This is a genomic window from Sinorhizobium sp. KGO-5, from assembly GCF_036245905.1.
GTDB classification, from domain to species: Bacteria; Pseudomonadota; Alphaproteobacteria; order Rhizobiales; family Rhizobiaceae; genus Sinorhizobium; species Sinorhizobium meliloti_A.
The window spans coordinates 172,760-228,060 of the sequence record NZ_BDIZ01000004.1; the positions used below are offsets into that span (position 1 = coordinate 172,760).

Genomic DNA, 55,301 nt, shown 5'->3' on the forward strand with positions numbered 1-55,301 from the left:
CCTGACGCCGAACTACACGACGCCTTACATCGCCACCTTTATCGACTTGAAGGAAACTGGTCCTTTCGTCGTCGAAGTGCCTCCGGGGTTGATCGCGGGCATGATCCTCGACCCGTGGCAGCGGGTGCTTGCCGATCTCGGCGTCGTCGGCCCCGACATGGGCAAGGGTGGAAAATACCTGATCATGCCGCCCGGATACGGACCGGTGGAGGCACCCGGCTATTTCGTGGTGCAGGCCACGAGCCGCGACGTCTTCGCCGGCTTCCGGCTGCTCGATGCCGACAAGGAAAAGGCGATCGCCGAGATGATCCCGCAGATCAAGACCTACTCCTGGACTGTCGAAGGCACTGGCGAGCCGATGCCGGCACGCGCCGCCGGTGACAAGAAGTGGAGCCAGATGCCACCACGCGGCATGACCTACTGGGACAGTCTGAACGAAGTCATCCAGCGCAACCCCATCGACGAACGCGACCGGCTGATCCTGGCTCAATTGAAATTCCTCGGCCTCGAGAGAGGGCGGCCATTCAAGCCCGACGAAAGACAGAGCAAACTGCTCCAGGACGGGGTTCTGGTCGGCGAGGCGATGGCGAAGGCGAACACCACCGACAAAAGGGTGGAGCCTCCTTTCTGGGAGGGGACCAATTGGAAGCATGCTTTGGTCGTGGCGACCGATCAGAAGGCGAACACCTATGATCAGCTCGACGAGCGCGCCGCGTGGTTCTACGAGGCCGTCGTGATTTCGAAGGCGATGCTGACCCAGACTGTGGGCGTCGGACAGCGCTACATCGCGTCCTACAAGGACGCGGACGGGGCATGGCTCTCGGGCGAGAACACCTACAAACTTCATGTCCCGGCCAATCCGCCGGCAAAGAATTTCTGGTCCGTCACCGCCTATGACGAGGCGACGCGGCAGATGCCGGTCACCGAGCAGGGACGGCCGGACATCTCATCGCGCAAGGAAGACATCGTCGCGAACGAGGACGGATCGGTCGACGTCTATTTCGGCCCGAAAGCCCCCGATGGCAAGGAGGCGAACTGGGTGCAGACCAACCCCGACAAGGGATGGTTCGCCTACTTCCGCTTCTATGGCCCGACAGAGGCGTTCTTCGACAAGTCCTGGGCGCTGCCCGACATTGAGAAGGTCAACCCGTAAGTCGTGAACTGTCGCCCTTCCTGTTTGACGACCACCATCCAGGAAGGGCGCACGCGGTTGCAGCGCAACGAATTCTTTCGATACTGGAGAGACCAAGCGATCGGTTTGCAAAACCGTCCATAAGTGGTCGAACCCTTGTTTGCATTGGACCAACGGCCGTGCTCAGCCCCGAGCCTAATCCAGCTGCTCGTGGTTGGTGGCGACTTCCTGCGCCTTCTGATAGCTCTCGATCAGCAACGCGTAGGGCGGAAAGATTTTCGTGTAGATTCGCCCACTGCTGGGTATTACCGCGATGCCATGCGCGCTGTTCGCCACGTCCCGGACCTGCAGGACTTCGGGTCCTCCCGGCTCGTACATAACCAATGCCCTCATCGTCTCAGACATCGCGCGCCACTCCTCCGCTGTGCTCAACCGCATGGATAAGGCGGTGCAACTTGACGGCATCCCCGAATGTCGGGCTCTGGCGCGTGCCTGAGGTAATGTCGGACGCGAAGAGTTCGTAGAGTTTCTTGACGTTCCCCGTGAGCACGTTTTCGTCGGCACCGAAGTCGTCCGGTACGGAGAGCGAATGCAAGGTCTCGCCGTCCTGAGCGCCCATGAGTCTGAATCCACCCAGGCCCACGTAGCCCACGGGGCTTGTCAGCAACAGGTCGCCCTTGCTTCCGTTGATCTCCAGGTGAAAATTGGTCGCACGCGACAGCCCGCCGCGGAAGTGACTGGTGATCAGCGCGCCATTGGCGAGCTTGCCGGTGAAGGCGATCTGATCGGCGACCTCGAACGGGACGACCTCCTGGCTCTCGGTCATCCTGATCGTCGGGCGGCGGCTGACGAGGGTGCCGGAGACGGTCTGGAAATCCTCGTCCAGAGCGAAAGTCAGAGCGTCGATCGTATGTGCGAACGGCACGTGCAGCATGCTCGCGCCCTGGGAAGGGTCGAGCGTGTAGCGGAACGCTTCCTCGATCTCTTCGCCCCACGTGATCCCCGAACCGATGACCGTCGCGGAGAGAACCTCGCCGACATAGCCTTGGGAAACGAGCCTCCGCATATGCCGGATGGTCGGGTTTGCCCGGGTCTGGAGCCCGATCATCGCCGAGACGCCTTTCTCCAAGGCGAGCGCGTTCATGGTTTCCGCATCGCGCAGGTTCATACCGAGGGGCCACTCCGAGAACACGGATTTCCCGGCTTCCAGGGCCGCCGTCACCAGCCCAAGATGTTCCGGCACCCTGACCGTGACCACGACTAGGTCGACCTCAGGATGATTGACGAGTTCCTCCGTCGACGAAACGGCATGGTCGAAACCGAACTTCTCGGCCGATGCCTTTGCGATCTCCATGCGGGTGTGGCTCACTGCGGAAAGTCGAAACTGCTCGAGGTCACGCAACGCGGGCACATGGGCGGTCGATGCCCAACCGCGGTCCGGATGGACGCCGATGATGCCCACTCCGATGGGGCCCTGGGTCATTGCAAACGCTCCTTGGGCGAGATTTCCAGAATGGTTCGGCGAAGCTCCAGCTTGGCTATACGCCAGTGTCCGTCCAGAAACTCCCAGGTTTCGTAATAGTGGCCGTAGCCGTGCATGCTGGCGGGGCGTTCATCGTTCGCGGGCGGGAAGACCAAGTAGTCCTCCATCGACCAGATTGCGTCGACCAGACCTTCCGCGACGCGCTCCATCTCTGCGTTGTGGACGTGATGAATCGTGCGCGCGCCTTCAAGGTAGCTGGCACTTGTCGTGACGAATTCGTCGACCGACGTGAAGGCATGGATCGTATGCCCTTCGGGATCAACGAAACGGATGGTCGGCGCGTCGGCGAAAAGCTCCCGGAATTTCTCCCAGTGCTTGGTGTCGACATATCGGCAATAGCGGGCTTTCCTCATTGCGATCTCATCGAATGCCTGTGAATTATCCTGCATTTGCATTCTCCGTTCGGAGGCCTACATAAGGCGCTCGCTCTGGACGTTTGAGGTGGATTAGTCCTGAACTGTTGTCTGATCGTCCAAAATTCACGGGTCACACTCCGGCCATGTTCAAGAAGGCGAGCTCTGTCGCGCATCGGGGGAAGCCGCACCCGAGGTGATTTTCGTACATGGAATCCACGTGTTGGAGCGTGTTCATCGGCACTCTTCCAGGAATTTCAGCGCCATATGCCAAAGTCTCTCCGCATTGGAGGGGTCGAGCGCGTAGCCGGGAACGCCCTCCAACTTCAGCTGAGGACGGCTCGGGACGATCGGTGCCTCAGCGCAGTTCTCGAAGTAGCGCCCGTTGGTGCCCTCGACCAATGGGGAGGCAGCGACGAAGACTGACGTCGCTGCCCCCTCCTCGGGTGTCTTGCGCAGGTGCTCTGGGGTGCGGAGCCCTCCGGTGTGGCGCTGAAGGTTTGTGGCGATCGCGCCGGGGTTGAGGGCGTTCGAGACGATCCCGTCGTCCTTCCAGTGCTGTTTGATCCCGACGGACAGCAGCGTGCACGCGGTCTTCGACTGGGCATAAGCCAGCAGCGGATCATAGGGAATAAAGCGAAAGTGGGGATCGTCCCAGAATACGGGTCCGAAGAGGCTGCCGCTCGAACTCACGGACACGACACGCGCGCCCTGGGCGTTGGCAAGGTGCCGGCGGAGGCCGAGGGTCAAGGCGAAGTGACCCAGGTAATTGGTCGCGAACTGCATCTCCCAGCCTTGAGGAGAGCGCCGAAGGTCCGGCAAAGCCATGATTCCCGCGTTGTTGATCAGCGCGTGGATCGGGCCCTCCCAGTCTTCGATGAAGCGGCCGACAGAGCGGAGATCGGCAAGGTCGAGCGACCGGACCGAAATGTCGGGATTGGCCGTCCTGATCCTGAGGTCTTGCGCGACGTCCTCGGCGGCCTCCGGGCGACGGACGGCGATGACGACGGACGCGCCGGCAGCGGCGAGCGCAGCCGTCGTCTCGATCCCGATACCGCTAGCGCCTCCCGTGACGATCATGGTCTTCCCATGGAGGTCGACGTCGCTCAAGACTTCCGACGCCGTCGAATGGAATCCGAATTGCGGGACTTGAAGCATGTGAGCCTCCTGCAGATCGAGCCGTCACCCGGACGGAGCGCGTGAAGTCACTCGGTGATTTTGACGAAACCCTGCTGCACGAGCTGGATCGTGCGCGCCATCGCGTCGAGGTTGATCTTGATGTGGGGAAGGAGGTCGGCGTTGCCCCATCCGTTGACCTTGGCGGTCGCCCCGCAGAGCTCGACCTTCACGCCGACATCTATGAGATCGGAGACGAGCTTCTTGTACGGGTTGCCCGTGGCGATGTTGCGGGAGGCGTTGTAGGCGGCATCGTCGAGGGTGACATGGCCGGCGTTGGTGTGGAAGACCACGATGATGTCGGATGCCGCCTTCCAGTTCGCGATGTCCGTTGTGATCAGTTGGAGATGGAACAGCGCCGCGGGAAGATCGCCTTCGAACTCGAGGCCTCCGATGCTATGGACGGATTTCACTTCCTTGAGCTCGACCGGAATGTCGATGAAGAGCGCGCTTTTCGCTTCGGACATGGCTGTCTCCTGAGGGTTCAGACTGCTGCGACGGTTTGATGCCGGGACGCCCCCGATGGGGGCGTCCCGTTGGCGCGCGGGAGGATGGGGAGGGACGCGCCAGGAAACGGTTATTGCGGGTCAGGCGTTACACGCCCTCGTAGACCAGCTTGGTGAAGAACGCCGGGTCGATTACGAATTTGCCCCACTTAGCGTCGAAAGCTGCAGTGGGCTTGGCGGCTACGGTCTCGTCTTTTGAACGCCCCTCGCGCTTGAGCGCCGCGACGTTTTCCCGGATGGCGACGAGCATGTCGCGGAAGGCCTGGAGCTCCGCCCGGTTACTCACGGGGTTTCCGTGGCCGGGAATGATGATGGTCTTATCGGTCGAGGCGGCCAGATTGGCGTCGGACGCGGCGATCATCCCGTCGATGCTGCCGCCCGTCGAGTGGTCGATAAAGGGGTAGATGCCGTTCCAGTAGGTGTCGCCAACATGGAGGACATCCGCTTCGCCGAACATCACGGAGATGTCGCCGTCCGTATGCGCCGGGCCGTAATACTTCATGTCCAGCGACTGGCCGTTCAGCTTGAGCGAATGCTCCTTCGCGAAGACATGCTTGGGCACGCCGATGGGCTCCAGGGCCAGGAAATTGTAGTCCCAGTCCTCGACCCTGTGCACCTGCGAGAGATATTTGCGGGTGTTCTCGTGGGCGATGATCTTGGCTCCACCCGCGCCAAGCCACGGGTTTCCGTCCGCGTGGTCGAAGTGCCAGTGGGTGTTGATGAGGTGGGTGACGGGCTCGGCGGAGATCGCCGCGAGCGTCTTCGTCATCTGCGTCTTGGAGACGCTGATGCCTGCGTCTACCATGACGAGGCCGTCTTTGCCGTCCAGGACCGCTATGTTGCCGCCGGAGCCTTCGAGGACGGTGACGTTTCCTCTCAGTTTGTGGGTGGCGATCTTGGCACTGGCGGCGCTATCCTTGATGAGGCTCACCAAGCCGCGCGCTTCGGCGTAGGCGGCGCGGGGACTCATCCAGCCACTGGTAGCCGCGAAGCCCGCCGCCCCGATGCAGCAAAGGCAAAATCCACGACGGGAGAGCATGTGTTCGGATTTCATGGCATACCTTTCCGCAGCCGGTCGCAGGCGAGCCGACGGCTATCCAGCTGAATTTATGGGAGGTAGGGCAGACCTCGCGGCCTGCCCGGGGCGTCACGCTTTGATAAAGGCCAGCAGGTCGGCGTTAATCACGTCGGCATGCGTCGTGAACATTCCATGCGGATAGCCGTCGTAGACCTTGAGCTTGCCGTCCTTGAGCAGCTTCACGGACAACTCCGCGGAGTCCGCGATCGGAACGACCTGGTCGTCACTGCCGTGCATGACCAGAACGGGCACGTCGATGATCTGGAGGTCCTCCGTGAAGTCGGTCTCGGAAAAGACCTTGATGCATTCGTAGCGGGCGTTCGCTCCGCCCATCATCCCCTGTCGCCACCAGTTGCGAATGGTGCCTTCCGATATGGCTGCGCCGGGGCGGTTGAAGCCGTAGAACGGGCCGCTGGCGATATCGAGATAGAGCTGCGCGCGGTTCGCCGCCAAAGCAGCACGGTAACCGTCGAAGACCTCGATCGGAAGTCCGCCGGGGTTCTTAGCAGACTTGACCATAACGGGAGGAATGGCGGAAATCAGGACGGCCTTGGCGACCCGGCCCTTGCCGTGCCGGGCGACATACCTTGTGACTTCGCCGCCGCCCGTCGAGTGGCCGATGTGGATCGCGTCCCGGAGGTCGAGCGCTTCGGCAAGCGCCGCGACATCGGCGGCGTAGGTGTCCATATCGTTGCCGCCGGACGTCTGGCTGGAGCGTCCGTGCCCTCGCCGATCGTGGGCGATGACGCGGTAACCCTTACCCAGGAAGAAGAGCATCTGGTTGTCCCAGTCGTCGGCGGAAAGCGGCCAGCCGTGATGGAAAACGACGGGCTGCGCGTCCTTGGGACCCCAGTCCTTGTAGAAAATGTGCGTGCCGTCTTTGGTCGTGATGCTGTTCATGGTCTCGCTCCCTTCAAGGATTGGGATGGTTGGATTCGATGAGGCCGTGGCGGCCAGTACTTCCAAAGGAAGCGTCGCTGCAAGTGCGACGACGGCGGTTCCTGTCAGGACTTCACGTCTGGTCGCCGTGAGCATCGGAAACGCTTCTCTGGTAATCATATCTCTTCCCTCAGTGGCGTGAACACGGCTCCGCTATCGGCCGGATTACGCCCGGCCGCTCTATTGTGGTCGCCGTTAGTGAATGGGATCAGCCCAGGACAGGTGCCGCCGCGGCCCATTCCTTTCGGGTCGTCGGCGTGCCGTCGATCATCTCAACCACCTCTTTGGACTTCGAAAGTGTCGTCATCAGCGATTTGGGCCCCTCGAACGGGCGGCCGCCAATGTGCCAACCGTCGGTGTGGAGCTCCTCGATCAGGACCCACACGACCTCGCGGAAGGCTTCCGAGCCTTCGAACTTGACCATGACGTCGGTCAGGGCCTTAGCCATGGCGTGCTTCTCTTCCGGCGTGAAGACGCCGTCAACCAGTTTCACATTGACAAATGGCATGACGTAATTCCTCCAAGCGTTTGGATGAGTTGGCGGTGGGTTCCGGCTACTCGGCGACGTCGACGACGATCTTCCCCCTGGCAGTCCGGTTCTCGATTTCGGCATATGCTTCGGCGACGGTTTCGAAGTTGAAGCGGCGCGCGTCGAGGAGAGGTGTGACCTTTCCGGCTTCGACGAGGCGCTTGGCCTCGCGCAGGATCGCTCCATGATGGGCGCGTCCTTCTCCGGTCAGGATCGGCAGCAGCGTGAAGACGCCTGAGTAGCTCGCAGCCCGGAAGGAGAGCGGAGCTAGTGAGTGGGTGCCCCACCCGAGGCAACTCACGACGTGTCCGAAGCGGCTCACCGCATTGAAAGCGGCGTCGATCCCGGACCCGCCCACGGTGTCGTAGACGACGTCGAAGCCGCGTCCGCCTGTATGGTCCTTCACATACTCCTCGGCGGTCTGATCGCGGTCGATTGCTGTAGCGCAGAGCTCCTCGATTTGGCTGTGCTTGGACGACTTGTCGACCGCGAAGACCTCGGCTCCCAAAGCGCGCGCGATCTGGATGGCGACATGGCCGACACCGCCGGCACCGATCACGAGCACCTTCTGCCGCGCCTTTACGTCCGCGCGATCCACGAGACCTTCCCACGCGGTTATGAAGACAAGCGGCAGCGCCGCCGCTTCGCGCATGGTCAGGTTGTCGGGCTTGGGTGCAAGCAGGTCGGCGTCGACGGTGACGAAGGTGGCCAGCGAACCCTGGAGACCACCGACACCGCCCGTCATTCCGAAAACCTCGTCGCCGGGCTTGAACGCGGCGACGCCGGGTCCTACGGCCTCGACGACGCCGGAGACGTCCATGCCGAGAATGGCCGGCAAGGGATGCCGCGCATGGGGAGCCTGGCCGCTCTTGATCTTGAGATCAAGCGGGTTGACGCTACTCGCCTTGACCCTCACCAGCACCTCGCCTGTCACCGGCGCTCGGCAGGCCATCCTGGTGCGAACGAAATGCGAGTTGTGTTCATTCAGGACGAGGGCGTCCATGGTGGTTGCGGTGGTCTTCATCTGCTTGCCTTTCATGCGGTCGGCGACTATGCGACCAGCAGAAGATGCAGACCGATACGTTGTTGGGCCAGTGAATCATGGTGAATTCTTGTGACAGCGCCCGCACAGCCCCACCTGAGGGGTCAGGCCATCCGCGAGAGCAACTCCCTGACGGAGGCTAGGTCGGCCGTTTCAAACCCCTCGGTGAAACGCGCGTAGACGCAGGCTAAGGTGGCACGCGCGTCGGCGGGGTATCCGTGGTCGCCCGCCAGCTTGGCCAGGCTCGTTGCCGCCCGAAGCTCCCAGGAGATCGCGTCCTGCCGCCGCGCCACTTCAAGAGCGCGCAGATAGCAACGCTGGACGGCTTCGATATCGCCACCGCCGCGGAGCATCACATCGCCCTTCAAACGGTGGAGTTCGGAGACGCACCAGAGTTCCTCCCTCTCTTCGCTGGCGTTTATCGCCGCCTCGACTACCGTGCGGGCTTCGGCATGCTGTCCGAGCAAAGAGAGACCGTCGGCCAAAAAGCCTAGAAATCTCACATTGTAGAGATTGAAGAGTTTGACACGCGACAGTTCGGTCAGTCCGTTCCGCAACAGGGGAACGCCTCTGTCTGGGAGGCCCCGCTGTATCAACAACGTCGCCTTCCAGCACCGCCCAAACACTTCCCATGGACCGAGCGCGTTCGTCTTTGCAAGATCGATGAGTTCAATGACGGCCGTATCCGCTGCCGCAAAGTCACCCACATGGACCAGGATAGGACAGGACCAGCGCGCCAGGGCCTCACACAGCGAGATCGCATGGCCGGAGGCGCGGGCGGCTTCGACGGCGATATCTACTGCCGCGATCGCCTGGATTGGAAGCCCTTGTACCCAAAGCAGCTGAGCGGGCTGGATTTTCGCGGCGACCGACTGACCGAACCTGAAGCGAACCGACCCTGCGGAGGCGGTCTCGGCCGAAGTGTCGTGTGTCATCATCAGGTCTGCGTGACGGCGGGAACCGGGGAAGTCGCCGACACAAAACAGTGTCATGGAGAGCATTCGATCGCCGATGAAACGGTCAAGGCCGCTGCCGCCGAGCGCGACGAAACGTTCCGCGGTTCCCAGCGATTCTCTGTATTCGCCCATGCCCACCTGGGCCATCCACAGGCCCCAGAGGGCTTCGGCTTGGGCGTCGAGATCGCCGAACTCTTTCGATATATCGAAAGCCTTCGCGAAGGCGGCGAGAGCTTGCGGGGCGAAACCGATTTTAAACGCCTGCGACAACCCCAACGCTCTGTAGAGCTGCGTGATTTGTCGGGCTTGGTCGTCTCTTCGCTCTCCGGGCGCGATCCCAAGTAACGCGCGCTGAACGCTCGTCATGCATTCGTCGACGAGAGAAAGCTGGTACCAAATGGGAATTGCGGCCACTGTGATCGCAAGGCCGATCTCGACGTCGCCGCCCTCTGCGTAGGCCCAATCAAGAACGAAGCGAACGTTGTTGATATTGGACGCGTATTTCAGCATCCATTCTTCGTTCGGAAGGGTCTCGACCTCGTCCTGCGAGTGACTAAGGATTGTGCACAGATATTGCGCCAGATGGCGGACGAGGGCATCGGTCTCTCCTTCTTGCCGAAGTTTGTCCAAAGCGAACGCTCGTGTCGTGTCGAGAAGGCGGTACCTGACGCCTTTCCCTTGTTTGTCGACCGATACGAGGGACTTGGCGACGAGGTCCGCCAGGCGTGCCGGCACATCGGGCTGCGGGTTGTTTTGATCGGTGGCGACCGCCACGGCAGCTTCCCGTCCGAACTCTCCTCCTAATATCGCTAGGCGACGCAGGACCGTCTGCTCTCGAGCCGAAAGTGCTCCGTAGCTCCACTCGATCATAGCCGCCAAGGTTTGGTGACGGGGAAGAGCCGTGCGCCGCCCACCTGTCAGCAGTAGCAGGCGATCGTTCAGAAGTTCGGCAATGCCGCGCGTGCCGAATGCCTCGACCCGTGCCGCGGCGAGTTCGATTGCCAGAGCGATCCCGTCAAGCTGCCGACATATGTGCGCCACGACCGGAGCTTCGTCGTCATCGAAGGAATACCCGCTTCCGGAAGAGGCAGCCCGCTCCACGAACAGACGGATGGCTGGGTATTTCAATGCGTCGTCGGCGGTCAGGACGACTGCCGATGGCGGCATGTCGAGAGGTGGGAGCCTGTAAACACTTTCGCCCTCCACACGCAACGCTTCGCGACTGGTTGCCAGAATCGCGACTTCCGGTGCTTCACGGAGCAATGTTTCCGCCAGTCGTGCGGCGTCCTCGAGGATGTGTTCGCAGCTGTCGAAAACGATCAGCATTCTCTTTCCGCGGAGAAAGCCGATCAGGCTCCTCGTCGGATCGTCCGATGTCTCTGTCAGCCGGAGTGCCGAGGCCAAGATAGACGGGAGCAGCTGCGGATTCGTTATCGGAGCCAGGTCAAGGAAACAAATGCCGTCTTTGTGCGATGACAGGAGCTGGGCTGCCACGCGAATGCCGACCGTCGTCTTGCCCATGCCGCCAGGCCCGACGATAGTGACAATCCGGAACCGTTGGAACCGCCCTTCCACGATCTTGATCGCTTTCTTCGCGCCCGATCACCTGCGTAAGTTGCTTCGGAAGGTTGTTGTCGACTAATTCCCCCGCGGCAGGTTCGAGTGGCATTCGGGTGACCGGAGCAACGAACCGATAGCCTCTCGAGGGAACGGAGACGACGTAGCGGGGAGTTGCCTGGTCGTCGCCGAGCACCTTTCGGAGCAATGCGATCTGCGCCCTTAGGTTGGACTCCTCCACGGCCGCATTTGGCCAGGCCCTTGCGGTCAAATCGTCTTTGCTTACAAGCTCGCCCGCCTGCTCCACCAACGCGATCAGTATCTCGAGCGCGCGCGAGCCGATCGACAAGGGTTCGCCTTCCTTCAGCAGAACATGTCTGCCAGGATAAAGGGAGAATGGCCCGAAGGTGACCGCGACGTCAGCTATAGCAGTTCCGGCTGGGAGTGCCTGCCCTTCCATTGCATCATCCTGAATGACCGTTGAAAATTTGATACGGACTGAGCGCTACGTCAGTCCAAAATTGGTGATTCTGAAATAAAGACGTCCCCGGCGCACATTTATGCTTCCGAAGAGGGACGTCGTCCATCGATTTTCATCGAGTCTGTCAAGATTACGTGGCTTTGGTCATGAGACCATCGGGAACGGGCCGTTTTTGTCAAGCTCTCGTAGGTTCTAAACCTGTCAGACCGACAGTCTCGCGCCAAAGCCTTTCGGCCCTTTCTGGATCGACGGCATATGGGCGTACTCCATCGGGTCCATCGGGACTGATTGCCGCTATGTCGCAGTTCTCGCAATAGACACCGCCTATCGCTTCAAGTTCCGGCGCGGTGGCGCACCAAACCGCAGTGAAGCGCCTTGTTCCACCGTCTTCATATCCCTGTCCGGATCGATTATCGGTGAGCCGTCAGGCGCAAGGGCTCCTGACGGCGCTCCGAAGAAGCGATACCGCTCGGGTCTAACTGGGTCTTCAGCCTTGCATCGACGAGACTGCGCAGGTCTGGGTCACGAGCGCGAACCCTCGGGCCATCCCGCGGCGGTCTTTTTTTGCCCGAAGAGTTCAGCCGTCGATGGCGGTGAGTTCAGACGTTCGTGCGGGGCTATAAGAAAAATGGTGGGCCCGGAGGGCCTGCCGAATTCCAAGAAAATCAGCTGCTTAGCCCCGTGTGGGACGAAAACACCGCTTCATAAAAATCAATGGTTTAACAAAGCCGCCGTCCCACTTTTTCCGGCCGTTTTCGGCCCTTCCTTTCCGCTCGCATTGCGCCCAGGGAGGCGCGCATGAGCGGGGCACGACCATTTCGGGACGTGAAGCTGCAATGGCTTCAGCAGTTGAGTTGCGACAAGGATTTGAGCGACAACGCGCGATCCGTGGCGCTCTATATCGTCACCACGCATTTGAACGGCCACACCGAAAAGGCGTGGCCGTCCTATCAAACGATTGCCGACGCGACCGGCAAGAGCGTCAAGACCATTCAGCGCGCCGTCCGTGAGCTCGAGGCCAAAGGATGGTTCGAGGTCGAGCGCGGAAATGGCGTCGGGCACAACACGGTATATCGTCCCTCAGCGGCGTCGATTTTACGCGCATCGGATGCCCGCGAAAAGACGGACAACGTTGTCACCCTTTACCCCGACGAAGGCGGTCAAAATCGTCCGGCAAGGCGGTCAGATGTGTCCGGCGAAGGGGGACAAATATGTCCACCAAACCCAGAGAAAGAAAAAATAAAAAAACCTAACCCGCGCGAGGACGCCCCGCCGCGCGTCGAGACGCGGCGAGCCGTCCCGCTCGTTTTCGTCGCCGAGACCAAGGCGGATCAGGTCGAGCAATGGCGCACCTGGTTGCGCCGTCACGGGCTACCATCGATCGACGCCTTGGGCCTTCGAACGGTGAAAACTAGGAGACCGGGTTATGCCTTGCCGGGCTATTGGCCACCGGACGAGACGAGCCCGAGCGCGCTCGATTGGATCGCTTTCTTCAGCCGCCGCCGTGACCACATTGCCGATGAAACCGCCCGGCAGACGACAGTCCGGAGGGCGTCATGACGGCTGGCGATTTGAAGGGAGCAAGGCGACCCCTGTCATACGGCGAGCCGTCCGACAGGGAGCCTTGTGAGGGGAGGCAAGCCTCCCCTTCAAACCCCACCAAGAGCACGCGGCGACCGCCAAAGGGCGAACTCAACGCCGTTGTGGTTTTCCGCTGCACGGCATCGGAAAAGCAGGCGCTGACCGCACGCGCGGCGCGGGCCGGCCTGCCCTTCGCCACGCTGATGCGGGAAGCGCTTGGCCTCACCGAGGCACGCCGCCGCCGTCCGGTTCCCAAGGTGGACCCGGAGCTGGTGCGCGCCGTCGCGCGGATCGGCGGTAACCTCAACCAGATCGCCCGATGGCTGAACACGACCCAGGCTCAGGGCCAGTTGTCCGCCATCGACGCAATCACGGTTGCCGCGCGCCTGGTCGCCATCGAGCGGGCGCTATCGGAAACCCTTGAGCAGTTCACGGCCAAGGATGGCGCGCCGTGCTGATCAAGTTCTTCCGCAACGGCCAGGGCGGCGGATCGGGACCGGTTGACTATCTGGTTGAGCGCGACGTCGTCGCTTACGACCAGAACCGCAACGCGATCCGCGACAAGCGCGGCGAGATCATGCTGTTTGCCCGCGAGCCCCTGCCGGAAGTGCTGCGCGGCGATGCAGACCGCATGCGCGCGCTGATCGACGCCTGCCCCCACCAGTGGACCTATCGCGCCGGCGTCATCGCCTTCACGGCGAAAGACGCGCCGAACCCTGCCCAGCAAAGGCAGGTGATGGACGCCTTCGAGAACCTTGCCTTCGCCGGCATGGAAGCCGACCAGCGCGAAATGCTTTGGGTGCGACACACGCACGAGGGCCGCGTCGAGTTGCATTTCGTGACGCCGCGCATGGAGCTTGTGAGCGGGCGCAGCCTCAACATCGCGCCGCCCGGCTACCAGAAGCACTACGACGCTTTGCGGGATGTGCTGAACAAGGAACACGGCTGGGACGATCCGATGGCCCCGGAGCGCTCACGCGAAACCGTCAGCCTTATCGAAAGCGTCAGGCGCGGCGATGCCCGCGAGATGATCCATGACTGGATCGTCCAGCGCATCGAGACCGGCGAAATCCATGACCGCCCAAGCATGACTGAGGCTTTGACGGCGGCAGGTTTCGATCTGCCGCGCGCCGGCAAAAACTACATCACCGCGCGCGATCCGGAGACGGACGAGCGCTGGCGTCTGAAAGGAGACCTGTTCCGTGAAGACTGGACCCGAGAGAATACCCTTGAGCGAGCGCTTGAAAGAGCGGCTGGCGAGCCCACCCGCTCCGGAAGCCGGCTCGGTGCCATCGCCCTCGACGAGCTTCGAAACCGATTGGAGCGAAGCCTTGAAGCGCGCGCAAGCTACAATCGAGACCGATATCCGCAGCTTCACAGACGCGAACCGCCAGCACTTGAACGCGGCGCTGGCGAAGACCGAGGCGGACGTGAACCGGCTCCGGTCGATGGTGCAACCATACTTCCTGACCATGGGCGCGATGGCGTTGCTGATCGTCCTTTTGAGCTTCACCGCGAGTTGGTTTTGGGCGGGGCTGATGATCGACCGCGCCCAGAGCGCCAGCCTCTGGCAAATGGGCTTGCAGATCAACCAGACCAGCAACGGCAAAGTCCTGACCTGGGACGTCAACCGCCTTCAGCTGATCACCTGTCAGGCCGAGACCGCCAAAACGCCATGCCTGAAGATCTTCCAGGGAGATTGACCGATGAGCGAAACCACCAGACCACCGATGCCCGAGACCCTGTCGCCGCTGGAGCGCGAATTGCTGGGTTACGTCGAGACGTTGATGAACACCTTGCAGAGCGGAACCGCGCAGTTCGAGGCGCTGGAGAAACGCTCGACCGACATGATCGAAAACCGGCAAGCGGCTTTGGAAGGATCGCTGAAATCGCTCATCGCGTCACAGGCTACGTTCATGAACGCCTGGCTCGCCTCCGGCAATCATTCCAGCGGCACGGCCTCGACCGAGCTGACGGAAGCGTTCGCCCTGTTGGAGCAAGCCGAAGCGATGCTGGAGGCGGTCGCGCCGCCGACGTGACAGTTCGATCACCCGCGCCCGGTCGCGGCCGCAACTGATTTTCATTTGCGTCTGGAGTTTCGATCCATGAATTTCATCATTCAGCCCTATCGCTATGCCCTTTCCATTGCCGTGGTTGCGGCAGGTTTCTTGCTGATGGAAACCGCACCCTTGTTCTGGCCACCCATTTATCAGAACGCGCGCGCCGCCATCCTGGTTATGTTTCTCGGGTTTGCGCTGCTGACCTTGGTGGGAGACACCCAGGGCCGCATCCGCAGCGCGTCGGGCTTAGCTGTGGGGGCTGCCCTCCTTGCCGCGTCTGCTCTCGCCCTTACCGACCCCACTATTGCGGCAGGCGTCCTGCTCGACAGCTTCAAGGCCTGGCGCAACGCCGGCTATTCCGGAATCGAGAGCATCCGGGGCACGCTATCGACATGGGATCGCTTCACAGAGGCGCAAAAGCTTGGTGTGCAAACCAGCCTTGCCATCGGCCTGCCTGTGCCCTTGTTCTTCATCTTGCGCGCGATCTCGATTGTCGCCCCAGCTTCGTCAAACCGCATTTCAAAACAAGGCCCATGGCGCGCCCGATGGATGAACCGGAGTGAGCTGCGCCAACTCCGGCACAACGATACCGGCTTGCCGCTCGGTCTCTCCGGCGGCGCGATGCTGCGCTACCGCCCCAACCCGAAGACCGGATGGCGCGCCGGTCACCATGTCGCCATCGCCGGCACCCGCGCCGGGAAAGGGGTGTCCGTTGTCATTCCCGCCATAATCGACCATGACGGGCCGGTCGCGGTCCTGGACATCAAGGGCGAGAACTTCGCCGTGACGCGCCGCTATCGGCAGTCGCTCGGCCGTCAAGTCGTGGTTCTCAACCCCTTCGGTGTCATCGAGCCGTCGAAGGATCGTTTCAACCCGCTCGACTATATCAGGCAAGCGCACCTTGTCCGTGATATCGAGGTCATTGCCGAGGGGCTTGTTCGACCGGAAGGCGGAAACGGTACACACTTCGCTGAAATGGCGAAATCCATGATTGCCGCCGTGATCGAGGTCGTCATGACCAGGCGCGCAGAAGCTGATCGCAATCTGATCACCATCATGGACCTGTTGTTTTCCGCCAACTTTGAAAAGACGCTGACGGAATGGGCTGGGGCGCCGGAGACATTCGGCACCCGCCCGGCCGCCGCCGCTGCCACCTTCCTTGCAGCCGGCGAGAACGAGCGCGGCGCAATCAAGACGACCATCAAGAAGGCATTCGATTGGGCTCGTTCGGATGAATTGCGCACCTTTCTCGGCACCTCCACATGCTCATTCGAAAACCTGTTCGAGGGCCGCGCCGACCTCTTCATGGTCGTGCCGCTCGACCAGGTTGACGCCCAGGCCGTCTTTCTCCGGTTGCTGACGAACATCATTCTCGGCATGGCTGTCCGCCTTGAAGGTGCTCGAAAGCCGAAAAAGAACGTGCTTCTTGTGCTTGACGAGTTTGTCCGTCTCGGGCGCATGGAAAAGCTGATCAACATCGCCAACGTCGCCGCCGGCTGCGGCATCGAGGCGCTGTTCATCACCCAGGACAAGGGCCAGATCGAAAGCGTCTATGGCAAGGGCGACGCCGCCAGCATTCTCGGCTCCTGCGTCACCAGCCGCATTTTCGGTCTCGGCCGCGCCGAATTCGAAACCGCCAATTGGGCCGCAAATGCGCTTGGCGATCAGACGGTGCTCACCCGCACGAAACAATCGTCCGCGAAATTCGGCGAGAGCCGCAAGACCTCCATTGCCGAGCAGCGCCAGAAGCTCATGACCGCCGATCAGATTTTGGAGATGAAGGCGGGGAAGATGCTGTTGCTGACGGGCTCGAAGCCGCCGGCCCTTGTAGATGCAATCGTCTCTCATCGGCATCCGGCATATCGGGGGAAGCTGGATAGAAATCCTATGGTGTAGTTGTTATGTGAGAGGTTCTCGAACGACTACAAGACGCATTCACTTCAATCAGCGGAGACTTCATTACCAATCTGCCGTAGTCCATGCCGTCGCTCTTTATGGCTAATATTTCCCGATCGGGAAATTTCTCTCCGCAAACGTCGTCTGAGGTCACCGGATTTCCCGACCGGGAAATTTTCCTCGACAATATGGATGATATACTGCTACTTTCCCGATCGGGAAATTGAAGATGGCAAAAGAAGTCAGAAGCCCAGCCGATATCGGCGCTCTAGTTCGGAGTGCACGCAAGGAGCAAAACTTGCGGCAGGATGAGCTTGCCGGAGTTGCTGGCGTTGGCCTGCGGTTCATTGTCGATCTCGAAGCAGGCAAGCCCACGGCTCAGATTGGAAAAGTGCTCCAGGTTCTCCAAACGCTCGGTTGCTCTGTGGATATTTTAGCCCCTGGCGAGCGTAGACGATGACGAAGGTTCTTAACGTCTGGTGGGACGGTCGCATTGTCGGACAGTTCACGCAAGACAGACACGGCGACATAGGATTCGCCTATGCTCAGGCTTGGCTTAATGACGAAACCGCTCTTCCGCTTTCGGCTTCTCTTCCTAAGCGACTGGAGCGTTTCTCCCGCCGAGAATGTAGGCCGTTTTTTGGTGGCCTACTGCCCGAGGAAAGCCAACGCCTGGTTGCCGCGCAGGCGTTGGGCGTTTCACCCGCCAACGACTTCGCCCTTCTCGATCGCTTGGGCGGCGATGTCGCCGGCGCTCTTCAGTTGCTTCCGGAAGACCAAGAGCCCGTGGAGGCGGGACCGATTGCAGACCAGCAGCCGACGCCTTTGGATGACGTAGGAATCGTTCGCGTGCTGGACGCACTTCCGATGCGGCCGCTACTGGCTGGCGAGGAAGGCTTGAGATTATCGCTGGCCGGCGCGCAATCCAAAGTGCCGGTTGTTCTGATTGATGGCCAGATCGCGCTTCCGCTTCCCGGCCAGGCGACAACGCACATTCTGAAACCTCCCATCGCGCGCTTCAAGGGGACAACCGAAAACGAAGCCTTTGTAATGAAGCTGGCTGCCGCAATCGGCCTCGACGTTGCGCCCGTAGAGCCGAGATCAGCGGAGGGGCGCTCGTTCCTTCTGGTGGAAAGATATGACCGTGCCCGCGATGACAGCGGCGTCGTGCGCCGCATTCACCAGGAAGACTTTTGCCAAGCGCTCGGCGTGCCGCCGGAAACGAAGTATGCCAGCGAGGGTGGTCCCACCTTCAGAGAGTGTTTCGAGCTATTGCGGCGGGTATCAGCACGCCCGGCTACGGATGTGCTGAAGCTGCTGGACGCCGCTATTTTCAATCTGATTGTCGGAAATGCCGACGCTCATGGCAAGAATTTCTCGATCCTCTATGACCACCAGGGCCCGAGGATGGCTCCGCTTTATGACCTGCTTTCTACGGTTGCCTACCCAGACCTTTCGCCGAAAATGGCCATGAGGATCGGAAAGCGCGCCACTCTCGCCGAGATGGACACCGATGGGTGGCAGGCTTTCGCAAAGGAAGCAGGAATTGGCTTCCCACTGCTTCGTCGTCGGATCTCCGAGCTTTGCGATAACACGACGGAATTGGCTAAAACCGTTTCGCATGAGCTTGCTCACTCATCTACCAATCCGACTGCAATCTCCGAAATCGCCGAACTCGTGAACGGCCGAGCAAAACTCGTTGGCCTGACATAGAGCAGCAGAAGTGATCGCAGAACCGCATTGACTGTCATGTCCCATTTTGCTACATCATTTGATGACGAAATATGGGACATAGATATGGAACCGGCAATCGTAGCAGATCAGCAGGATGTGGATAATCACCTTGCACAAATGGGGCTGACTCGCGACGATCTTATCCGAGCCGTTCGATACGCTGAGAGCGAACGAGCGCTTTGCACAGATAATGACCCCGTTGGATTCGCAAATATGACGGTCTACGCTCGCGCGGGACGCAAACTTCGCGAAACCCTGTTGCCACGGGGCTGGGAAAAGGACGACACCAATAACCAGTGTGCCGTGAAGAACCCGAAGACAAAGGTTAGAATTGTGCCCTGCAACTTCGATGATGGGGCAGGGAATCGGTTGCAAACGCCGGCCAACAAGTCTCCCAAAGGCGAGGTCAGCAGGCGTAAGTCTCTATGCAATCGCACCGCTTGGCTTCCCGGCCTTGTGCCGATCGAGGCACCAGTCGATTCAGACGGTTACGAAACATGGCTGCTGGGAATGCGCATCGACGACAATTTGCCGACTGGTGCTGAATTGTCTCTTCCCGTTGACTTCGACGGTAGCTATTTCACCCAGTTTGGAAAACGCATCATCCTCCTCGACGGCTCGGAAGAGAAAATTACTGAGCTTTCAGATGACGAGGCATTCGAGATCATCGACATTACCGTAAAACGAAAATAGCCATGCCTAATCCAGAGAGAATTGATTTGGTCAGACTGAGGCTCGGTCTGACCAAAATGGCGTTTGCCGAGCGTTTGGGCGTCGATCGCAAAACGGTACAGAGGATGGAGCAAGGTGGTGAAATTAGCGAGCAGCTAATGGAACGCCTTTGCGCCATCTCCGGGTACAGCCGCTCTTTCTTCGAGAAATCCGCAATCGACTATCCGTCCCCTGACGGCGTCAGCTTTCGCTCACTTCGTTCGTTGACAGCAGGCCCTCGAGACGCGGCACTCGCGGCGGGAGCACTTGCCTTTGAGATCGATGATTGGATCCGACAACGCTTCGAACTTCCAGAACACTCCATTCCCCAACTAAATAATCGAACGCCGGTGGCGGCAGCTGCCGCCGTGCGGGCGGCATGGGGAATTGGTGAGAAGCCAATTGCTAACATGGTGAACTTGCTAGAAGCGCACGGTGTAAGAGTATTTTCTCTTGTCGAGGAAACGCGCCACCTGGACGCTTATTCGTTTTGGAGAAATGAAAAGCCATACGTGTTTCTGAATACGCTTAAAACGGCGGAACACAGCAGGTTCGACGCAGCTCATGAGCTTGGCCATCTGGTCATGCATCGACATTCAGGATCAAACCACAAAACTGCTGAAGATGAAGCAAACGCATTCGCATCAGCCTTTTTGATCCCGCCGAATGACCTTGTAGCCAAGCTCCCAAGGGCGCAGTCCTTGCGACAGATTATCCAGTGGAAAAAGCGATGGGGTGTTTCTGCGGCGGCGTTGAATTATGCGCTTCGCAAGAACGACTTAATTTCCGAGTGGCACTATCGCGGAAATTATATTCAGCTCAACAAGCTTGGAAAAGAAAACGAACCTGATGCTATGGAGCGTGAAACATCTCAAATCTGGAAGAAGATACTTTCAGCTCTCTGGTCTGAAGGGATCGCTATTTCGCACATTGCAAAAGAATTGGCTATTCCGGAAGCCGAAATATCCAATCTTCTATTTAGAATAACGGCCCATCCAAAGCGACCCAGCGACGTTCAGAAAAATAAACTGAAGCTGGTGGAGTAGGGTAAAAGCTATTTCTGCCCAGGATTTCTTTCCGATATTAAGCTCTTCAATGCCAAGACTTCTTTCGCCAACGCTTCATTCTCGGCTTTCAGTTCAGTGAATGTCCGCTTCAATTCTCTTATCTCGTCGAACTGCGATGGGATGACTTTCGCCCTTTCGCTATTCTCGTTCAGCCTTTGATCAACAGAATCGGACAGTCTTCGGATCTCCTCGTTAATATTTCCAACTGAGTTATTTATGTAATTTTGATAAAGACCGGTCTGCGACGTGTAAAAAGAAAAATGATTCACCTCGAGGGTGTAAATTCCAATGGCAACTCCAATGATGGATATTCCAGAAACAATAACCCCCCAAAAAGCAATTCTGTTTACTTTCGTCTCTGCGCCTTCAGAAATCCTTTTAGCTTCTCGCGATTCATTTCGCACGTTGTCGACGGCTATCCCGATAGAACTCTGTATCGGGACCAGTTTCCCGTTTCCATTTTCATTTGAAGCCTTCAATATGAACTTCTGAATATCCCAGGTATTTGTTGTGCTAGGATCCTTTCCTTTCGATTTTATATGATCCGACGGAAGTGTTGTTTTAGTGAAGTCAACCCATATTATCCCTTCATTTTCACAGAGAAAATAATCTTCATTTGTGAGATTATGAAGAGGAATACACAGTTTTCCCCAGTAACCTGGGTCAACAATAGGACCTGTGCCTAGAAGCAGTCCGCGATGGACGTGTTTAATCTGAAGATTGAACCGAAGAGCGATGTAAGGAGGCAGCCGAAACTCTAAATCACAATCCACGAATACAATAGAATTCGCTGCGATTTTAAGAATACCATCTTTAAATTCCACGGGCTCCAGTGTGGAATCTTTAAATGTGAATGCTTTAGCCCCAATTCGGCCTTCATATGAAGCCTTTTTCAGTCGCCCCCCTGCTTCACTTGCATCAAAAGGGCTAACTAGACCGGTCTTTTCGACGTAGGCAATGATATGCTCAGCAGCCAATAGCGACGGTGGTATGCTACCCAGCGGATCTGGTTCATTCCTCGCGGATTTCGCAACACTCGCCGCTTGTTCAGTTGACATAGTGTATGCGTTAGTCTTTGCATCCTCCTCAGTCATCGGTCCTGTTGCTCCGCCGTTTCCGCAACGCCGAGTGGAGAAAAACCAAGCCAATCAATTTTGCAGCGGATGGCAGTACTCACCTTGTCGATGAACTGGCGTAATTCGCTTTTCGCATCATACAAATCTGCGTGATCACCAACGTAATCCAGGTGATTCAAAACTATTCGTGTAGGTGAATTGGCAAGGATAGCCCGATGTACTATTTCTGCATCAAACATTCCTACCCGTCTTAATTTATTTGTGACAGTTGTATATTCATGGATGTCGGATCTTCCCGTTCTGTTCGCGATGTCCTCCCAACTGGTTTCATTCAACAACGGACCAGATTCTCCGGCGACTCTAATCGGATAGGAGCGAATAACCAGCGTAACATCATCAACATCGATAGGACTCAATCCAGCCTCAGAAAGAGCGCCGGCAGCTGTAGTACAGCGAGACGTTGCCTTCGGCCAGTAGCCACCCTCAAGCAACGATAATCCGAAACCCTGGGTACCCTCGATCACAACACGAAAGCCTTTGTCCAGACGTTGGCGCAGCAAGACTGATACATCGGTCACAAACTCTTGAAGCGGAGCAAAGTGTGCGGCATCGGGAGAAGTGAGCGGAAAATTGGACGCTTCGCGCGCCACCGAGGCCATTACTGCGCCGCCGACGCCAGAACCTGTGGAACCGATAGCACCTGTGAGGCCGGCTTCTCTTTCCCAGTTTTTATGTTCTGGCAAAATAATCCGCGCGTACGGACTAATAAACACACGTTCTTTAGGATACCGAAGGGCTTCGATCTCAGACAGCAGCAGATCAACGTCGATATACGATCCTGCCGGAAATACGACATCGACATTCTTATCGATGCACGAGGCAGGCATCTGTCGAAGAGCCCACTTCCTACCACTCCGATCGTAACCGGTGTGACCGGAGTTTGGTCCCCCGACACGAATTACGGTCACCGGCCCCCTTGCTCTGCGAGCAATTTCCAGAGCAACCTTGCCTTTTCCTTCGGAGCCGAATTGGCCCCCTACTACGATTGAGACAGGCATGATTTCCCCTTAGTCAATTTGCGTGCAAGCTCAGCAGCACGAATTTTGAGAGTTAATTTATCTGAGTCGTTGACGAAAATCTCGTGAGCCAGCGAGCGGAGCTCTCCTACACGACCCTCGACCTCTGACTTTGCCGCCTGCTCAAAATTGCCGTCAAGCATTCGCTCGTGATAACGGGTCTTTCTTAAGTCCTCAGCAGCCTCGATGTAGATGTGGTGAAAATTGGCTCCAAACCGTTCTACGAGATATGCGTGATCCTCAGGAAAGCGCAGACCATCGACGACGATTGCAGCTCCATCGAAAACCCGCTGTATGGTTTTTTCCGCCAGCCATCGTTGGCGACCTGTCGCATTGATTTCTTGTCCAAGTTTCTGACGATTATAGCGCGTCAACTCGAGGCCACTTTCCCGCAGCATATCGTCGATAACTAGACTGAACCGCGTGTATGAAAAGCCGAGCGCCTGAAGTTCTTCGGCAAACGTCGTTTTTCCGGCAGCGATTGGGCCGCTCACTCCAACGACCAATGGCAGCGCAATTGCATCGGTCTTTGGAATAATCAATGGCGGCTCGTTTTCCGTGCCCAGAGATTCAGTCAAGCCTGCCATATGGAACGTACCGACCAATGCTGAGGTAATGGCATCCAATTCGTCATGGCTGACAGTGGCCGTCACGTAGTCCCCCAAAATTCCAAACTCATGGAGACCCAGTTTCAGCCATTCAATTCCTGCGCCTTTCCGGGGAATTCGCATGATATCTTGAGCCGCCCCTGGGTAGCTCTCGATGACAGGCACCCCGCTTTGCCGGAGCGTATTGGCGAGTTTCATACCTCTGGCGGTCAGCTTTTGCATGCTTGGCAGCAGGCAAGGGTAGACGTTCACACCACGCCTTTTAAGCTCGCGTTCGCATTGTCGCATGATGCCATATTGGTCCCTCCCAGGATCAGAATCTTCGACGCTCACCCGACCGAACGGCAGGCAAAGCGGCGAGTCGATCGAGACGAGGTCGGGCTTAGCTTCCATCGTCCGCTTTAGTATCTCTTCGTCAGAAAACAGCGTTGTGGTTGTCGCATGATTTCCGTCGAGTATGCACCAGCCGGTGCCTCTTGCTTCCGATCCGGTCAGGTCAATTCCTACAACCTTTGCGTCAGCCGCGGGTCCACCCCCGAGGACATCAGCAAAATGAGGGGCTTTCGTCAGGTTGCTTGCAGCGCTCTTAAACTTCGGCAAATCCTGCCAGCCATCGGGTGCTGCCCAGTTAAGAAAACCTACTTTCTGACTAAAAAGGTCCGGCTGGACGTCAAACTGCGTCAGGACATGATCGAAGATTGCTCCCATTGCCGCTATATCGAGGCGATTGTAGCGAACTAGCTTTTCCAAAGCGCTGATTTCGCCCCTCAAATAGCGATGCCACAGCAGCACAGCAGCAAATCCATCGACCTCGGAGAGGTCTGCCCGAAGATCCAGATTGAGTTGCTTCTCGATCGCCTTCTGGCCGCCTGTCAAACCCACGCGCCGGCAGAGATACATCAGGTCGATATGTGTTGTGGGTAATCGGACGTCTGGAAACTCTTGACGCAGAAATCGCTGATCAAAACGAATGCCATTGAAGGTGACCATCGCTTTAGCATTGTATGCGTCTGCCAACAATCTTTGGTGATCGTCACCTTTAACGAGAGTCGACGCTTTGCCGTTGAAAGCCCATCCAACCACGGTGATTTCGTCGTAGTAGTGGCTGAGACCAGTCGTTTCAATATCGAGGAACAGCACCTGCTCTGGGTAGGACGCGCAAAGCGCCAGCTGCTCTCTAAGCAGTGGCGGAAGACGATAACGCTCCGGGGAACTCGCTGTGGATTTTCGACTTGCACTGCGCATCATACGCGAAACACTACCGGGGCCAGGCGCGCAGGCCAGTTTTCCTTTGCGAATATGCTCCATAACGTACTGGGTTGAGCTGAGAGGCTGTGCGTTGCTCTCTGACTTTCTACTGCGATGGTCATTTCGGCTTTACAGATTGTGTGTCTACTGCAAACACAGTAGCTTGGAAGGCTGGTTGTTGCGAGTTCACATTCGGACGACACACTGCAATATTTTTGTGACGCCGGTAGGACATCCAAAGGCATGAAAAGAGAAAAGTCGACCTACGACCTGGGAGATTACGAGCTCTCCGTTGAGCTGATCATAAATGACGAGTCACGCCTCCATGATTACGGAATTCGACGCTCGGCCTGGTTTCGTGGGATTCGCATGATGCGACGCTACGGCCCAGGCCTTGCGCTCGAGTTGTTGGATGAGCGCGCGAATAGATGTTACGAGCGGAAAGACATTCCGATGTGTTATCGCTTGCGTGACCTTATGGTCGCGATTCACGCGATGACCGAAGATGAAGTGCAACCGAACGATCGGGTTCATTGAGTCCCACCCTCTGCTGTGAGCCACTTGACTGACCAAGTGCCGTTTCGATCCCCCAACTTCGACGAAATATCTTGGCATAGAGACCTGGCCCGTTCATCGAGCTTCCATGGCGTGTTGCAGATAATTATGCCGCTTCCAGCCAAGTTTTCTCCATCCTTTCGAAACGGCAGGAACTCAATTCTTAGGCTCTTCGGATGCTGAGCACTGACGACAGCATCAGCAATCGCATCTCCGATTTTTGAATCTTTAATTGGATACCAGAGGCAAAAAATTCCGGTAGCCCATTTGCGCATGCCCTTATTCAAGGCGGAGATCATATTTTGAACTTCGTCTTTCTGCTCAAACGGCGGGTCAATGAATACTAGACCTCGTCTTTCGACCGGCGGCACGAGCGCATTGATCGCTTCATATCCGCTCCTGTTTTGGATAGTTACACGCCGGTCAGAGCGGTATCTGCTTTGAAGCGCAACATAGTCATCAGGATGTAATTCGCAGGCGATTAGTCTGTCGGTGGGTCGAAGCATCTGGCGCGAAATCTCAGGAGAGCCCGGATAATGTCTAAGAGTTCCTGCGTTCACCGAAACGACGATGTCGAGATATCGCTGACAGGACGGAATACCGATATCGTAGATTTTTTCGATACCATCAGCTTTTTCCCCGGTCCGTAGAGCCTGATCGGATTCCAGATCATACATGCCAATGCCCGCATGGGTGTCCAGGACGAAGAACGGCTGCATCTTCTGCGTCAGATGCTCCAAAAGAAAGACCAAAATTGAATGCTTGAAAACCTCTGTGTGGTTACCTGCATGATAAGCATGTCTATAGTTCATCTTGTAGGCTCAATTTATGGTTTGTATCAAAACTGATAGCTACCGAAGCGGTCATGGAAGCTTCTGATCCGGCTGACCATCTTTCGGCCTCTCAGCGCACTACCACACGCGAACAGCATCATTGAAAAGCCCAGCACGGGCGTCAACCAAGCATCGGAGCCGCTGTTTGCATCGAACAAGATGAGCGAAACGGCTCCCATTGCAGCGAAGAAGACCATCCCGAAATCGTACTGCTTTGAAAGGCTCGCGAGCCGGGCCGAATGCTGGGCATAGCGCAATTGCCTTGCCAGCTTTCGCTTTTCGGATGTCAGTTGATCGCGCTGGCGTCCGATCGTGTAAAAACCCTGTTCGATTTTCTGCTCAAAGCTCGACTTACTCATATCGCTGACCTCAGGTATTTCTCTGCAATTTCCTCTGTGAATTCGCCGTGCTGTTCAGCGTAGTCGATCAGGAAGCGGATGAGCTTCAAGCGCTTATCCGGTTCCACCTGACAGTTCTCCCGCACGATAAAGGCATCAACTTGGTTCGTGACCTCGTGATACAGATCGACCGTGTCTCGATTGTAGGGACTGCCTTCCCCGGTCATCATCCAGACTGGATTGACGTTGAACTTCGTGTAGAGCGCGCGCAGTACGCGAACAGGGATCTCTCGTTGGCCGCGTTCATACGTATTGTAGCCGCCCTGGGAGACCTCAAGCTCTTCCGCAAAGGGGATCTGCTTCAATCCAGAGTTTTCGCGGATCATCGTCAAACGTTTGCCCATCTGAGTGAGCAACGTGTCTTGCGTCAAATTATTATTTTTCTGATAATCGCGTTGCATTTTCGAGTTTGATGTGATTCGTTCGGGTTTGTATCAGTATATCATCAGTTGGAGGTGAATTTCCAATGCAGGCGCAACTCCTGTCCCCCAAACAGCTCGCAGACCGTTCCGGATGGCCGGTCGCACGCATTCGCAATTTGATTGCGAAGCAGGAAATCCGGCATGTTCGGATCGGTGGGAGTCTGTTCCTGCCGGAAAACGCCGTGGATGAGTATCTTGCGGCGAATATGGTCGAGCCCAAGCAGAAGGCTTTGGCGCTTGCTGATAACGCCTCCAGAGCGTGAGGAGCGGCACATGAAGCAGCAAGCAGAAGCGCCGGTCCCGCGCCCCATCTACAAGGTCGCGGTTAGCCGCGTCCGTGCTGCGGAACTTCTCGACGTCTCGCCGGGCACCTTTGACGATTGGGTGCGCCGTGGGTTGATGCCCAAGGGCGTGAAGATCGGAGCTTTGCGCCGTTGGGATGCGGAGGAAATCCGCGCGTCCTGGTACGACATCAAGGAACAGGGACTGAGCGGAGACGAAGACGATGGCGAAAACCCGTTTGATTATGCGGTCGGGTAATCAGCGCGTCCCCTTCAAATATTGCTCGCGGGATATCGATCGGCACGGCAACGAGCGGTTCTATCTCCGCCTGCCAGGCATGCCTAAGTACCGGATGACGTCCGCATATCTGGACGAGGCCGGCAGCATCACCCAGGCATTTACGGAAGAATATCACCGCGTGCTGGCTGGCGATCGTGGCGAGAAAACCGTGCCGATTTCGCGACTGGAGCCCGGCTCGGTTCGCTGGCTTGTCGAGACCTATTATCGGTCCAAGGCGTTTCAAAGCCAGTCTCCGGCCACGCAGAAGGACAAAAAGAGCGTTCTCAATCGCTATTGCGTCAATGTGGGCGAACTGCCGTTCAAGAAGATCCGCAAATCCGACATCCAAGCCAGTCAGATGAAACGCAGCGGCACGCCCGGCGCTGCTGACAAGTTGGTGAAGTATCTCAAGGCGCTCTTCAATTGGGCCATCAGCGCCGAGCTGGCGACCTTCAATCCCGCGAACGGCGTGACCAAAATCCATAAGTCTCCGGGTTTCCACACTTGGAGCGAAGCGGAATTGGCGCGCTACCGCGCCGCCTATCAGCTCGGCTCCATGGCCCGGCTTGCAATGGAACTGATGCTGAATTTGGGTGTCAGACGCTCGGACCTGGTAAAGCTCGGCTGGCGGAACCTGGTCGGTGACCGCATCGAATTTATGCCGGAGAAGGGTTCCGGCAAATATGCCCAGTCCCTTAGCCTGCCCGTCACAGACGAGCTTCGCGAGGCGCTGGACGCGATCACGCACGATCAGCCAACCTTTCTTATCACCGAATACGGCAAGGCGTTCAGCGGGAACGGCTTCGGCAACAAGATGCGCCAGTGGTGCAACGATGCCGATTTGCCGGAATGCTCGTCACACGGCCTCAGAAAGGCGTCTGCAACCATCCTCGCCGAAGCCGGCGCGACCGAACATCAATTGATGGCGATCTTTGGTTGGTCTGATTCCAAGATGGCGCAGCACTACACCAAAGCCGCCCAGTCCAAGCGCATCATCGATGCCGGTTTCGAGCGCCGCAAAACCTATGTGGCCCGCAAAAATGTCCCACTTTCATCGAGCCGGAATTCCGGTGAGACTAATCGAGGAAAAAACGATGGAAAAACAACGTCCGAAGACAGAAATGGTGGGCCCGGAGGGACTCGAACCCCCAACCAAGCGGTTATGAGCCGCCGGCTCTAACCATTGAGCTACAGGCCCTGCCGTCGTCGCCGGCGGTTGCGGACCAATGGCAGTCCGCTGTGCAGGCTCTAGCGTAAAACCTTTTTGCCGACAAGCCATTGCCGCAATAGCTACACAATCGGTAAGCATGGAATCGAGGATAAACAACCGGAGAGAAACGTCCATGTTTTCTACACGCATTGCCCGTACCGTTCATGTCGCCGCAGTCGCAGCCGCATTTGCCGGCGCCTTTGCAGCCGCGGCGGCGGCGCAGGAGAGCACCGCCGGCAAGGGAGATGGCAAGGGGCGCCCGGACGGTGTCAGGGGCCGTCAGGCGGTGATCAAGGTCTCCGGCGAGGGCCGCTCGACGACCGCTCCGGACATGGCGATTTTGCAGCTCAGCGTCGTCAAGGACGCCAAGACCGCGCGCGAAGCGCTCGATGCCAACAACAAGGCGATGGCGGACGTGCTCTCGGCATTGAAGCAGGCCGGGATCGCCGAGCGCGACCTGCAGACGAGCGGCTTCTCGATCAATCCGCAATATCACTATCCGCCGAACAATGATGGCGGTAATCGGCCGCCGGAACTGGTGGGCTATCAGGTCGTCAACGGCGTCGGCGTGCGCGTGCGGGATCTGGGACAGCTCGGCGAGATCCTGGACAAGTCCGTGACCCTCGGCGTCAATCAGGGCGGCGGCATCGAGTTCACCAACGACAAGCCGGATGCCGTGATCACGGAAGCCCGCAAGGCCGCAGTCGCCGACGCCATCAACAAGGCCAAGGTTCTGGCCGAGGCGGCGGGGGTCTCGCTCGGACGCGTGATCGAGATCGCGGAGCAGCCCTCCCGGCCCGAACCGATCCCCGTGGTCCGCAGCATGGCGAAGGAATTTGCCGCCGCCGATTCGGTTCCGATGGCGACCGGCGAGAATGCCTATAACGTCACCGTCAACGTGACGTTCGCCGTCAATCAGTAACGGGGTCCGAAGCGCAAAGCAAAGAGCCCCCACGCCAGGGCGTGAGGGCTCCATTTCCGTCGGCCGGGGGAGACGAGACGGAAAACCGGGGATTTACCAGCGGCCGATGACCGGGCATCCGCGTGCATTGGCGAAAATGATGGCCTGGCGGTGCCCATGGCGGCGGCCTTCGACGACGACGCGGCGACCCGTGACGTCGGCAACATAGGCGCGGCGGAGCCCGCGATCGCGTGCCTTTTCGACGGCGAGGCCCGGTGCACAGCGGCCGCGACGGTCGCGGCGGTCATAGTGCCGACGATCGCGCCAGTCGTCGTGGCGGTCATAGTCGCGGTAGTGGACGCCGCCGCCCGGACCCAATTCCAGGGTGAGCGACTGCGCCGAGGCCGTGGAAACCAGACCGGTCAATCCGATCACTGCAGCGACGGCGGCGTTAACGAGGAACTTTTTCATTGCTTTTCTCCGGTGTGACGAAGCGGTTCTGGTTGACGATTGAGGCAAACATAGGCCCGCCAAACTGAACGGCACCGGAACCCTCCGTTCATGCAGTATTCAGGTTGATCACGCCCCCGACGCGCCATGAATCGCTCCAAACCCCCGGTACATTCCGGCAGGGTAAGTTATTGATCCGACAGGCTAAGGAGCGATTCCAGAAAAGTGTATAAAGGTTCTTCGTCCGGACGTGCGTTGGCGTCAGACGGTTAAGACGGGCTCACCCCGCCAGCTCGCGCTCGAAGAGGCGGCTGTTGCGATAGTGGCTGAGTCGCGCAATGAGACCGTCCTCGATCTCGAAGACGAAGACGCTCGCAATGGAATAGGCCTGACCGGAGGCTTCGGGAAAGCCGGCCATCGTCTCGCGATAGGTACCGCGCGCGGTCGTATCCGCCGCCACCCGCTCACCGCCGGCGTCCCGCATCAACACGACGTCGCCGAAGCTCTCGTCGAAATGGCGGAAATAATTCATCACCCAGCTCCTGAGCGCGCCGGCGCCGAGGGTTCGCTCCCCGGTGGGCGAGTCGAACGCGACGTCCTCGCCGACGAGACGCGAAAGCGTGTCGAAGTCGCGGTCGTTCAGGGCTTCGATGAAACGGCTGGCTATCGTCTGGGCGTCTGTCATTTTCTCCTCCGAATTGTCCCCCGCTTCACTCTACCGCAATGCGCCGGCCGCGCGGAAAGAGAAAATGGTAGCGCCCGCCCGCGCCTGCGCCTCGTCAGCTGCCGAGATGCAGGACGATCTCGCGGCGGTGCGGCCGGTCGCGGTGTTCGAAGAGATAAAGCCCCTGCCAGGTTCCAAGCGCCAGGCGTCCCTGCATGACGGGAATGCCGAGCGAAACCTGTGTGAGTGCCGCCTTGATATGGGCCGGCATGTCGTCCGGCCCCTCCATCGTATGGACGATCCAGCTCATCGAGCGATCGGAGGACGGCGGTACCAGCCGGTGGAAAAAGGCATGGAGGTCTCGCTTCACGTCCGGATCGGCGTTCTCCTGGATGATCAGCGAAGCGGAAGTATGACGGACGAAAACCGTGAGCAATCCTTCATCCACGCCGGACGCACGCACGAAGTCGCCGGCCGCGGCCGTGAACTCGTAGAGCCCCTGCCCTTTCGTAGATATGGCGATGACGGTCTGCGCCATTCTCCCCTCCGCGAGCTTCCGGGCGCTGCTGTGATCCCGCATGTCCATTGACGTACGGGGCCTGTCTAGCATCCGGTTCGCTCCATGACTTACGGGATCGTACCGCAGGCTGCAACGCCGTTTCTATAGTTCGAGGAAAGCCTCGAACCCGCCATAGATCATGCGCTTTCCATCGAAGATGGACTTCCATTCGTCGCCCTGCAGTCTCGGATCCGCCATCACCTTGGCGACGATCGCGTCCCGGTCCTGACGCGACCGGTAGACGATCCACGAGAAGACGACGGTCTCGTCGTCCTTTGCCTGAACCGCGCGCGGGAATGATGTGAGTTCGCCATAGGGCACGTCGTCTGCGAGGCATTCGACGTAATTGAGCGCGCCATGCTCCTTCCACACCGCACCCGCCGCGCTCGCCAGCTTCTTGTAGGCCTCTATGTTGGCCGTCGGCACTGCAACGAGAAAACCGTCCACATACGCCATTTTCGTCTCCTCCACGTTGACATCACAAGGACGATCGAAGAGCGCAGGATCCGACAGGGGGACGACATTTTGATGGCTGCCGTCATCCGCTCGCGTCAGGAGCCGCAGCCGCGCAGCTGGCGCGCGTAGTTCGCAGCCATGCCGGATGCTCTCTTGGCGCCTGCCTTTGCCGTATCGCTCCAGTTGCCGCGGGCGTAGCCGCTGTGGCCGTGGTAGTAGGCGATATAGAGCCGGTAGGTATCGTTGAGAGCGATGCCGTTCCGCTGGTGGCTCTGATTGTGATACCAGGCGATAAAGCGGATCGCGTCGCCGAAATCCGATCGGCGCGCCGTCCACCGGCCAGTCTCGGACTGATAGCGCGCCCAGGTGCCGTCAAGCGCCTGCGAGTAGCCGTAGGCCGACGAGACCCTTGTCCACGGGATGAAGCCGAAGAGCTTCGTGCGAGGCGGCCTGGCATTATGGCGGAAGCCTGACTCGGCATAGATCGTCGCCATCAACACCGGGACCGGCACGCCGTATTCGCGCTCTGCCGCGTAGGCAGCCCTGCGCCAATTGTTGAAAAGACCATCTCGCTGCTCGAAAACCGCACAGGCGTTCCGGGTCTCTCTCGGCACCGTCCCGCAGCCGGCCAACAACAGGAGGACGACGACAAAAACGCAACGCATCGCGGAACCTCTCGTTTGCGAGAGGTTGATAAGACGTAAATCTTAAGGATCGGTTTTTATGCGTAGGCGAAGGTGAGGCTACCCCTCTCCTCGGGTTAGAATCCGAGCTCCCCCGCAGGCGGGGAGCGGGCGAACGAGTCCGTTCGCCCCTTGCGGGGAGAAGGCGCCGGCAGGCAGATGAGCGGCGATCCGGAAGCGCTCGATCAGAGCGTACCGATCAGTTCGCGGTAGGCGGCCTCCGGGAAGGCCTTCAGCGTGCGCGTACGCACATTGCCGTTCATGCCGAGCGTGATAGCGAAGCGCGCAGCGACTGCGTCGTCAGGCGCTTCGCAGATCGCAACCATGTCGTGTTCGCCCATCGTCAGATAGAAATCCTTGAAGGAACCGCCCATTTCCTCGAGCTGCCTCCTTGCCGCATCGAGCCGCTTCGGCGACTCGCGCACGTTCCTGATACCCAGCTCGGTCCAATTGAGAAGCAGAACGTAAGTCGTCATCTCACACCTCCCGCAAAGCATCCCGCCTTCGGCCGAAGGCGCTTAAGGATGCCCTGAATCTGAAGAATACCGGAGCGCATTCGCGCACTCATATGCGGCCTCGGAACGCCAAGTTCCCGGCGATGGGAGGGAGCGACCTTCTCTGCCGCAACGCGCAAAGTATAAAGCATTTCGAGGAAATCGAGGTACGGTTTTGCGCCACGCCCGGCGCACAAAGAAAAGCCGGGCGCTGGATCCAGGCCCGGCTTCGTCACTTCGTGGAAGGTCCTGGAATCAGCTGTCCAGGAACGAGCGCAACTTGCGCGAACGGCTCGGATGCTTGAGCTTGCGCAGCGCCTTCGCTTCGATCTGCCGGATGCGTTCGCGGGTGACCGAGAACTGCTGGCCGACTTCTTCCAGCGTATGGTCGGTGTTCATGCCGATGCCGAAACGCATGCGCAGCACGCGCTCCTCGCGGGGCGTGAGCGAGGCGAGCACGCGCGTCGTCGTCTCGCGCAGATTCGCCTGAATGGCTGCATCGATCGGCAACAGCGCATTCTTGTCCTCGATGAAATCGCCGAGATGCGAATCTTCCTCGTCGCCGACCGGCGTTTCGAGCGAGATCGGCTCCTTGGCGATCTTCAGGACCTTGCGCACCTTTTCGAGCGGCATGGCGAGCTTTTCCGCCAGTTCCTCCGGCGTCGGCTCGCGGCCGATCTCGTGCAGCATCTGGCGAGAGGTGCGCACGATCTTGTTGATCGTCTCGATCATGTGCACCGGAATGCGGATCGTGCGGGCCTGGTCAGCGATCGAACGGGTGATCGCCTGCCTGATCCACCATGTCGCATAGGTCGAGAACTTGTAACCGCGGCGATACTCGAACTTGTCGACCGCCTTCATCAGACCGATGTTGCCTTCCTGGATCAGATCGAGGAACTGCAGGCCACGGTTCGTGTACTTCTTGGCGATAGAGATCACCAGACGAAGGTTGGCCTCGACCATCTCCTTCTTGGCGATACGCGCTTCACGTTCGCCCTTCTGGACCATGGATACGATGCGGCGGAACTCGGCAATGGAAATGCCGGTCTCGGTGGCAAGGTTCTGGATCTCCTGGCGGATGTCGCGGATCGTCTGGTTTTCGGCCCTGGCAAACTCCTTCCAGCCCTTGCCGGCGAGATTGCTGATCGACTTCATCCAGTTCGGATCGAGTTCGGCGCCGGAATACTGCTCCAGGAACGCCTCACGCTTGACGCCATAGGATTCGGCCAGGCGCAGGAGGCGGCCCTCGTTCTGCGTCAGGCGCTTGGAGATGTCGTAGAGCTGCTCGACCAGAGCGTCGATGCGGTTCTGGTTGAGCGACAGCGACTTCACGGCCTTGATCAGCTCGTCCTTCAGCTCCTTGTAGCGGCGCTCCTGCGCCGGCGACAGAGTGCCGGTCGCGGCAAGGCGCGCTTCCACCTGCTGGTCCTGCAGCTTACGGAGCTTCTTGTACGTTTCGGCGATGACGTCGAGCGTCTCCATCACCTGCGGACGCAGTTCCGCTTCCATCGCGGCGAGCGAGAGGTTCGACTCGTCGTCGTCCTCCTCTTCTTCTTCGGATGGCTGGCCTTCGCCGCCGACATTGGTGATGTCGTCGTCGTTCGCCGCAGCGCGGGTCTTGCGTACCTTTTCCTTCTCTTCCGCAGCCTTGCGGTCGGCTTCGATCTTTTCCGGGCTCTGGAACTGCGGTGCAGCCTTTGCCTCGGGGCCGGAATAGGTCGTCTCGAGATCGATGATCTCGCGCAGAAGGGTCTGACCCTCGTTCAGCTCGTCGCGCCAGATGATCAACGCCTGGAAGGTAAGCGGGCTCTCGCAAAGCCCGGCAATCATCGTTTCGCGGCCGGCCTCGATACGCTTGGCGATGGCAATTTCGCCTTCGCGCGAGAGAAGCTCCACGGAGCCCATCTCGCGCAGATACATGCGCACCGGATCGTCGGTGCGATCGGTCGGCTCCTTCTTCTTGCTGGCTGCAAGCGCGGTGCCGCTGGCAGGCGCGAGTTCGCCGCCTTCGCTTTCGCCCTCGTCGGCGCCGTCATCGTCGTCGCTGGCGGCAGCCTCCTCGGCTTCCTCGTCCTCGATGACGTTGATGCCCATGTCGGAAAGCATGGACATCGTGTCTTCGATCTGCTCGGAAGTCACTTCTTCGGAGGGCAGAACGGAGTTGAGCTCGTCCATGGTCACATAGCCGCGCTTCTTGGCGGCCTTGATCATCTTCTTGACAGCATCGTCGGAAAGATCGAGAAGCGGACCGTCCGGTGCACCTTCACGTTCAACGTCGGCTTCTTCGTTTTCTTTGACTTTTGTTGCCATTTATTCGTCGCTTTCCTTGTCGCAACCGGCCGGCGCCCGGTAATCAATGCTACTCGGAGGTCCGGGCACGCCGCGTACCCGCCACCGATTATTTCCCCTGACGTAACGGGATGATATTTAATTCCTGATTAACCACGACAGCGATCGCGGTGAACGGGCAAGCTTCGACAGTCCTGCCACTGAAACGTCCCTGGCATGATTTCCTATCCGCCGTACCATGTCGCCATTTCTGCTTGAAATGGTGATTCCCAGAATTTTTGATCCCGTCAAGCATTTCCGGTGAAAAACCGCGCAAATCGGCAAAAAACGCTCATGGACGGGATTTTGCGCTGTTTATCAGCTTTCGCTCAACATGTAGGAGCGCCCCAAAGAAAGACAAGGGTTGCGCGATTTTTCCGGAAGAATCCTGATGGCAGTCGATCGCGACCGCGACTCCGTCTACCAGTCCATCACCACCTTGCCGGAATTGCCCGAGCGCATCGCCTCGAAGCCGTCGCGAAAATCGTCGATGCCGATCCGGTGGGTGATTATCGGCGAGAGGTCGAGCCCGCCCTGGACGAAGGCGATCATCTTGTACCAGGTCTCGAACATTTCGCGGCCATAGATGCCCTTGAGGTTGAGCATCTTGAAGATGACCTTGTTCCAGTCGATTTCGAAGCCCGCCGGTGCAATGCCGAGGATCGCGATCTTGCCGCCATTGTTCATCTTGTCGATCATATCGCGGAACGCGGGCGCGGCGCCCGACATTTCCAGCCCGACATCGAAGCCCTCGGTCATGCCGATCACCCGCATGACGTCGGCAAGATTTTCCTTCGAAGCGTCGACGACGTGGTCGATGCCGAGCTTGCGCGCGAGATCCAGACGAACGGGGTTGATGTCGGTAATCACCACCTTGCGGGCACCGCAACGCTTGGCCACCAACGCTCCCATGATGCCGATCGGCCCGGCACCGGTGACCAGAACGTCCTCGCCGACGAGATCGAAGGAGAGCGCCGTATGCACGGCGTTGCCGAAGGGATCGAAGATTGCGGCGATCTCGTCCGGCACGTCGTCGGGGATCGACACGACATTATATTCGGGAAGGCAGACGAACTCGGCGAAGGAGCCGGGGCGATTGACGCCGACGCCGAGCGTGTTGCGGCAGAGATGCCCCCTGCCCGCGCGGCAATTGCGGCATTTGCCGCAGACGATGTGACCTTCTCCGGAAACGCGCTCGCCGACATGATGCTTGCTGACGGCCGGCCCGACCTCGACGACCTCGCCCATGAATTCGTGTCCGACGACCATCGGCACCGGGATCGTCTTCTCCGCCCATTGATCCCAGTTCCAGATGTGGACGTCGGTGCCGCAAATTGCCGATTTCCTGACACGGATCAGGACGTCGTTCGGGCCGACTTCCGGCACCGGCACGCGCTCCATCCAGAGGCCGACCTCCGGCTTCGTCTTGACGAGTGCCTTCATCATGTTGGTCATCGCTCGATCCTCGCCTGCGCCAATTAGATCACCTCCAGTTCGCGGCCCACCTCCTCGAAGACCGCGATGGCACGGCGGACATCCGTTTCGCTGTGCGCCGCGGACATCTGCGTGCGGATGCGGGCCTGCCCCTTCGGCACCACCGGGAAGGAGAAGCCCACGACGTAGACGCCCTTCTTCAGCATGCGCGCCGCCATCTCCTGTGCGAGCGCCGCATCTCCAAGCATGACCGGAATGATCGGATGGCCCTCGCCGGCAAGCGTGAAGCCTAGCCTGGACATCTCGCTCCGGAAGAGCGCCGCGTTTGCGTAAAGACGGTTGCGCAGAGCGTCGCCGTCTTCGATCAGCTCGAAAACCTTGAGAGAAGCGGCCGCGATCACGGGCGCGAGCGTATTGGAAAAGAGATAGGGCCGCGAGCGCTGGCGCAACCACTCGACCACATCGGCCTTCGCCGAGGTATACCCGCCCGAAGCGCCGCCGAGCGCCTTGCCGAGCGTACCGGTAATGATATCGACCCGTCCTTCGACGCCGCAATGCTCGGCGGAGCCGCGGCCATGCTTGCCGACGAAGCCGACCGCATGGCTGTCGTCCACCATGACCATGGCGTGGTATTTCTCAGCCAGATCGCAAACGCCCTGGAGATTGGCGATGATGCCGTCCATCGAAAAGACGCCGTCGGTGGCGATCATCTTGAAACGGCTGCCTTCCGCCTTCTTCAGCTCCTCTTCCAATGCTGCCATGTCGTTGTTGGCATAGCGGAAGCGCCTCGCCTTGGAGAGGCGCACTCCATCGATGATGGAGGCATGGTTCAGCGCATCGGAGATGATCGCGTCGTCCTCGCCGAGCAGCGTCTCGAACAAACCGCCATTGGCGTCGAAACAGGAGGAATAGAGGATCGTGTCCTCCATGCCCAGGAAGGAGGATATGCGCGCTTCGAGCTCCTTGTGCTCCTCCTGCGTGCCGCAGATGAAGCGCACAGACGCCATGCCGTAGCCATAACGGTCGAGCGCGCTCTTCGCGGCTTCCGCAAGCTCCTCGCTGTCGGCGAGGCCGAGATAGTTGTTGGCGCAGAAATTCAGGACGCGCTCGCCGGAAGCGACTTCAATCTCGCCCGACTGCTTGGAGGTGATGACCCGCTCGGACTTATAGAGCCCGGCCTGCCTGAGGCTTTCGAGTTCCGAACGGAGATGGGAGAGGAAGGCCGTGGTCATGGCTGCGTGCTTTCGAGACAAGAACTTCATTTCACCAGTCTAGACGACTAGCACGATGGCACTGCTCATGGAATCGGTTTCGATGCTGCGCCCACGCCCGCACCGGGACGAGGGCGGTTCCATCATCCCGCTTCGACTTCAGCCCTCGAACGCCTCGATCACGGCGAGAAACGCTTCGCCATATCTCTCCCGCTTGCTCTCGCCGATACCGGGAACGTCGAGCAATTCGTCGAAATCGCGCGGGCGCCGCTTGGCGAGAGCGATCAAGGTCGTATCCGGAAAGACGACATAGGGCGGCACGTCCATCTCTCGGGCGAGAGAGAGGCGCTCGGACCGGAGCCGCTCGAACAGTTCGAGATCGGATCCCGCGAGGTCCGATCGTTCGCCGGTCGCCTTCGACCCGCGTGCGGCTTTGGCCTTGCCGGAACTCGGACGGTCCTTGCGGAAGAGCACCTGCCGTTCGCGGCGAAAGACGCTGCGGGCCTCGGGCTCGAGCTTCAACGCTCCGAAGGCGCCGTGGTCCACGGAGATCAGCCCGGCGGCGAGCAGTTGCCGGAAGATCGACTGCCAGGTGCGCGCCGGCAGGTCCTTGCCGGCCCCGAAGACCGGCATGTCGACATGGCCGAAGCGCTCCGTCTTTTCGTTCACGCTGCCCGTAAGCACATCGATCAGATGGCCGGTTCCGAAGCGCTCTCCGGTCCGGTAGACGGCGGCAAGCGCCTTGATCGCCGCTTCCGTGCCGTCCCAGGTCTCGACCGGCTTCAGGCAGGTGTCGCAATGACCGCAGCCGCCCGGATGAGCCTCACCGAAATGCGCGAGGATGGCCTGGCGCCGGCAGCCTGCCGTCTCGCAAATGGCAAGCAGCGAATTGAGTTTCGCCCGCTCGATGCGCTTGATTTCCTCCGGCGCACCGCCCTCGTCGATCATCCGCCGGCGCTGAATGACGTCGGCCATGCCATAGGCCATCCACACTTCGGAAGGCAGACCATCGCGACCCGCCCTCCCCGTCTCCTGGTAGTAGGCCTCGACCGAGCCCGGGAGATCGAGATGGGCGACGTAGCGCACATCCGGCTTGTCGATCCCCATGCCGAAGGCGACGGTTGCGACGAGGCACAGATTCTCCTCCTTCAGGAATGCATCCTGATGGGCGTCGCGCGCCGCCCGCTCCATGCCGGCATGATAGGGAAGTGCACGGATGCCCTGTGCATCGAGCCATTCCGCCGTATCCTCGACCTTCGCGCGCGACAGGCAATAGACGATGCCGCTTGCATCCTTGAAGCGCGACAGGAAGCGCAGCAATTGCTGGCGGGGCTGATCGCGTTCCACGATCTCATAGGCGATATTCGGTCGGTCGAAGCTGGAGGTGAAAACGCGCGCGCCGCCGAGTGCCAGCCGCTCGATCATATCGTCGCGCGTATGGGGATCCGCGGTGGCGGTAAGCGCGATGCGCGGCACGCCGGGAAAGCGCTCGGCGAGGCAGCCGAGACCGCGATATTCCGGGCGGAAGTCATGTCCCCACTGCGATACGCAATGGGCCTCGTCGATCGCGAAAAGGGCGATGTCGGCATCGGCGATCATTTCGGCGAAGCCGTCGGTGACGGCGCGCTCCGGAGTCACGTAGAGGAGATCGAGTTCGTCTCTCGAAAGTGCGCGGCGGACCGCGATCGCCTCGTCCCGCGTCAATGAAGAGTTGAGTGCCGCGGCCCGGATGCCGAGCTGCTTCAGCGCCTCCACCTGATCGCGCATCAGGGCGATCAGCGGCGAAACGACGATGCCGACGCCCCGGCGGCAGAGCGCCGGGATCTGGAAGCAGAGCGATTTTCCCGCCCCCGTCGGAAAGAGCACGACGGCGTCGCCACCGGCAACCACATGGTCGACGACCGCCTGCTGCTGACCGCGGAAGGTGGAATAACCGTAGATACGCTTCAGGAGATCGAGGGGATTGCTGAGGCCTTCCGTTTCGAACAGGCGGGCGGTGTTGTGGCTTTCGGGCATGGAATCGCTTTCATCGGGAGCACGCAGTATGGAGTCGCGGCTGATTGAAGGCAAACCGGCTCGGGCCGCTGCTCAACCGGCCCGTCGTGAGAGTATCGGCTACCGAGCCGCCGGCCCCTTGACGCGGCCGGAAAGCACGCCGAAGCCTTCGATGATCGCTTCGAGCTTATCCATCCGGTGAAGCTCGAGCTGCACCTCCTCCATGGCGCGCACGAGCCGCTGACCCTGCTCCACGTCTTCGGACGCCGTGGCTTCCGCGATCTCGCGCTCGAGTTCCCGCTTCTGCCAGAGCAGCGCCTTCGTCCGCCGATGAAGCGTCAGGGCCTGAAGGTAACCTTCGCGTGCATCCTCCGGAGCCGCCGCCGCCGTTGCGGTCCACAGCCGCGCATAGCGCACCTGCCGGTCCAGAGCGCCGATCAGCGTGGAGAATCCCTCCGCCTCGAGCTGCTCCATGAGGGTTTCCCGCGTGAGCCGCAATCCGTTCGCCGCCGCCGCGTTCAGAACCGCAGCCCAGCAGCGCTGCAGATCACGGTGGTCGAACTCGATCGTGGCAATCTCGTCATACTCGTCGAACAGCAATTGCGGATGATTGACGATCGTCAACGCAAGCACGCTCTCGCGAAGTACCGGCGGGCGAAGCGAGCCGCGGGCCTTCAGCATCTGATTGAGTTTGGAACTGCCGGCGGTCCCAGCCTCCACGGCCGCGCCCATGACCGGGTTGGGAGCCGGCGACCAGCCCCTGCCACCCTGTCTGCCCGCCTGCCTCCCGGCTCGCTCGAACGGCCGCCTTTCGCCTCTGAACGGCGCGCTCCCCTGAAGAAACGCATTCAGGCGGTCGCGCATGTCCTGCCCATAATGGCGGCGCACGCTCTCGTCTGCGATTACCGAGGTCACCTGCCGCAGCCGCGCTTCGAGTTCGGCGCGTTTTTCCGGCGTGTCGAAATCGCCGCCCTGCACCTCGCGCTGCCAGACCATGTCGGCGAGGGAGCGGGCATTGGCGAGCACCTTGTCGAAGGGCTCGCGTCCGTCATGGCGCACCACATCGTCCGGGTCCTTGCCCTCCGGCAACAGGGCAAAGCGCACGGACCGGCCCGGCTTCAAATGGGGCAGCGCGAGATCGACGGCCCGATGGGCGGCCCGGACGCCGGCGCCGTCGCCGTCGAAGCAGAGCACCGGCTGGGTCGTCATCTTCCATAAGAGATCGAGCTGATTTTCGGTCAGCGCCGTGCCGAGCGGCGCAACGGCATTTTCTATCCCCGCCTGATGAAGCGCGATCACGTCCATATAGCCTTCGACGGCAATGATCGTGCCTGCGCCGTCGGCACCCTGCGAAGCCCGCCGGGCGCGGGCGAAATTGAAGAGCACATTGCCCTTGTGAAAGAGCTCGGTCTCGTTGGAGTTCAGATATTTTGCCGGGGCGTCCGGCGACATGGCGCGCCCGCCGAAGGCGATCACCTTTTCTCGGGCGGACGGGATCGGGAACATGATCCTGTCGCGGAAGCGGTCGTAGGAAACCGGAATGCCGTCGCCGTGCACGACGAGGCCGCAGGCCTCGATCTGCTCCTTGCCGACACCCTTTCCGGCGAGAAACTCCTTCAGCGCATTGCGGCTGTCGGGAGCAAAGCCGAGACGGAACGTCTCGATCGTGCGGCCGGTCAGTCCGCGCTCGCGCAGATAGGCGCGCGCCTTTGCCCCGTTCGCCGTCTGAAGCTGATCCTGAAAAAACTGCGTCGCCAGTTCCATGACGTCGAGCAGGCTCGTACGTTCCCGTTCGCGCTGCTCGGCCTGCGGGTCCGGCTGCGGCATCGGGACGCCCGCCAAATCGGCGATTTGCTGCACGGCCTCCGGAAAACTCAGGCCCTCGAGCTCGGTCAGGAAGCGGAAATGATCGCCGGAAACGCCGCAGCCGAAGCAATGATAGCGGCCCTTGCGATCCTCGCAGTGGAAGCTCGGAGATTTCTCGCCGTGGAACGGGCAACAGGCCCAATAATCGCCGCGCGGAACATTGGTCTTGCGCCGGTCCCAGGTGACGCGCTTGCCGATCACGTCCGAAATGGGGACGCGGTCGCGTATCTCGTCGAGGAAGGACGGTGAAAAGCGCATGGTTACCTCTACCGCATGTCGCCCGAGCCCGTGCAGCGGCTTCGGGCAACGACATGCATGCAAACCTCCATATAAGCGGCATGGCCGAAGGAAGCCACAGGCAGCCTGCGCCTTGCCCGCTATTCACAGGCACGGGCTCGAGCCAAGGAGGTAACGCTTGTCGGCCGGCGCGGCGCGGGTCGTTTGCCGTCAGCGGCCTTAAGGAATGCGCGCCCGCCGGAGCGGGCGCTGCGGCTTACTTCAGGAGGTCCTTGACCACCCCGGAGGCCTTGCCGAAGTCCATCTTGCCGGGATAACGCTCCTTCAGGGCGTTCATGCACTTGCCCATGTCGCGCAGCCCGTGCGCACCGATTTCCGCGACGGTCTTGGCGCAGACTTCCTTGACCTTTTCCTCGGAAAGCTGCTCCGGCAGAAACTGGTTGATGATGGCGATTTCCTGCCGCTCCTGCTCGGCAAGCTCCGGCCGGCCGCCCTCGTCATAGACTCGGGCCGATTCCTCGCGCTGCTTGATCATCTTCGCGAGGATCTGCAGGATCTCGTCGTCGCCGACCGGGTCCTTGCCGTGGCCGCGATTGGCGATGTCGCGGTCCTTGATCGCAGCCTGGATGAGCCGGACGGTCGAGATGCGCCGGGTATCCTTGGCCTTGAGGGCTTCTTTCAGTGCATTGGCGAAATGCTCGCGCATGTCTTAACTCCATGTCGAAACCGACCCCAGGGCTCTATCTGCGGGGCCGGTTCGATGCGTCCTTTTGTCATCGTCTTAAACCAGTGCGGCAGGCACAATCAAACGTCTTTGGCAACCGATTGAATTATAACGCATTTTATTTCGGAACAATTCACAGCGTCTGGTTGACCTTGCCAGAGCCTTTGGCTATTTTCCGGCACCTGCACGTACATCGGCATGAACTTTCTCCCGCGGGGTTTCCGCGCGCCATGCCGCATGCGATCTGAAATGGCCCTGAACCGACCGGCTTTCAAGCCTCGCTTTCGGCCACAACGGGATAGAGACGATGACCGCGACACCCGCATGGACAATCCAGAAACCCACTGCCCTGCTCGTTCTGGCCGACGGCACGGTGATCGAAGGCAAGGGCATCGGCGCGACCGGTAAGGTTCAGGCCGAGGTCTGTTTCAACACGGCGTTGACCGGGTACCAGGAAATCCTGACCGATCCCTCCTATCTCGGCCAGATCGTCACGTTCACCTTCCCGCATATCGGCAATATCGGCGCCAATGACGAGGACATCGAGGATCTTACGCCTGCCGCCCGCAACGGTGCCGTCGGCGTCATCTTCAAGGCCGACATCACCGAGCCCTCCAACTACCGCGCCGCCAAGCACCTCGACGCCTGGCTGAAGGCGCGCGGCATCATCGGGCTCTGCGGCATCGACACGCGGGCGCTGACGGCCTGGATCCGCGAAAACGGCATGCCCAACGGCGTCATCGCCCACGACCCGGCAGGCGTCTTCGACGTCGAGGCGCTGAAAGCCGAGGCAAAGGCCTGGAGCGGCCTCGAAGGCCTCGACCTCGCCAAGGTCGCCACGTCCGGGCAGTCCTATCGCTGGAACGAGAAGCCGTGGGTCTGGAACGAGGGCTACTCGACGCTGGGCGAGACCGACGCCGCTTATCACGTCGTGGCTCTCGACTACGGCGTCAAGCGCAACATCCTGCGCCTCTTCGCCGGTCTGAACTGCCGTGTCACCGTCGTTCCGGCGCAGACGAGCGCCGAGGAAGTCCTCGCGCTCAAGCCGGACGGCATCTTCCTGTCGAACGGCCCGGGCGACCCGGCCGCAACGGGCGAATATGCCGTGCCGGTCATTCAGGACCTTCTCAAGACGGATATCCCGGTCTTCGGTATATGCCTCGGCCACCAGATGCTGGCACTGGCGCTCGGTGCCAAGACCGAAAAGATGCACCAGGGACACCACGGCGCCAACCACCCGGTCAAGGACCACACCACCGGCAAGGTTGAGATCGTTTCCATGAACCACGGCTTCGCGGTCGATGCGAACTCGCTTCCGCAAGGCGTTGAACAGACTCACATCTCGCTCTTCGACGGCACCAATTGCGGCCTGCGCGTCGGCGGCAGGCCGATCTTCTCCGTCCAGCATCACCCGGAAGCATCGCCAGGCCCGCAGGACAGCCATTACCTCTTCCGCCGCTTCCTGAATCTCATTCGCGAGAAGAAAGGCGAACCGGCACTCGCCGAGCGCTGAGTTCTTCTCAAGGCCCGCCTCGTGCGGGCCTTCTTGCATCAGCCGTCGACGAGACGTTCGGCGATGAAATCGACAGTTGCCCGCACGGAGGGGAGCTGCCCGCGCCGGTGCGGCATCAAGATCGTCGTCATCACTTTGCCGGCGGTCCACTCCGGAAGAATGCGGACAAGCGTGCCGCTTTCGATCTCCTGCTGACAAAGCTTGCCGGGCAAGGTGGTGATGCCGAGACCCGCGAGCGCAGCTTCTCGCAGGACGCGGGATTCGTCGGCCACGAAACGCGGCCTCGGCGAGACCGACACGGCCGCCCCATCGGCGCGCTCCATCACCCAGCCTTCGGACGCCAGCGACGTGAGCAGCCCATCATGACGATCGAGGTCCTCCGGGCGTTCGGGAGTGCCGTTCCCTCGCAAATAGAGCGGTGAGGCGACGATCAGCTTAGCCTGAAATCCGACGCGGCGCTGGACGAGGCCCGAATCCGGCAGCGGTGCGAAATGGTCTCTCACCGCAAGATCGAAGCCTTCTTGGATGACGTCGACAAAGCGGTCCGTCGCATGCAGCGTCACCCGCAGTTTCGGATAGGCAAGTGCGAGCTGCGGCAGGAGCGGCGCCAGGGATAGCTGCGCGGTCGGCACCGAAGCCGTGATCCTCACCGTGCCGCTCGGTTCGGCAAGTCTGCCCCTGACGATATTCTCCGCCGCCTCCGCCTCAATCATCATCGCCGCCGCGTGGCGATAGAAATCCTTGCCGGTTTCGGTCACAGCGAAATGACGCGACGTGCGGTTGATCAACCGGGCGCCGAGATCCTTTTCGAGTTCGGCCACGCGCTTGCTGAGCGTGGATTTCGGCAGGTTCAGCGCTCGCGCGGCCGGCGCGAAACCCCCGTGGTCCACGACGTGAACAAAGAACGTGAAGTCGTTGAGATTGGCCATGGCTTTCTATCATCCACAAGCGTGGACGATAGATCCACGCAGAGCCATCTAGCACAAGTTCGTCCACAGATGCATCTGTTGGTCATCATTGTTGAACCGAAAGGAAACGAACATGGGCAACTATCAGGGAAAGAAGGCGATCGTCATCGGCGGGACCCACGGCATGGGCCTGGCGACCGTGAGACGGCTTGTCGAAGGCGGCGCCGAGGTACTGCTCACGGGCCGCAATGAGAGCAACCTCGCCCGCATCAGGGAAGAGTTCGGCCCGCGCGTGCATGCACTGCGCTCGGACATCGCCGATCTCAACGAAATCGCCGTGCTCGGTGCGACCGTCGGTCAGACGCTCGGAGCAATCGATCTCCTGCATATCAATGCCGGCGTCTCCGAGCTCGAGCCCTTCGATCAGGTGAGCGAGGCCTCCTATGACCGCCAGTTTGCCGTCAACACCAAGGGCGCCTTCTTCACCGTGCAGCGGCTGACGCCTCTGATCCGCGAAGGCGGATCGATCGTCTTCACCTCCTCCGTCGCCGACGAGGGTGGCCATCCGGGCATGAGCGTCTACAGCGCGAGCAAGGCGGCACTCGTCTCCTTCGCATCCGTGCTCGCCGCCGAGCTTCTGCCGCGCGGTATCCGGGTCAACAGCGTCAGCCCCGGCTTCATTGATACGCCGACCAAGGGCGTCGCCGGCATCACCGAAGCCGAGCGCGCCGAGTTCAAGACGCTCGGCGACAACATCACGCCGATGAAGCGCAACGGCACCGCGGATGAAGTGGCACGCGCCGTGCTCTTCCTCGCCTTCGAGGCGACCTTCACGACCGGGGCGAAACTCGCCGTCGACGGCGGCCTGGGCCAGAAGCTCTCGACCGCCGCCTGAATGATTTCGAGAAAGGTACGATCCATGAGCAGCATTTCAGTTCTCGGCATGGGCGCCATGGGGACGGCGCTTGCACGCACGCTCCTCAAGAACGGCCATAGCGTCACGGTCTGGAACCGGACGCGATCGCGCGCCGAGCCGCTTGCAGGTGCCGGTGCGAAGATCGCGGAAAGCCCGGCCGAAGCGCTTGCAGCGAGCGAACTCGCCATCCTCTGCCTCGTCGATTACCCCGCCCCACGTGCGGTCCTGGAACAGGCGAAGGAGGCGCTTGCCGGCCGTGACCTCCTCAACCTGACCAACGGCACGCCGGGTGACGCCAGGGAACTCGGCACGTGGCTGGCGGCCAAGGCAGCGATCTATCTCGACGGGGGGATCATGGCGATCCCGCCGATGATCGGCGGGGCCGGCGCCCTGATTCTTTACAGCGGCTCGCATGCGCTGTTCGATCGGCACAGTTCGGCCCTCGAAGCCCTTGCCGAAAGCCGTCACCTTGGCGAAGACGAGGGATTGGCTTCGCTCTACGACATAGCGCTGCTGTCAGGCATGTACGGGCTCTTCTCGGGCTTCCTGCACGCGAGCGCGCTGGTGACCAGCGCCGAAGGCAAGGCCGTCGACTTCCTGCCGCTGCTCCTGCCTTGGATCGAGGCGATGAGCGGTACCCTGCCCGACCTCGCCGGCAAGATCGATAGCGGCATGCACGCCCGCGATGTCGTCTCCAACATCGCCATGCAGAAGATCGCGCTTGCGAACATCGTGAGGGCAAGCGAAGAACAGGGCGTCGCCCCCGATTTCATGCAACCCATGTTGCGGCTGGCGGGCGACCGCGTCGACAGTGGGGGCCACGGCGACGACATCTCCGCCGTCGTCGAAGTGATCCGGAAGCGAAAGTGATTCTGTTTCAACGGGGTAGGACTGCTGCTTGAATCGGACCGGCAGATCGCTGAATCAAGCTCTGAACATGAAAAAGCCCGCCGTTGCAGCGGGCTCTTTCATGTGGGTCTGCAGGAGCATTACCTGCAGGCGGCGCAAAAGCGCTGGATGCGGCGGCAAGCCTCCTCCAGCAGCGCCTCGGAGGTCGCGTAGGAGATGCGGAAGTTCGGGCCGAGGCCGAAGGCCGAGCCGTGGACCACAGCCACGCCTTCCGTCTCCAAAAGCTCGGAGACGAAATCCTCGTCCGTTTCGATGACCTTGCCCGAGGGCGCGGTCTTGCCGATCAACCCGGCGCAGGACGGATAGACGTAGAAGGCGCCTTCCGGCGTCGGGCAGGAAATGCCCTTGGCCTGGTTCAGCATCGAGACGACGAGATCGCGGCGGCCCTGGAAGATCTCCTTGTTACGCCCGATGAAGTCCTGCGGGCCGTTGAGCGCCTCGACGGCCGCCCACTGCGCGATCGAGGCGGCGCCCGAAGTCTGCTGGCCCTGGATCATGTCCATCGCCTTGATGAGATGAAGCGGTCCGGCCGCGTAGCCGATGCGCCAGCCGGTCATCGCGTAGGCCTTGGAGACGCCGTTCATCGTCAGCGTGCGCTCGTAGAGGCCGGGCTCGACTTCGACGGGGGTCGCAAATTTGAAGTCGCCATAGGTCAGGTGCTCGTACATGTCGTCCGTCAGAACCCAGACATGCGGATGCTTCATGAGGACGTCCGTGAGCGCCTTGAGCTCCTCATGCGAATAGGCCGCACCCGAGGGGTTGGACGGCGAGTTGAAGACGAACCACTTGGTCTTCGGCGTGATCGCGCGGTCGAGATCCTCGGCCTTGAGCTTGAAATTGTTCTCCTGCTTGGTCGAGACGAAGACGGGTGTGCCGCCGCACAGCGCCACCATTTCCGGATAGGAGACCCAGTACGGTGCCGGAATCACGACTTCGTCGCCCGGGTTGAGCGTCGCCATGAAGGCGTTGAAGAGAATCTGCTTTCCGCCGGTGCCGACGATCGTCTGCGCCGCGGTGTAGTCGAGATTGTTCTCGCGCTTGAACTTCTTCGCGATGGCTTCGCGCAGTTCCGGAATGCCGGAAACCGGCGTGTACTTCGTCTCGCCGCGATTGATCGCGTCGATCGCGGCCTCCTTGATGTTGTCAGGCGTGTCGAAGTCCGGCTCCCCTGCGCCGAGGCCGATGACATCGCGGCCTTTCGCTTTCAACTCGCGGGCTTTCTGCGAAACAGCGATGGTGGCGGACGGCTTTACACGGGAAAGGGCATCGGCAAGGAAGGCCATGGTGTGTTTCCTGATCGTTTCGAGACGGCGTGAGACGCTACGGAACGGAAAACCGGGGTTCCCTAGCGGTTAGGTCTATGTCGAAAGACGCCCGGTCTTGCAAGCGCCTCAGGCGAAAAACGGCGGCAAGTCAGCGCAAAATGCGTCACCATGACAAAGTTTCATGGGTGCGATCAAAGCAATCGATCGAAACTGGATGAGCTCGTGCGGCCGAGCGGCTGCCGGCGCACCATCGGTCGACGCGCCTCCGCCCGGATACTCCCGCGCTTTTTCGCGGCCGAGACGTGCCTTTTTTTCGCCACAACAACTGTCTCAGCGCGCCGCAATTCCGTCCCGCAAGAGCCGATTTCCAAGCGCCAATTCGCGATGCGGATGCATCGGCATCTTGGGGGTATGCTATGTTTCTCGATGATGAAGTCGCCGCCTCGCGCACCCGCCGCAACGAGGCACGCTGGGGTTTCTATATCGCGCTCGCCGCACTTGCGGCCTGCATCGTGATGGTCCTCGGATTGATGACGCAGGTGACGACGCAAGCCGACATCGGGCAGCAGCCCGCGACGGCCCACGTCCAGTCCGAAGCCGCGCGCCATGGCTGACAACGATAACGCGTCGCAGCCGAACGCCGACCTCTTTGCACGACTGTCGGCGGTCCAGACAATCCTCGTTGCGATTGTCGCCCTATTCGCCCTTGCCGGCCTGATGCTCGTCGGCAAAGGCTTCTACGTGAAGGCCAAAGACGAGGTCGCGCAGTATCTGCTCCAGCAAAACTCTGGAGCACGACATCGTCCGGCGACGGAAGGCGAACCCCAGCCGACGCGCCTCGAGGCAATCCGAGAAGCGCCGGGACCGCTCACCACAGGATCGGTGCGATAAAGCCGTTTTGATCCGATTTGACTTGAAGGCCGGTGCGTGCCGCTCCAGTTTGCGCGTTGCTCGCGCGTTCGGACCTCCGAGACGGCACGATGCATTTGCTCAGACGGACGGACCGGAGGAATGCAATGCGGCACTCGCGCTGGAATACTGGCGGCTCAAGGGACATCGGAACATTGTTTACATTCTCGGCGGCGGCTGCAGTCTCGCTCTTTCTGGCCTTCGCCTCTTCCCCTGCCGCTGCGCAGGAGAGGCGCGAATTTTCCACGCAGACAGGAACCGTTCTCGTCGAGACGCTTGCCTCGGGGCTGGAGCATCCCTGGGCGGTCGAAGCCATGCCCGACGGGGCGCTGATCGTCACCGAACGACCCGGCCGGCTGCGCATCCTGCGCGACGGCAAGCTGTCGGCTGCGATCAAAGGGGTGCCGAAAGCGGCCGCACACGGCCAGGGCGGTCTTCTGGACGTCGCCCTCGATCGGCAATTTGCGACCAACAGGACACTCTATCTCACTCTTTCCGTCCGCGGTGATGGTGGTTACGGCACCGTTCTCGTGCGGGCGGCTCTTTCGCAGGACGAGCAGAGCCTGAGGGATGTGAAGGAGATCTTCCGGATGAACAGGTTCACCCGGAAGGGGCAGCACTTCGGCTCGCGCATCGCCATCGACAAGGACGGCAGCCTGTTCTTCGGCATCGGCGATCGCGGCGAAGGCGAGCGCGCCCAGGACCCGCGCGACCATGCCGGTTCGATCCTCCACCTCAACGCCGACGGCAGCATTCCGGCCTCCAATCCCTATCGCGGCGGCACCGGCGGCCTGGCCGAGATCTGGTCCATCGGGCACCGCAACCCCCAGGGCATCGCCTTCGATCCCGAAGACGGCAAGCTTTTGACCGTCGAGCACGGCGCGCGCGGCGGCGACGAGGTGAACAACCCGCAGCCCGGCAGAAACTATGGCTGGCCGGTGATCACCTTCGGCAAGGATTACTCCGGAGTGGAGATCGGCGAGGGCACCGCGAAGGAAGGTCTTGAGCAGCCGCTTTTCTATTGGGACCCATCGATCGCGCCCGGCGCGATCGCCGTTTATCGCGGCAAAATGTTTCCGGAGTGGAACGGCGACCTTCTGATCGCGGCACTGAAGTACCAGTTGCTTGCCCGACTGGACCGCGACGAGACCGGCGCCGTGACCAACGAGGAACGGCTGTTCGACGGCGAATTCGGCCGCATCCGTGACGTCATCGTCGCTTCCGACGGGGCACTGATCATGGTCACCGACGAGGAGGACGGTGCAGTGCTCAGGGTCTCCAAAGCTCCGACGCAATGAGTCCGTTGCGGCACGGCTGCCCAGCCTGACGGCAACATGGAGCGGCTTGCCCGCAAAAAACGCAACTGATAGAGCGAGGTCGCAATCACCTGAGCAGCATGGCTTCGGAGTGATTCTCGAAAGTCGCGGAATATGGCGCGAAGATCGCGCGCCTCCCGTGAGCAGGACCACGACCCGGAGCCAGCGGTGACTCGCATTCAAGCCAATCTCTTCCTCCTGTTCTCCGGTGCAATCTGGGGTGCGGGCTTCGTAGCGCAGTCGACGGCGATGGACGCGATCGGACCGCTCTGGTTCATCGGCCTTCGCTTTGCGATCGCGACACTCGTGGCACTGCCCCTGGCGCTCCTTGAAAAGAAGCAGGCCGCCGCGCCCTTGCCGCGCAACGCCATGCGCAACTTCGTCTTCGTCGGACTGGCGCTTTTCGGCGGAGCCGTCACGCAACAATACGGCCTCCTCACCACCACCGTCACCAATTCCGGCTTCCTGACCGGGCTCTACGTGGTATTCGTCCCGGTACTGACTGTGGTGTTCCTGCGCCGCCGGCCGCACTGGGTCATCTGGCCGGCCGCCCTGCTCGCGGCTTTCGGCATCTTTCTCCTGAGCGGCGGCGCGCTCTCGGCGCTGACCGGCGGAGACATGCTAACGATCGTCTGCGCCCTGTTCTGGGCGGTTCAGCTGATGTTGGTCGGCTTATTCGCTCCGGCCACGGGCCGGCCGATGCTCCTGTCGATGACGCAGTTCGCCGTCTGTGCCGTTGCAGGCTGCGCACTGGCCGGACTGCTCGAGCCGCTGAGCTTTGACGCGATCAGCGGCGCCCTCCCACAGATCCTCTATGCCGGGATATTCTCGAGCGGCATCGCGTTCATCTGCCAAGTCGTCGGCCAACGCTATACGACGGCGCCGCAGGCTGCCATCTTCCTCTCGAGCGAAGCGCTCTTCGCCGCCCTGTTCGGGGTGCTGCTGCTCGGAGAGACCATCACTCCGGTCGGCTACGTCGGCTGCGCCGTCATCTTCCTGGCCATGCTTGCGGTCGAGCTCGTGCCGGAACTGACGAAGAAACGTGGCGAGGCCGCCGAAGCTGCTGTCTGAACAGCGGTTTCTGCTGGCCGTTCCGTGCAATTTCTCCGCGCGCTTCGCATCGGGGTTAATACTACTAATACTCTCGGAAACCCCTCAATTTTGCTTGGAACTGTGAATTGCGCTTGAGTCGGCAATATATCCTGCAGTTTTTCTGTAGGCCTGCAGGCCATGGCCCCTCGCACCCGTGCGCTGCGTGAACGACGAGCGATATCAGGCGCTTGGACCGAGAAACCAGGCTGCACAAAGTTGCGGCATACCCATGAGCGACGCAATTTGGCGCAAATGATCCAGCCGCATCCCGATCCTTGGTCGAAAAGCTTTGAATTCAACAGCTTGCGATGCTTTTTGAACAGGCGAGTCAAAACGACCAACTGACCTCTTTTTGAGCAATGAGAAGACGCAATACCTCGTCAGAAAAGTTTTGCTTGCCAATTCAAAATAAACCCATCACTCTTACTGTGTTCGGGCAATCTGCGAACACGGGAAGATCTTGAATAAAAGCGGGCCGGAGACGCAACCCACTCCGGGCGGCCAACGGGGGGAGGCTGTTATTCCTTCCTGCGGCTGGTCGCGATAACCAGGACCCTTTCCTCAATTGTCGAGAACTGCCCCCACGCCCATACCGGGCAAAACTGCAATGCTGCCCGCAAAGCGGGTGGAGAGAAAAGGACCTGACGCATGGCCGAGACTGGCACTGTAAAATTCTTCAACACAGACAAGGGCTTTGGCTTCATCAAGCCTGAGAACGGTGGCGCGGACATCTTCGTGCATATTTCTGCCGTGCAGGCCTCGGGCCTGAGCGGCCTTACGGAAAACCAGAAGGTATCCTTCGACACCGAGCCGGATCGCCGCGGCAAGGGACCGAAGGCGGTCAATTTGCAGATCGTCGGCTAACGCTGTTCTCTGCTGAAAGTTAAGTTCGAGCCCGGCAGTTTTGCCGGGTTTTTTCGTTCAGGCTCCGTTCAGTTTGGCTTATATAGAATTTGTTCATCATGAAATCCGGAAACCATCCGGTCGCATGCATAGGATTGAACCCCATGAACAAATTCATCAAAGCAGCCGTCCTGTCGGTCGCCGCGGCCGCCATCGTTATCCCGACCTTCGGCACCGCCCAGGCAGGGCACCGCCATCGCAATAACGACGATGCATGGGTAGCGGGCGCCGTCGGCTTGGCCGCAGGCGCGCTCATCGGCAGCGCGATCGCCTCGCCGCCGCCGCCGCGCTATTACGGCGAGCGGGTCTATATCGATCCGGAGCCCGACTATTACGAGCCCCGCCCCGACTATCGTCCGCGCCCGGTTTATCGGCCCGTCTATCGTCCGGTGGCGGTCGAGACCTACGGCCTCGAGCCCTGGACACCGGCTTGGTATCGCTATTGCTCGCAGCGCTATCGCTCGTTCGATCCGGACACCGGAACCTTCGTTGGCTATGACGGCCGCAGCCATTTCTGCAACGCCGGCTGAAAACCGCCGCGTATGAACCGAAAGGGCGCATGACTGGAAAAGTCATGCGCCCTTTTCTATTCGCACCGCTCGTCAAAGACCGCGGAGAAACGGATTGCTGCGTCGCTCTTCACCGATCTGCCCGCCCGGGCCGTGGCCGCAGATGAAGCCCACATTGTTCCCGAGCGGCAGTATCTTGTCCCGGATCGAATCCAGAAGCTGCTGATGATTGCCGCCAGGCAGGTCGGTGCGGCCGATGGAGCCGTGAAAAAGCACGTCGCCGACATGGGCGAAGTTTTGTGCCCGGTTGAAATAGACCACATGACCGGGCGCGTGGCCGGGACAATGCAAGACCTCGAATACGTGGTTGCCGAAGGAGACGGTATCGCCCTCTTCAAGCCAGCGGTCCGGTACGACGTTCTGAACCTTCATCGCGAGGCCGAAGCGCTCCGCCTGATCCTCCAGCCGTTCGAGCAGCGGAAGGTCGTCCTTGTGGGGTCCGACAATGTCGAGCCCCAGTGCTTCTTTCAATTCCTTGGCGCCGCCGGCGTGATCGATGTGACCATGTGTGAGCCAGATAGCCTTCAACGCGATGCCGTTCTCGCGGATCGTCTGCAAAATGATGTCCACGTCGCCGCCGGGATCGACGACCACGCCCTCCTTGGTCTCGCTATCGAACAGGACCGTACAGTTCTGCTCGAAATGCGTTACCGGGATAATGCCTGCCTGTAACATCGGACCATGCCTCGCTCTTGCTCGTGAGGTGGCCTGGAAGTGAGAAGCCCTTCCCGATCCAGGCCGTTTTCCCAGCTATAGCGATAAGCGAGCGGTATGACAGCGCAAATCAGCGCAGGGCCACGATTTCCGAAGCCGGCGGCGAATAGTGCACCGTCGCGAGCAACAGCACCGAAACCACGAGCTTGGCTGTCACGACGACCACCACCAGCGGACGCAACCGTTTGGCGGCAAGCTTGGCATCGTCCGAAATCTCACCTTGCATCTCGTCACTCCCGGCTTGGAGCCATCCTGTGTCGGATAGAAATCGATAATTCAGCCGCGCGTTGCCGGCCAACAATAGAGCGAAGACTTCGTCGGCTTCCTTCAGTCCGGGCAACGCTTGGCGACGGCAATATGTTTCATCCCTGCATTTCGTGATGTGACGGGGGGAACATCCCTGCAGCGCGGCGCGTTCTGGCCTGCAAATGAAGGAGCAAGATGATGAAGACCCTCTCTCCAACTCTGTTCAAAGCGGCCCCGCTCAGAGCGGCTTTGGCAGCCGGTGTGATGCTCGCCGCCATTCCCGCAGCCCATGCCGAAATGAGTGCAACGACGCTGACGGACCTCAATGTGCGTGCGGGACCCGGCCCGCAATATCCTGCGGTCGGTGTCGCCACGCGCGGCAGTGCTGCCGTGCTCGACGGCTGCATGGAGGGAAGCAACTGGTGCCGCATCGACGTCAACGGCTTGCGCGGCTGGGCTTACGCCCGTTACCTGGCCACGGACATGGGCGGTACGACAGCCGTTATCCAGGAACGCCGCACGGAGCTCTCGGTCCCGACGGTCGCCTATGAGGGCGAGACCGTGGTGGCCCCATCCGAACCGCTCGAACTGGTGGGTCCGGTCGAGCAGGTCGAAGCGGTGACTCCGCCTCCTACGGTCCGCACCTATATCACCGAGAACCCGGTCGACACCGTCTATGTAGAGGGAGAGGCCGTCGTCGGTGCCACGCTGCCGAACACGGTGGCCGTCCAGCCAATTCCCGACTACGAGTATCAGTACGTGACCATTAATGGCCAGCCCGTCCTTGTCGATCCGGGGACAAGAAGGGTTGTCTACGTCTATCGCTAATCGTCAGGCGAAAAGCGGGAAAGCACAGTGGCGCAGCGTCAATTTAAGAACGCTGCGTCATGGCGAATCACCCGTCGGAAGCGCGCCGGCAGGAGAGAGCACGAGCGATGCCGCTTCGAGGATCCTCGTGCGCTCGCGCGCGCCCGAAATAAATTCCCGAAACAACTCAAGCGACTATCCCACAGGCCCGCTTCCGGATCGCCGCCTGTGGCCAACACCAGTGGTGGCAAAATTGACAATTCTCCCCGTCGGCTTCAACCTTCCCGTGCCGGATTGTCCGGTATGTCGCGGCTCTGGATGAGGGGTCGCAGGACGGAGGGATCGATGGAAGCATTAGTGCCTATCATTACCCAGTTGATTGCGGGGGCAGCTGGCGGAAACGCCGCCAGCGCCATGCTGAAGCAGCAGGCATTCGGAGTCGTGGCACGCACGATCGTCGGTGCCATCGGCGGCCTCGGCGGCGGGTTCCTGATCCAGATGCTTGGCGGAGAGGCCGCCGCGACCGGTCTGGCCATGCAGGCAATCGGCGCTCTCGTCGGCGGCGGCGTTCTCAACGGCATTGTCGGGCAGTTCGTCGGCAAGCAGGCGTGAGTCTTCAGGCGACATCCATCGTAATGCAAAAGGCGGCTGCGGCCGCCTTTTCTGCGTGTCGCCGAGGCGCCATGTGCGTGTCTTCGCCCTGAATGAATGCGACTCGATGGAAATATGTCAACCAAACTGACATATATTGCGGTATGTTTCGCTAACGGCATTTCGATCGAAAGGATATGACCGCGTGGTCGGCCAGATCAGGAACAAGAGCGTAAGCGACAGCGCTGGCGAAGATGTGGACACGATAGATTTCGAGATCATCGAGTTGCTTTTCTTTGCCTATCGCGACTTC

Annotated in this window: 58 protein-coding genes, 1 tRNA gene and 1 pseudogene (2 of these 60 running past the window's edge); 26 read left to right on the forward strand and 34 right to left on the reverse strand. The window is 60.1% G+C overall.

What is annotated here, in order from left to right; all coding sequences use genetic code 11:
- Window positions 1–1,153 carry the 3' portion of a DUF1254 domain-containing protein gene (locus tag BHD07_RS19150; protein WP_338282555.1) on the forward strand. 332 nt of this gene lie to the left of the window's left edge, so only the last 1,153 of its 1,485 coding nucleotides appear in the window; the start codon falls outside the window, past its left edge; its stop codon occupies window positions 1,151–1,153.
- A gap of 174 nt (window positions 1,154–1,327) precedes the next feature.
- On the opposite strand, the gene BHD07_RS19155 is transcribed toward BHD07_RS19150, so the two are convergent.
- From BHD07_RS19155 to BHD07_RS19205, 11 genes are all read right to left on the reverse strand, one after another.
- A complete protein-coding gene (locus tag BHD07_RS19155; protein WP_338282557.1) occupies window positions 1,328–1,537 on the reverse strand; it encodes a hypothetical protein in 210 nt (69 codons plus the stop codon).
- Window positions 1,530–2,615 (reverse strand): Gfo/Idh/MocA family protein, encoded by a 1,086-nt coding sequence (locus tag BHD07_RS19160; RefSeq protein ID WP_338282559.1) that lies wholly within the window; start codon window positions 2,613–2,615, stop codon window positions 1,530–1,532. Before BHD07_RS19160 ends, BHD07_RS19155 begins: the two co-directional genes overlap by 8 nt.
- Window positions 2,612–3,064, reverse strand: coding sequence for a nuclear transport factor 2 family protein (locus tag BHD07_RS19165; protein WP_100671799.1), 453 nt, complete (start codon window positions 3,062–3,064; stop codon window positions 2,612–2,614). Before BHD07_RS19165 ends, BHD07_RS19160 begins: the two co-directional genes overlap by 4 nt.
- 198 nt (window positions 3,065–3,262) lie before the next feature.
- Window positions 3,263–4,108: an SDR family NAD(P)-dependent oxidoreductase gene (locus BHD07_RS19170; RefSeq protein ID WP_338282888.1), complete on the reverse strand. Its 846-nt coding sequence runs from the start codon at window positions 4,106–4,108 to the stop codon at window positions 3,263–3,265.
- A 125-nt stretch (window positions 4,109–4,233) separates the two neighbouring features.
- A complete protein-coding gene (locus BHD07_RS19175; RefSeq protein WP_018095588.1) occupies window positions 4,234–4,671 on the reverse strand; it encodes a DsrE family protein in 438 nt (145 codons plus the stop codon).
- Window positions 4,672–4,798: 127 nt separating this feature from the next.
- Window positions 4,799–5,764, reverse strand: a complete 966-nt coding sequence (locus BHD07_RS19180) for an MBL fold metallo-hydrolase (RefSeq protein WP_338282563.1) — start codon at window positions 5,762–5,764, stop codon at window positions 4,799–4,801.
- Window positions 5,765–5,857: 93 nt separating this feature from the next.
- Window positions 5,858–6,847 (reverse strand): alpha/beta fold hydrolase, encoded by a 990-nt coding sequence (locus tag BHD07_RS19185; RefSeq protein WP_338282564.1) that lies wholly within the window; start codon window positions 6,845–6,847, stop codon window positions 5,858–5,860.
- A gap of 88 nt (window positions 6,848–6,935) precedes the next feature.
- Window positions 6,936–7,235 carry a tautomerase family protein gene (locus tag BHD07_RS19190; protein ID WP_056584964.1) on the reverse strand — a complete coding sequence of 100 codons (300 nt, stop codon included), beginning with the start codon at window positions 7,233–7,235 and terminating at the stop codon, window positions 6,936–6,938.
- Between the two features lie 46 nt (window positions 7,236–7,281).
- Window positions 7,282–8,280: a zinc-dependent alcohol dehydrogenase family protein gene (locus BHD07_RS19195; RefSeq protein ID WP_100671802.1), complete on the reverse strand. Its 999-nt coding sequence runs from the start codon at window positions 8,278–8,280 to the stop codon at window positions 7,282–7,284.
- 122 nt (window positions 8,281–8,402) lie between these two features.
- Window positions 8,403–10,580, reverse strand: coding sequence for an ATP-binding protein (locus BHD07_RS19200; protein ID WP_338282572.1), 2,178 nt, complete (start codon window positions 10,578–10,580; stop codon window positions 8,403–8,405).
- Between the two features lie 118 nt (window positions 10,581–10,698).
- Entirely contained in the window at window positions 10,699–11,271 is a 573-nt protein-coding gene (locus BHD07_RS19205; RefSeq protein ID WP_338282574.1) for a winged helix-turn-helix domain-containing protein, read from the reverse strand.
- 819 nt (window positions 11,272–12,090) lie between these two features.
- Between BHD07_RS19205 and BHD07_RS19210 the strand changes: the two genes are divergently transcribed.
- The 8 genes from BHD07_RS19210 to BHD07_RS19245 all read left to right on the forward strand — a co-directional run bounded on the left by BHD07_RS19210 (window position 12,091) and on the right by BHD07_RS19245 (window position 20,320).
- Complete coding sequence (locus BHD07_RS19210) at window positions 12,091–12,852, forward strand: helix-turn-helix domain-containing protein (RefSeq protein WP_338282576.1); 762 nt, start codon at window positions 12,091–12,093, stop codon at window positions 12,850–12,852.
- Complete coding sequence (locus BHD07_RS19215; RefSeq protein ID WP_338282578.1) at window positions 12,849–13,331, forward strand: MobC family plasmid mobilization relaxosome protein; 483 nt, start codon at window positions 12,849–12,851, stop codon at window positions 13,329–13,331. The genes BHD07_RS19210 and BHD07_RS19215 overlap by 4 nt, the downstream gene beginning before the upstream one ends.
- Window positions 13,325–14,950: a relaxase/mobilization nuclease domain-containing protein gene (locus BHD07_RS19220; RefSeq protein WP_338282581.1), complete on the forward strand. Its 1,626-nt coding sequence runs from the start codon at window positions 13,325–13,327 to the stop codon at window positions 14,948–14,950. Before BHD07_RS19215 ends, BHD07_RS19220 begins: the two co-directional genes overlap by 7 nt.
- A gap of 28 nt (window positions 14,951–14,978) precedes the next feature.
- On the forward strand, window positions 14,979–16,829 hold the full coding sequence (locus tag BHD07_RS19225; protein WP_338282583.1) for a type IV secretory system conjugative DNA transfer family protein: 1,851 nt from the start codon (window positions 14,979–14,981) through the stop codon (window positions 16,827–16,829).
- A gap of 229 nt (window positions 16,830–17,058) precedes the next feature.
- Window positions 17,059–17,289, forward strand: coding sequence for a helix-turn-helix transcriptional regulator (locus tag BHD07_RS19230; RefSeq protein WP_173514122.1), 231 nt, complete (start codon window positions 17,059–17,061; stop codon window positions 17,287–17,289).
- A complete protein-coding gene (locus tag BHD07_RS19235) occupies window positions 17,286–18,542 on the forward strand; it encodes a type II toxin-antitoxin system HipA family toxin (RefSeq protein WP_338282586.1) in 1,257 nt (418 codons plus the stop codon). The genes BHD07_RS19230 and BHD07_RS19235 overlap by 4 nt, the downstream gene beginning before the upstream one ends.
- A gap of 84 nt (window positions 18,543–18,626) precedes the next feature.
- Window positions 18,627–19,256 (forward strand): hypothetical protein, encoded by a 630-nt coding sequence (locus BHD07_RS19240; RefSeq protein WP_338282587.1) that lies wholly within the window; start codon window positions 18,627–18,629, stop codon window positions 19,254–19,256.
- Window positions 19,257–19,258: 2 nt separating this feature from the next.
- Window positions 19,259–20,320, forward strand: coding sequence for an XRE family transcriptional regulator (locus tag BHD07_RS19245; protein ID WP_338282589.1), 1,062 nt, complete (start codon window positions 19,259–19,261; stop codon window positions 20,318–20,320).
- A gap of 8 nt (window positions 20,321–20,328) precedes the next feature.
- Here the strand turns inward: BHD07_RS19245 and BHD07_RS19250 are convergent, their stop codons facing one another.
- Genes BHD07_RS19250 through BHD07_RS19260 form a run of 3 tightly spaced genes read right to left on the reverse strand, consistent with a single transcriptional unit; the run spans window position 20,329 to window position 24,409 of the window.
- Window positions 20,329–21,435 carry a hypothetical protein gene (locus BHD07_RS19250; protein ID WP_338282591.1) on the reverse strand — a complete coding sequence of 369 codons (1,107 nt, stop codon included), beginning with the start codon at window positions 21,433–21,435 and terminating at the stop codon, window positions 20,329–20,331.
- Window positions 21,432–22,475 carry an adenylosuccinate synthetase gene (locus BHD07_RS19255; RefSeq protein WP_338282593.1) on the reverse strand — a complete coding sequence of 348 codons (1,044 nt, stop codon included), beginning with the start codon at window positions 22,473–22,475 and terminating at the stop codon, window positions 21,432–21,434. Before BHD07_RS19255 ends, BHD07_RS19250 begins: the two co-directional genes overlap by 4 nt.
- Entirely contained in the window at window positions 22,457–24,409 is a 1,953-nt protein-coding gene (locus BHD07_RS19260; RefSeq protein ID WP_338282595.1) for a ribonuclease H-like domain-containing protein, read from the reverse strand. The genes BHD07_RS19255 and BHD07_RS19260 overlap by 19 nt, the downstream gene beginning before the upstream one ends.
- Window positions 24,410–24,592: 183 nt before the next feature.
- Here BHD07_RS19260 and BHD07_RS19265 point away from each other — a divergent pair, with 183 nt between their 5' ends.
- Window positions 24,593–24,886, forward strand: coding sequence for a hypothetical protein (locus BHD07_RS19265; RefSeq protein WP_338282597.1), 294 nt, complete (start codon window positions 24,593–24,595; stop codon window positions 24,884–24,886).
- Here the strand turns inward: BHD07_RS19265 and BHD07_RS19270 are convergent.
- From BHD07_RS19270 to BHD07_RS19280, 3 genes are read right to left on the reverse strand one after another with little or no spacing between them, the layout of a single operon-like run.
- A complete protein-coding gene (locus tag BHD07_RS19270; RefSeq protein ID WP_338282599.1) occupies window positions 24,880–25,716 on the reverse strand; it encodes a 23S rRNA (adenine(2030)-N(6))-methyltransferase RlmJ in 837 nt (278 codons plus the stop codon). The genes BHD07_RS19265 and BHD07_RS19270 overlap by 7 nt on opposite strands.
- Before the next feature lie 26 nt (window positions 25,717–25,742).
- Window positions 25,743–26,096, reverse strand: coding sequence for a hypothetical protein (locus BHD07_RS19275; RefSeq protein ID WP_173514113.1), 354 nt, complete (start codon window positions 26,094–26,096; stop codon window positions 25,743–25,745).
- Window positions 26,093–26,536, reverse strand: a complete 444-nt coding sequence (locus tag BHD07_RS19280) for a helix-turn-helix domain-containing protein (protein ID WP_338282604.1) — start codon at window positions 26,534–26,536, stop codon at window positions 26,093–26,095. The genes BHD07_RS19275 and BHD07_RS19280 overlap by 4 nt, the downstream gene beginning before the upstream one ends.
- A gap of 65 nt (window positions 26,537–26,601) precedes the next feature.
- On the opposite strand from BHD07_RS19280, the gene BHD07_RS19285 reads away from it, so the two are divergent.
- From BHD07_RS19285 to BHD07_RS31955, 3 genes and pseudogenes are all read left to right on the forward strand, one after another.
- Window positions 26,602–26,820, forward strand: coding sequence for a helix-turn-helix domain-containing protein (locus BHD07_RS19285; RefSeq protein WP_043613259.1), 219 nt, complete (start codon window positions 26,602–26,604; stop codon window positions 26,818–26,820).
- 10 nt (window positions 26,821–26,830) lie between these two features.
- On the forward strand, window positions 26,831–27,097 hold the full coding sequence (locus BHD07_RS19290) for a helix-turn-helix transcriptional regulator (RefSeq protein ID WP_338282609.1): 267 nt from the start codon (window positions 26,831–26,833) through the stop codon (window positions 27,095–27,097).
- 601 nt (window positions 27,098–27,698) lie between these two features.
- Window positions 27,699–28,040: pseudogene (locus BHD07_RS31955) on the forward strand (tyrosine-type recombinase/integrase); the annotation flags it as partial.
- 200 nt (window positions 28,041–28,240) lie between these two features.
- On the opposite strand, the gene BHD07_RS19300 reads toward BHD07_RS31955, so the two are convergent.
- Window positions 28,241–28,316: transfer RNA gene (locus BHD07_RS19300), tRNA-Ile, on the reverse strand.
- Window positions 28,317–28,461: 145 nt separating this feature from the next.
- Here BHD07_RS19300 and BHD07_RS19305 point away from each other — a divergent pair.
- Window positions 28,462–29,250, forward strand: a complete 789-nt coding sequence (locus BHD07_RS19305; RefSeq protein ID WP_003537551.1) for an SIMPL domain-containing protein — start codon at window positions 28,462–28,464, stop codon at window positions 29,248–29,250.
- A gap of 93 nt (window positions 29,251–29,343) precedes the next feature.
- Here BHD07_RS19305 and BHD07_RS19310 read toward each other — a convergent pair whose 3' ends face one another.
- The 12 genes from BHD07_RS19310 to BHD07_RS19365 form a co-directional block, all read right to left on the reverse strand.
- Window positions 29,344–29,700, reverse strand: a complete 357-nt coding sequence (locus BHD07_RS19310; RefSeq protein WP_018095609.1) for a hypothetical protein — start codon at window positions 29,698–29,700, stop codon at window positions 29,344–29,346.
- Between the two features lie 259 nt (window positions 29,701–29,959).
- Window positions 29,960–30,364 (reverse strand): ketosteroid isomerase-related protein, encoded by a 405-nt coding sequence (locus tag BHD07_RS19315; RefSeq protein ID WP_018095610.1) that lies wholly within the window; start codon window positions 30,362–30,364, stop codon window positions 29,960–29,962.
- Window positions 30,365–30,458: 94 nt separating this feature from the next.
- Entirely contained in the window at window positions 30,459–30,881 is a 423-nt protein-coding gene (locus tag BHD07_RS19320; RefSeq protein WP_324762103.1) for a secondary thiamine-phosphate synthase enzyme YjbQ, read from the reverse strand.
- A gap of 123 nt (window positions 30,882–31,004) precedes the next feature.
- Window positions 31,005–31,358 carry a DUF1428 domain-containing protein gene (locus BHD07_RS19325; protein WP_029956413.1) on the reverse strand — a complete coding sequence of 118 codons (354 nt, stop codon included), beginning with the start codon at window positions 31,356–31,358 and terminating at the stop codon, window positions 31,005–31,007.
- 95 nt (window positions 31,359–31,453) lie between these two features.
- On the reverse strand, window positions 31,454–32,023 hold the full coding sequence (locus tag BHD07_RS19330) for a transglycosylase SLT domain-containing protein (RefSeq protein ID WP_018095613.1): 570 nt from the start codon (window positions 32,021–32,023) through the stop codon (window positions 31,454–31,456).
- Between the two features lie 203 nt (window positions 32,024–32,226).
- Window positions 32,227–32,517 carry a GYD domain-containing protein gene (locus tag BHD07_RS19335; RefSeq protein ID WP_003532955.1) on the reverse strand — a complete coding sequence of 97 codons (291 nt, stop codon included), beginning with the start codon at window positions 32,515–32,517 and terminating at the stop codon, window positions 32,227–32,229.
- 273 nt (window positions 32,518–32,790) lie between these two features.
- The gene (rpoD, locus tag BHD07_RS19340; RefSeq protein WP_018095614.1) at window positions 32,791–34,845 is read right to left on the reverse strand and encodes an RNA polymerase sigma factor RpoD; all 2,055 of its coding nucleotides are present in this window, start codon (window positions 34,843–34,845) and stop codon (window positions 32,791–32,793) included.
- A gap of 438 nt (window positions 34,846–35,283) precedes the next feature.
- Window positions 35,284–36,318 carry an L-threonine 3-dehydrogenase gene (tdh, locus tag BHD07_RS19345; protein WP_100671807.1) on the reverse strand — a complete coding sequence of 345 codons (1,035 nt, stop codon included), beginning with the start codon at window positions 36,316–36,318 and terminating at the stop codon, window positions 35,284–35,286.
- Between the two features lie 23 nt (window positions 36,319–36,341).
- Window positions 36,342–37,529, reverse strand: a complete 1,188-nt coding sequence (locus BHD07_RS19350) for a glycine C-acetyltransferase (protein ID WP_100671808.1) — start codon at window positions 37,527–37,529, stop codon at window positions 36,342–36,344.
- 138 nt (window positions 37,530–37,667) lie between these two features.
- Entirely contained in the window at window positions 37,668–39,578 is a 1,911-nt protein-coding gene (recQ, locus tag BHD07_RS19355; RefSeq protein ID WP_100671809.1) for a DNA helicase RecQ, read from the reverse strand.
- A gap of 45 nt (window positions 39,579–39,623) precedes the next feature.
- Window positions 39,624–41,627: a DNA primase gene (gene dnaG / locus BHD07_RS19360; protein ID WP_100671810.1), complete on the reverse strand. Its 2,004-nt coding sequence runs from the start codon at window positions 41,625–41,627 to the stop codon at window positions 39,624–39,626.
- Between the two features lie 235 nt (window positions 41,628–41,862).
- The gene (locus BHD07_RS19365; protein ID WP_018095619.1) at window positions 41,863–42,312 is read right to left on the reverse strand and encodes a GatB/YqeY domain-containing protein; all 450 of its coding nucleotides are present in this window, start codon (window positions 42,310–42,312) and stop codon (window positions 41,863–41,865) included.
- A gap of 325 nt (window positions 42,313–42,637) precedes the next feature.
- On the opposite strand from BHD07_RS19365, the gene carA reads away from it, so the two are divergent.
- On the forward strand, window positions 42,638–43,843 hold the full coding sequence (gene carA / locus BHD07_RS19370; protein WP_100671811.1) for a glutamine-hydrolyzing carbamoyl-phosphate synthase small subunit: 1,206 nt from the start codon (window positions 42,638–42,640) through the stop codon (window positions 43,841–43,843).
- 38 nt (window positions 43,844–43,881) lie between these two features.
- Here the strand turns inward: carA and BHD07_RS19375 are convergent, their stop codons facing one another.
- Window positions 43,882–44,772 carry a LysR substrate-binding domain-containing protein gene (locus tag BHD07_RS19375; RefSeq protein ID WP_100671812.1) on the reverse strand — a complete coding sequence of 297 codons (891 nt, stop codon included), beginning with the start codon at window positions 44,770–44,772 and terminating at the stop codon, window positions 43,882–43,884.
- 112 nt (window positions 44,773–44,884) lie between these two features.
- Here BHD07_RS19375 and BHD07_RS19380 point away from each other — a divergent pair, with 112 nt between their 5' ends.
- Window positions 44,885–45,646 (forward strand): SDR family oxidoreductase, encoded by a 762-nt coding sequence (locus BHD07_RS19380; RefSeq protein ID WP_018095622.1) that lies wholly within the window; start codon window positions 44,885–44,887, stop codon window positions 45,644–45,646.
- A 24-nt stretch (window positions 45,647–45,670) separates the two neighbouring features.
- On the forward strand, window positions 45,671–46,537 hold the full coding sequence (locus BHD07_RS19385) for an NAD(P)-dependent oxidoreductase (RefSeq protein ID WP_338282634.1): 867 nt from the start codon (window positions 45,671–45,673) through the stop codon (window positions 46,535–46,537).
- 119 nt (window positions 46,538–46,656) lie between these two features.
- On the opposite strand, the gene BHD07_RS19390 is transcribed toward BHD07_RS19385, so the two are convergent.
- A complete protein-coding gene (locus BHD07_RS19390) occupies window positions 46,657–47,859 on the reverse strand; it encodes a pyridoxal phosphate-dependent aminotransferase (RefSeq protein ID WP_100671814.1) in 1,203 nt (400 codons plus the stop codon).
- Window positions 47,860–48,257: 398 nt separating this feature from the next.
- Between BHD07_RS19390 and BHD07_RS19395 the strand changes: the two genes are divergently transcribed.
- The 6 genes from BHD07_RS19395 (at window position 48,258) to BHD07_RS19420 (ending at window position 52,591) form a co-directional block, all read left to right on the forward strand.
- Window positions 48,258–48,455: a hypothetical protein gene (locus tag BHD07_RS19395; RefSeq protein ID WP_018095625.1), complete on the forward strand. Its 198-nt coding sequence runs from the start codon at window positions 48,258–48,260 to the stop codon at window positions 48,453–48,455.
- Window positions 48,448–48,732 (forward strand): hypothetical protein, encoded by a 285-nt coding sequence (locus BHD07_RS19400; protein ID WP_100671815.1) that lies wholly within the window; start codon window positions 48,448–48,450, stop codon window positions 48,730–48,732. Before BHD07_RS19395 ends, BHD07_RS19400 begins: the two co-directional genes overlap by 8 nt.
- Before the next feature lie 125 nt (window positions 48,733–48,857).
- Complete coding sequence (locus BHD07_RS19405) at window positions 48,858–50,048, forward strand: PQQ-dependent sugar dehydrogenase (RefSeq protein ID WP_100671816.1); 1,191 nt, start codon at window positions 48,858–48,860, stop codon at window positions 50,046–50,048.
- 186 nt (window positions 50,049–50,234) lie between these two features.
- The gene (locus tag BHD07_RS19410; RefSeq protein WP_100671981.1) at window positions 50,235–51,137 is read left to right on the forward strand and encodes a DMT family transporter; all 903 of its coding nucleotides are present in this window, start codon (window positions 50,235–50,237) and stop codon (window positions 51,135–51,137) included.
- A gap of 669 nt (window positions 51,138–51,806) precedes the next feature.
- Window positions 51,807–52,022 (forward strand): cold-shock protein, encoded by a 216-nt coding sequence (locus BHD07_RS19415; RefSeq protein WP_003532915.1) that lies wholly within the window; start codon window positions 51,807–51,809, stop codon window positions 52,020–52,022.
- 143 nt (window positions 52,023–52,165) lie between these two features.
- The gene (locus BHD07_RS19420) at window positions 52,166–52,591 is read left to right on the forward strand and encodes a BA14K family protein (RefSeq protein ID WP_338282652.1); all 426 of its coding nucleotides are present in this window, start codon (window positions 52,166–52,168) and stop codon (window positions 52,589–52,591) included.
- A 72-nt stretch (window positions 52,592–52,663) separates the two neighbouring features.
- On the opposite strand, the gene BHD07_RS19425 is transcribed toward BHD07_RS19420, so the two are convergent.
- Both BHD07_RS19425 and BHD07_RS19430 read right to left on the reverse strand, forming a co-directional pair.
- Window positions 52,664–53,305 carry an MBL fold metallo-hydrolase gene (locus BHD07_RS19425; protein WP_100671818.1) on the reverse strand — a complete coding sequence of 214 codons (642 nt, stop codon included), beginning with the start codon at window positions 53,303–53,305 and terminating at the stop codon, window positions 52,664–52,666.
- 109 nt (window positions 53,306–53,414) lie between these two features.
- Entirely contained in the window at window positions 53,415–53,570 is a 156-nt protein-coding gene (locus BHD07_RS19430; protein ID WP_080636519.1) for a hypothetical protein, read from the reverse strand.
- Window positions 53,571–53,788: 218 nt separating this feature from the next.
- On the opposite strand from BHD07_RS19430, the gene BHD07_RS19435 reads away from it, so the two are divergent.
- The 3 genes from BHD07_RS19435 to BHD07_RS19445 form a co-directional block, all read left to right on the forward strand.
- A complete protein-coding gene (locus tag BHD07_RS19435; protein WP_338282655.1) occupies window positions 53,789–54,418 on the forward strand; it encodes a DUF1236 domain-containing protein in 630 nt (209 codons plus the stop codon).
- Between the two features lie 324 nt (window positions 54,419–54,742).
- Window positions 54,743–55,009: a hypothetical protein gene (locus BHD07_RS19440; RefSeq protein ID WP_100671820.1), complete on the forward strand. Its 267-nt coding sequence runs from the start codon at window positions 54,743–54,745 to the stop codon at window positions 55,007–55,009.
- A gap of 184 nt (window positions 55,010–55,193) precedes the next feature.
- Window positions 55,194–55,301: the beginning of a MarR family winged helix-turn-helix transcriptional regulator gene (locus BHD07_RS19445; protein ID WP_026168663.1), read on the forward strand. 369 nt of this gene lie beyond the right edge of the window; 108 of the gene's 477 nt are visible here — the first part of the coding sequence; its start codon is at window positions 55,194–55,196; the stop codon falls past the right edge of the window.

Coding starts and splice junctions, on each gene's coding strand:
- carA (WP_100671811.1), top strand. CDS start 42,638: ATGACCGCGACACCCGCATGGACAATCCAGAAACCCACTGCCCTGCTC.
- BHD07_RS19260 (WP_338282595.1), bottom strand. CDS start 24,409: ATGGAGCATATTCGCAAAGGAAAACTGGCCTGCGCGCCTGGCCCCGGT.
- BHD07_RS19175 (WP_018095588.1), bottom strand. CDS start 4,671: ATGTCCGAAGCGAAAAGCGCGCTCTTCATCGACATTCCGGTCGAGCTC.
- BHD07_RS19160 (WP_338282559.1), bottom strand. CDS start 2,615: ATGACCCAGGGCCCCATCGGAGTGGGCATCATCGGCGTCCATCCGGAC.
- dnaG (WP_100671810.1), bottom strand. CDS start 41,627: ATGCGCTTTTCACCGTCCTTCCTCGACGAGATACGCGACCGCGTCCCC.
- BHD07_RS19420 (WP_338282652.1), top strand. CDS start 52,166: ATGAACAAATTCATCAAAGCAGCCGTCCTGTCGGTCGCCGCGGCCGCC.
- BHD07_RS19375 (WP_100671812.1), bottom strand. CDS start 44,772: ATGGCCAATCTCAACGACTTCACGTTCTTTGTTCACGTCGTGGACCAC.
- BHD07_RS19350 (WP_100671808.1), bottom strand. CDS start 37,529: ATGACCACGGCCTTCCTCTCCCATCTCCGTTCGGAACTCGAAAGCCTC.
- BHD07_RS19380 (WP_018095622.1), top strand. CDS start 44,885: ATGGGCAACTATCAGGGAAAGAAGGCGATCGTCATCGGCGGGACCCAC.
- BHD07_RS19365 (WP_018095619.1), bottom strand. CDS start 42,312: ATGCGCGAGCATTTCGCCAATGCACTGAAAGAAGCCCTCAAGGCCAAG.
- BHD07_RS19270 (WP_338282599.1), bottom strand. CDS start 25,716: ATGAACTATAGACATGCTTATCATGCAGGTAACCACACAGAGGTTTTC.
- BHD07_RS19315 (WP_018095610.1), bottom strand. CDS start 30,364: ATGACAGACGCCCAGACGATAGCCAGCCGTTTCATCGAAGCCCTGAAC.
- BHD07_RS19435 (WP_338282655.1), top strand. CDS start 53,789: ATGAAGACCCTCTCTCCAACTCTGTTCAAAGCGGCCCCGCTCAGAGCG.
- BHD07_RS19170 (WP_338282888.1), bottom strand. CDS start 4,108: ATGATCGTCACGGGAGGCGCTAGCGGTATCGGGATCGAGACGACGGCT.
- BHD07_RS19425 (WP_100671818.1), bottom strand. CDS start 53,305: ATGTTACAGGCAGGCATTATCCCGGTAACGCATTTCGAGCAGAACTGT.
- BHD07_RS19230 (WP_173514122.1), top strand. CDS start 17,059: ATGGCAAAAGAAGTCAGAAGCCCAGCCGATATCGGCGCTCTAGTTCGG.
- BHD07_RS19250 (WP_338282591.1), bottom strand. CDS start 21,435: ATGACTGAGGAGGATGCAAAGACTAACGCATACACTATGTCAACTGAA.
- BHD07_RS19225 (WP_338282583.1), top strand. CDS start 14,979: ATGAATTTCATCATTCAGCCCTATCGCTATGCCCTTTCCATTGCCGTG.
- BHD07_RS19190 (WP_056584964.1), bottom strand. CDS start 7,235: ATGCCATTTGTCAATGTGAAACTGGTTGACGGCGTCTTCACGCCGGAA.
- BHD07_RS19440 (WP_100671820.1), top strand. CDS start 54,743: ATGGAAGCATTAGTGCCTATCATTACCCAGTTGATTGCGGGGGCAGCT.
- BHD07_RS19240 (WP_338282587.1), top strand. CDS start 18,627: ATGGAACCGGCAATCGTAGCAGATCAGCAGGATGTGGATAATCACCTT.
- BHD07_RS19235 (WP_338282586.1), top strand. CDS start 17,286: ATGACGAAGGTTCTTAACGTCTGGTGGGACGGTCGCATTGTCGGACAG.
- BHD07_RS19395 (WP_018095625.1), top strand. CDS start 48,258: ATGTTTCTCGATGATGAAGTCGCCGCCTCGCGCACCCGCCGCAACGAG.
- BHD07_RS19390 (WP_100671814.1), bottom strand. CDS start 47,859: ATGGCCTTCCTTGCCGATGCCCTTTCCCGTGTAAAGCCGTCCGCCACC.
- BHD07_RS19185 (WP_338282564.1), bottom strand. CDS start 6,847: ATGATTACCAGAGAAGCGTTTCCGATGCTCACGGCGACCAGACGTGAA.
- BHD07_RS19275 (WP_173514113.1), bottom strand. CDS start 26,096: ATGAGTAAGTCGAGCTTTGAGCAGAAAATCGAACAGGGTTTTTACACG.
- tdh (WP_100671807.1), bottom strand. CDS start 36,318: ATGACCAACATGATGAAGGCACTCGTCAAGACGAAGCCGGAGGTCGGC.
- BHD07_RS19385 (WP_338282634.1), top strand. CDS start 45,671: ATGAGCAGCATTTCAGTTCTCGGCATGGGCGCCATGGGGACGGCGCTT.
- BHD07_RS19155 (WP_338282557.1), bottom strand. CDS start 1,537: ATGTCTGAGACGATGAGGGCATTGGTTATGTACGAGCCGGGAGGACCC.
- BHD07_RS19210 (WP_338282576.1), top strand. CDS start 12,091: ATGAGCGGGGCACGACCATTTCGGGACGTGAAGCTGCAATGGCTTCAG.
- BHD07_RS19430 (WP_080636519.1), bottom strand. CDS start 53,570: ATGCAAGGTGAGATTTCGGACGATGCCAAGCTTGCCGCCAAACGGTTG.
- BHD07_RS19165 (WP_100671799.1), bottom strand. CDS start 3,064: ATGCAGGATAATTCACAGGCATTCGATGAGATCGCAATGAGGAAAGCC.
- BHD07_RS19415 (WP_003532915.1), top strand. CDS start 51,807: ATGGCCGAGACTGGCACTGTAAAATTCTTCAACACAGACAAGGGCTTT.
- BHD07_RS19215 (WP_338282578.1), top strand. CDS start 12,849: ATGACGGCTGGCGATTTGAAGGGAGCAAGGCGACCCCTGTCATACGGC.
- rpoD (WP_018095614.1), bottom strand. CDS start 34,845: ATGGCAACAAAAGTCAAAGAAAACGAAGAAGCCGACGTTGAACGTGAA.
- BHD07_RS19405 (WP_100671816.1), top strand. CDS start 48,858: ATGCGGCACTCGCGCTGGAATACTGGCGGCTCAAGGGACATCGGAACA.
- BHD07_RS19265 (WP_338282597.1), top strand. CDS start 24,593: ATGAAAAGAGAAAAGTCGACCTACGACCTGGGAGATTACGAGCTCTCC.
- BHD07_RS19205 (WP_338282574.1), bottom strand. CDS start 11,271: ATGGAAGGGCAGGCACTCCCAGCCGGAACTGCTATAGCTGACGTCGCG.
- BHD07_RS19330 (WP_018095613.1), bottom strand. CDS start 32,023: ATGCGTTGCGTTTTTGTCGTCGTCCTCCTGTTGTTGGCCGGCTGCGGG.
- BHD07_RS19200 (WP_338282572.1), bottom strand. CDS start 10,580: ATGCTGATCGTTTTCGACAGCTGCGAACACATCCTCGAGGACGCCGCA.
- BHD07_RS19305 (WP_003537551.1), top strand. CDS start 28,462: ATGTTTTCTACACGCATTGCCCGTACCGTTCATGTCGCCGCAGTCGCA.
- BHD07_RS19245 (WP_338282589.1), top strand. CDS start 19,259: ATGCCTAATCCAGAGAGAATTGATTTGGTCAGACTGAGGCTCGGTCTG.
- BHD07_RS19325 (WP_029956413.1), bottom strand. CDS start 31,358: ATGGCGTATGTGGACGGTTTTCTCGTTGCAGTGCCGACGGCCAACATA.
- BHD07_RS19320 (WP_324762103.1), bottom strand. CDS start 30,881: ATGGCGCAGACCGTCATCGCCATATCTACGAAAGGGCAGGGGCTCTAC.
- BHD07_RS19195 (WP_100671802.1), bottom strand. CDS start 8,280: ATGAAGACCACCGCAACCACCATGGACGCCCTCGTCCTGAATGAACAC.
- BHD07_RS19290 (WP_338282609.1), top strand. CDS start 26,831: ATGAAGCAGCAAGCAGAAGCGCCGGTCCCGCGCCCCATCTACAAGGTC.
- BHD07_RS19335 (WP_003532955.1), bottom strand. CDS start 32,517: ATGACGACTTACGTTCTGCTTCTCAATTGGACCGAGCTGGGTATCAGG.
- BHD07_RS19255 (WP_338282593.1), bottom strand. CDS start 22,475: ATGCCTGTCTCAATCGTAGTAGGGGGCCAATTCGGCTCCGAAGGAAAA.
- BHD07_RS19310 (WP_018095609.1), bottom strand. CDS start 29,700: ATGAAAAAGTTCCTCGTTAACGCCGCCGTCGCTGCAGTGATCGGATTG.
- BHD07_RS19400 (WP_100671815.1), top strand. CDS start 48,448: ATGGCTGACAACGATAACGCGTCGCAGCCGAACGCCGACCTCTTTGCA.
- BHD07_RS19285 (WP_043613259.1), top strand. CDS start 26,602: ATGCAGGCGCAACTCCTGTCCCCCAAACAGCTCGCAGACCGTTCCGGA.
- BHD07_RS19180 (WP_338282563.1), bottom strand. CDS start 5,764: ATGAAATCCGAACACATGCTCTCCCGTCGTGGATTTTGCCTTTGCTGC.
- BHD07_RS19280 (WP_338282604.1), bottom strand. CDS start 26,536: ATGCAACGCGATTATCAGAAAAATAATAATTTGACGCAAGACACGTTG.